Source organism: Micromonospora sp. NPDC048170, assembly GCF_040652795.1.
Classification (GTDB): domain Bacteria; phylum Actinomycetota; class Actinomycetes; order Mycobacteriales; family Micromonosporaceae; genus Micromonospora.
Genome location: NZ_JBEZMR010000036.1, coordinates 1 through 56,213, shown reverse-complemented (window position 1 = coordinate 56,213; position 56,213 = coordinate 1). Strand labels below are relative to the sequence as shown.

Annotated in this window: 46 protein-coding genes, 2 tRNA genes and 1 other RNA gene; 23 read left to right on the top strand and 26 right to left on the bottom strand. The window is 73.1% G+C overall.

Going from position 1 to position 56,213, the window contains the following annotated elements:
• The first annotated feature begins 197 nt into the window (after nucleotides 1-197).
• Nucleotides 198-977, top strand: a complete 780-nt coding sequence (locus tag AB0D32_RS29150) for a transposase family protein (RefSeq protein ID WP_357097082.1) — start codon at nucleotides 198-200, stop codon at nucleotides 975-977.
• Between the two features lie 49 nt (nucleotides 978-1,026).
• Here the strand turns inward: AB0D32_RS29150 and AB0D32_RS29145 are convergent, their stop codons facing one another.
• The gene (locus AB0D32_RS29145) at nucleotides 1,027-2,088 is read right to left on the bottom strand and encodes an aspartate-semialdehyde dehydrogenase (RefSeq protein ID WP_357097072.1); all 1,062 of its coding nucleotides are present in this window, start codon (nucleotides 2,086-2,088) and stop codon (nucleotides 1,027-1,029) included.
• Nucleotides 2,089-2,093: 5 nt separating this feature from the next.
• The gene (locus AB0D32_RS29140) at nucleotides 2,094-3,359 is read right to left on the bottom strand and encodes an aspartate kinase (RefSeq protein ID WP_357097070.1); all 1,266 of its coding nucleotides are present in this window, start codon (nucleotides 3,357-3,359) and stop codon (nucleotides 2,094-2,096) included.
• A gap of 224 nt (nucleotides 3,360-3,583) precedes the next feature.
• On the opposite strand from AB0D32_RS29140, the gene AB0D32_RS29135 reads away from it, so the two are divergent.
• The 3 genes from AB0D32_RS29135 to leuA all read left to right on the top strand — a co-directional run bounded on the left by AB0D32_RS29135 (nucleotide 3,584) and on the right by leuA (nucleotide 7,062).
• Nucleotides 3,584-4,435, top strand: coding sequence for a hypothetical protein (locus tag AB0D32_RS29135; protein ID WP_357097068.1), 852 nt, complete (start codon nucleotides 3,584-3,586; stop codon nucleotides 4,433-4,435).
• 85 nt (nucleotides 4,436-4,520) lie between these two features.
• Nucleotides 4,521-5,072 (top strand): nitroreductase family protein, encoded by a 552-nt coding sequence (locus tag AB0D32_RS29130; protein ID WP_357097065.1) that lies wholly within the window; start codon nucleotides 4,521-4,523, stop codon nucleotides 5,070-5,072.
• Between the two features lie 238 nt (nucleotides 5,073-5,310).
• Nucleotides 5,311-7,062: a 2-isopropylmalate synthase gene (gene leuA / locus AB0D32_RS29125; RefSeq protein WP_357097063.1), complete on the top strand. Its 1,752-nt coding sequence runs from the start codon at nucleotides 5,311-5,313 to the stop codon at nucleotides 7,060-7,062.
• Between the two features lie 52 nt (nucleotides 7,063-7,114).
• Here the strand turns inward: leuA and AB0D32_RS29120 are convergent, their stop codons facing one another.
• Entirely contained in the window at nucleotides 7,115-8,551 is a 1,437-nt protein-coding gene (locus tag AB0D32_RS29120; protein WP_357097061.1) for an MFS transporter, read from the bottom strand.
• A gap of 138 nt (nucleotides 8,552-8,689) precedes the next feature.
• Between AB0D32_RS29120 and AB0D32_RS29115 the strand changes: the two genes are divergently transcribed.
• Both AB0D32_RS29115 and AB0D32_RS29110 read left to right on the top strand, forming a co-directional pair.
• Nucleotides 8,690-9,322: an HNH endonuclease family protein gene (locus AB0D32_RS29115; protein WP_357097080.1), complete on the top strand. Its 633-nt coding sequence runs from the start codon at nucleotides 8,690-8,692 to the stop codon at nucleotides 9,320-9,322.
• Nucleotides 9,304-9,759, top strand: a complete 456-nt coding sequence (locus tag AB0D32_RS29110) for a hypothetical protein (protein WP_357097059.1) — start codon at nucleotides 9,304-9,306, stop codon at nucleotides 9,757-9,759. The genes AB0D32_RS29115 and AB0D32_RS29110 overlap by 19 nt, the downstream gene beginning before the upstream one ends.
• Nucleotides 9,760-9,867: 108 nt before the next feature.
• On the opposite strand, the gene AB0D32_RS29105 is transcribed toward AB0D32_RS29110, so the two are convergent.
• The 7 genes from AB0D32_RS29105 to AB0D32_RS29075 all read right to left on the bottom strand — a co-directional run bounded on the left by AB0D32_RS29105 (nucleotide 9,868) and on the right by AB0D32_RS29075 (nucleotide 17,175).
• Nucleotides 9,868-10,971, bottom strand: a complete 1,104-nt coding sequence (locus tag AB0D32_RS29105; protein WP_357097057.1) for an oligopeptide/dipeptide ABC transporter ATP-binding protein — start codon at nucleotides 10,969-10,971, stop codon at nucleotides 9,868-9,870.
• Nucleotides 10,968-12,110, bottom strand: a complete 1,143-nt coding sequence (locus AB0D32_RS29100) for an ABC transporter ATP-binding protein (protein ID WP_357097055.1) — start codon at nucleotides 12,108-12,110, stop codon at nucleotides 10,968-10,970. The genes AB0D32_RS29105 and AB0D32_RS29100 overlap by 4 nt, the downstream gene beginning before the upstream one ends.
• 124 nt (nucleotides 12,111-12,234) lie before the next feature.
• Nucleotides 12,235-13,203, bottom strand: coding sequence for an ABC transporter permease (locus AB0D32_RS29095; protein ID WP_357097053.1), 969 nt, complete (start codon nucleotides 13,201-13,203; stop codon nucleotides 12,235-12,237).
• A complete protein-coding gene (locus tag AB0D32_RS29090) occupies nucleotides 13,200-14,204 on the bottom strand; it encodes an ABC transporter permease (RefSeq protein WP_357097051.1) in 1,005 nt (334 codons plus the stop codon). Before AB0D32_RS29090 ends, AB0D32_RS29095 begins: the two co-directional genes overlap by 4 nt.
• Before the next feature lie 78 nt (nucleotides 14,205-14,282).
• Nucleotides 14,283-15,947, bottom strand: a complete 1,665-nt coding sequence (locus AB0D32_RS29085; protein ID WP_357097049.1) for an ABC transporter substrate-binding protein — start codon at nucleotides 15,945-15,947, stop codon at nucleotides 14,283-14,285.
• Nucleotides 15,948-16,265: 318 nt separating this feature from the next.
• Nucleotides 16,266-16,859 carry a recombination mediator RecR gene (gene recR, locus AB0D32_RS29080; protein WP_357097047.1) on the bottom strand — a complete coding sequence of 198 codons (594 nt, stop codon included), beginning with the start codon at nucleotides 16,857-16,859 and terminating at the stop codon, nucleotides 16,266-16,268.
• Between the two features lie 7 nt (nucleotides 16,860-16,866).
• Nucleotides 16,867-17,175: a YbaB/EbfC family nucleoid-associated protein gene (locus tag AB0D32_RS29075; protein ID WP_233600326.1), complete on the bottom strand. Its 309-nt coding sequence runs from the start codon at nucleotides 17,173-17,175 to the stop codon at nucleotides 16,867-16,869.
• A 159-nt stretch (nucleotides 17,176-17,334) separates the two neighbouring features.
• Here AB0D32_RS29075 and AB0D32_RS29070 point away from each other — a divergent pair, with 159 nt between their 5' ends.
• Nucleotides 17,335-18,408 (top strand): DUF2332 domain-containing protein, encoded by a 1,074-nt coding sequence (locus tag AB0D32_RS29070; RefSeq protein ID WP_357097045.1) that lies wholly within the window; start codon nucleotides 17,335-17,337, stop codon nucleotides 18,406-18,408.
• Between the two features lie 135 nt (nucleotides 18,409-18,543).
• Here AB0D32_RS29070 and AB0D32_RS29065 read toward each other — a convergent pair whose 3' ends face one another.
• Both AB0D32_RS29065 and ffs read right to left on the bottom strand, forming a co-directional pair.
• Nucleotides 18,544-21,138 carry a DNA polymerase III subunit gamma and tau gene (locus AB0D32_RS29065; RefSeq protein WP_357097043.1) on the bottom strand — a complete coding sequence of 865 codons (2,595 nt, stop codon included), beginning with the start codon at nucleotides 21,136-21,138 and terminating at the stop codon, nucleotides 18,544-18,546.
• Nucleotides 21,139-21,245: 107 nt separating this feature from the next.
• An RNA gene (gene ffs / locus AB0D32_RS29060) (signal recognition particle sRNA small type) lies at nucleotides 21,246-21,335 on the bottom strand.
• Between the two features lie 82 nt (nucleotides 21,336-21,417).
• On the opposite strand from ffs, the gene AB0D32_RS29055 reads away from it, so the two are divergent.
• The 5 genes from AB0D32_RS29055 (at nucleotide 21,418) to AB0D32_RS29035 (ending at nucleotide 24,733) form a co-directional block, all read left to right on the top strand.
• Nucleotides 21,418-21,502 (top strand) — tRNA-Ser (locus AB0D32_RS29055).
• 422 nt (nucleotides 21,503-21,924) lie between these two features.
• The gene (locus AB0D32_RS29050) at nucleotides 21,925-22,722 is read left to right on the top strand and encodes a sulfite exporter TauE/SafE family protein (protein WP_357097041.1); all 798 of its coding nucleotides are present in this window, start codon (nucleotides 21,925-21,927) and stop codon (nucleotides 22,720-22,722) included.
• Nucleotides 22,723-22,968: 246 nt separating this feature from the next.
• Nucleotides 22,969-23,583, top strand: a complete 615-nt coding sequence (locus tag AB0D32_RS29045; RefSeq protein WP_357097039.1) for a hypothetical protein — start codon at nucleotides 22,969-22,971, stop codon at nucleotides 23,581-23,583.
• Nucleotides 23,580-24,110, top strand: coding sequence for a hypothetical protein (locus AB0D32_RS29040; protein ID WP_357097037.1), 531 nt, complete (start codon nucleotides 23,580-23,582; stop codon nucleotides 24,108-24,110). Before AB0D32_RS29045 ends, AB0D32_RS29040 begins: the two co-directional genes overlap by 4 nt.
• A 71-nt stretch (nucleotides 24,111-24,181) precedes the next feature.
• Nucleotides 24,182-24,733, top strand: coding sequence for a DUF5872 domain-containing protein (locus tag AB0D32_RS29035; RefSeq protein ID WP_357097035.1), 552 nt, complete (start codon nucleotides 24,182-24,184; stop codon nucleotides 24,731-24,733).
• Nucleotides 24,734-24,830: 97 nt separating this feature from the next.
• On the opposite strand, the gene AB0D32_RS29030 is transcribed toward AB0D32_RS29035, so the two are convergent.
• Nucleotides 24,831-24,917, bottom strand: a tRNA-Ser gene (locus AB0D32_RS29030).
• Nucleotides 24,918-24,992: 75 nt separating this feature from the next.
• Between AB0D32_RS29030 and deoD the strand changes: the two genes are divergently transcribed.
• From deoD to AB0D32_RS29015, 3 genes are all read left to right on the top strand, one after another.
• A complete protein-coding gene (gene deoD, locus AB0D32_RS29025) occupies nucleotides 24,993-25,700 on the top strand; it encodes a purine-nucleoside phosphorylase (protein ID WP_357097033.1) in 708 nt (235 codons plus the stop codon).
• 120 nt (nucleotides 25,701-25,820) lie between these two features.
• Nucleotides 25,821-26,459, top strand: a complete 639-nt coding sequence (locus AB0D32_RS29020; protein WP_357097031.1) for a TetR/AcrR family transcriptional regulator — start codon at nucleotides 25,821-25,823, stop codon at nucleotides 26,457-26,459.
• Nucleotides 26,456-26,923 carry a thioesterase family protein gene (locus tag AB0D32_RS29015; protein ID WP_357097029.1) on the top strand — a complete coding sequence of 156 codons (468 nt, stop codon included), beginning with the start codon at nucleotides 26,456-26,458 and terminating at the stop codon, nucleotides 26,921-26,923. The genes AB0D32_RS29020 and AB0D32_RS29015 overlap by 4 nt, the downstream gene beginning before the upstream one ends.
• Before the next feature lie 77 nt (nucleotides 26,924-27,000).
• Here AB0D32_RS29015 and AB0D32_RS29010 read toward each other — a convergent pair whose 3' ends face one another.
• From AB0D32_RS29010 to AB0D32_RS28995, 4 genes are all read right to left on the bottom strand, one after another.
• On the bottom strand, nucleotides 27,001-27,453 hold the full coding sequence (locus AB0D32_RS29010; RefSeq protein ID WP_357097078.1) for a nucleoside deaminase: 453 nt from the start codon (nucleotides 27,451-27,453) through the stop codon (nucleotides 27,001-27,003).
• 184 nt (nucleotides 27,454-27,637) lie between these two features.
• A complete protein-coding gene (locus AB0D32_RS29005) occupies nucleotides 27,638-28,165 on the bottom strand; it encodes a tRNA adenosine deaminase-associated protein (RefSeq protein WP_357097027.1) in 528 nt (175 codons plus the stop codon).
• 122 nt (nucleotides 28,166-28,287) lie between these two features.
• The gene (locus AB0D32_RS29000) at nucleotides 28,288-28,491 is read right to left on the bottom strand and encodes a hypothetical protein (RefSeq protein WP_357097025.1); all 204 of its coding nucleotides are present in this window, start codon (nucleotides 28,489-28,491) and stop codon (nucleotides 28,288-28,290) included.
• 94 nt (nucleotides 28,492-28,585) lie between these two features.
• A complete protein-coding gene (locus AB0D32_RS28995; RefSeq protein ID WP_357097023.1) occupies nucleotides 28,586-28,978 on the bottom strand; it encodes a hypothetical protein in 393 nt (130 codons plus the stop codon).
• 61 nt (nucleotides 28,979-29,039) lie between these two features.
• Between AB0D32_RS28995 and AB0D32_RS28990 the strand changes: the two genes are divergently transcribed.
• The 3 genes from AB0D32_RS28990 to AB0D32_RS28980 all read left to right on the top strand — a co-directional run bounded on the left by AB0D32_RS28990 (nucleotide 29,040) and on the right by AB0D32_RS28980 (nucleotide 34,028).
• Complete coding sequence (locus AB0D32_RS28990; RefSeq protein WP_357097021.1) at nucleotides 29,040-29,804, top strand: peptidoglycan DD-metalloendopeptidase family protein; 765 nt, start codon at nucleotides 29,040-29,042, stop codon at nucleotides 29,802-29,804.
• Between the two features lie 172 nt (nucleotides 29,805-29,976).
• A complete protein-coding gene (locus tag AB0D32_RS28985; RefSeq protein ID WP_357097019.1) occupies nucleotides 29,977-32,886 on the top strand; it encodes a glycosyl hydrolase in 2,910 nt (969 codons plus the stop codon).
• A 65-nt stretch (nucleotides 32,887-32,951) separates the two neighbouring features.
• Nucleotides 32,952-34,028 (top strand): PHP domain-containing protein, encoded by a 1,077-nt coding sequence (locus AB0D32_RS28980; protein ID WP_357097017.1) that lies wholly within the window; start codon nucleotides 32,952-32,954, stop codon nucleotides 34,026-34,028.
• A 215-nt stretch (nucleotides 34,029-34,243) separates the two neighbouring features.
• Here AB0D32_RS28980 and AB0D32_RS28975 read toward each other — a convergent pair whose 3' ends face one another.
• Nucleotides 34,244-35,320: a DMT family transporter gene (locus AB0D32_RS28975; protein ID WP_357097014.1), complete on the bottom strand. Its 1,077-nt coding sequence runs from the start codon at nucleotides 35,318-35,320 to the stop codon at nucleotides 34,244-34,246.
• Nucleotides 35,321-35,460: 140 nt separating this feature from the next.
• Here AB0D32_RS28975 and AB0D32_RS28970 point away from each other — a divergent pair, with 140 nt between their 5' ends.
• Nucleotides 35,461-37,131 (top strand): DUF885 domain-containing protein, encoded by a 1,671-nt coding sequence (locus tag AB0D32_RS28970; protein WP_357097012.1) that lies wholly within the window; start codon nucleotides 35,461-35,463, stop codon nucleotides 37,129-37,131.
• A gap of 75 nt (nucleotides 37,132-37,206) precedes the next feature.
• Here AB0D32_RS28970 and AB0D32_RS28965 read toward each other — a convergent pair whose 3' ends face one another.
• The 4 genes from AB0D32_RS28965 to AB0D32_RS28950 all read right to left on the bottom strand — a co-directional run bounded on the left by AB0D32_RS28965 (nucleotide 37,207) and on the right by AB0D32_RS28950 (nucleotide 45,287).
• Complete coding sequence (locus tag AB0D32_RS28965; RefSeq protein WP_357097010.1) at nucleotides 37,207-38,283, bottom strand: DUF3068 domain-containing protein; 1,077 nt, start codon at nucleotides 38,281-38,283, stop codon at nucleotides 37,207-37,209.
• Nucleotides 38,284-38,350: 67 nt separating this feature from the next.
• Nucleotides 38,351-39,175 (bottom strand): class I SAM-dependent methyltransferase, encoded by an 825-nt coding sequence (locus tag AB0D32_RS28960; protein WP_357097008.1) that lies wholly within the window; start codon nucleotides 39,173-39,175, stop codon nucleotides 38,351-38,353.
• Complete coding sequence (locus AB0D32_RS28955; RefSeq protein WP_357097006.1) at nucleotides 39,175-43,623, bottom strand: alpha-(1->3)-arabinofuranosyltransferase family protein; 4,449 nt, start codon at nucleotides 43,621-43,623, stop codon at nucleotides 39,175-39,177. The genes AB0D32_RS28960 and AB0D32_RS28955 overlap by 1 nt, the downstream gene beginning before the upstream one ends.
• Nucleotides 43,620-45,287, bottom strand: coding sequence for a substrate-binding and VWA domain-containing protein (locus AB0D32_RS28950; RefSeq protein ID WP_357097004.1), 1,668 nt, complete (start codon nucleotides 45,285-45,287; stop codon nucleotides 43,620-43,622). The genes AB0D32_RS28955 and AB0D32_RS28950 overlap by 4 nt, the downstream gene beginning before the upstream one ends.
• Nucleotides 45,288-45,539: 252 nt before the next feature.
• Here AB0D32_RS28950 and AB0D32_RS28945 point away from each other — a divergent pair, with 252 nt between their 5' ends.
• The gene (locus AB0D32_RS28945; protein WP_357097076.1) at nucleotides 45,540-46,697 is read left to right on the top strand and encodes a glycosyltransferase family 4 protein; all 1,158 of its coding nucleotides are present in this window, start codon (nucleotides 45,540-45,542) and stop codon (nucleotides 46,695-46,697) included.
• A 52-nt stretch (nucleotides 46,698-46,749) separates the two neighbouring features.
• Here the strand turns inward: AB0D32_RS28945 and AB0D32_RS28940 are convergent, their stop codons facing one another.
• A complete protein-coding gene (locus AB0D32_RS28940; RefSeq protein ID WP_157747273.1) occupies nucleotides 46,750-46,914 on the bottom strand; it encodes a hypothetical protein in 165 nt (54 codons plus the stop codon).
• Nucleotides 46,911-48,629: a hypothetical protein gene (locus AB0D32_RS28935; protein WP_357097001.1), complete on the bottom strand. Its 1,719-nt coding sequence runs from the start codon at nucleotides 48,627-48,629 to the stop codon at nucleotides 46,911-46,913. Before AB0D32_RS28935 ends, AB0D32_RS28940 begins: the two co-directional genes overlap by 4 nt.
• 135 nt (nucleotides 48,630-48,764) lie before the next feature.
• Between AB0D32_RS28935 and AB0D32_RS28930 the strand changes: the two genes are divergently transcribed.
• Nucleotides 48,765-50,690 carry a hypothetical protein gene (locus AB0D32_RS28930; RefSeq protein ID WP_357096999.1) on the top strand — a complete coding sequence of 642 codons (1,926 nt, stop codon included), beginning with the start codon at nucleotides 48,765-48,767 and terminating at the stop codon, nucleotides 50,688-50,690.
• A 32-nt stretch (nucleotides 50,691-50,722) separates the two neighbouring features.
• The gene (locus AB0D32_RS28925) at nucleotides 50,723-51,976 is read left to right on the top strand and encodes a polysaccharide biosynthesis protein (protein ID WP_357097074.1); all 1,254 of its coding nucleotides are present in this window, start codon (nucleotides 50,723-50,725) and stop codon (nucleotides 51,974-51,976) included.
• A 190-nt stretch (nucleotides 51,977-52,166) separates the two neighbouring features.
• Here the strand turns inward: AB0D32_RS28925 and nudC are convergent, their stop codons facing one another.
• Nucleotides 52,167-53,087, bottom strand: a complete 921-nt coding sequence (gene nudC, locus AB0D32_RS28920; protein WP_357096997.1) for an NAD(+) diphosphatase — start codon at nucleotides 53,085-53,087, stop codon at nucleotides 52,167-52,169.
• 179 nt (nucleotides 53,088-53,266) lie between these two features.
• Between nudC and AB0D32_RS28915 the strand changes: the two genes are divergently transcribed.
• Nucleotides 53,267-55,081: a VanW family protein gene (locus AB0D32_RS28915; RefSeq protein WP_357096995.1), complete on the top strand. Its 1,815-nt coding sequence runs from the start codon at nucleotides 53,267-53,269 to the stop codon at nucleotides 55,079-55,081.
• A gap of 242 nt (nucleotides 55,082-55,323) precedes the next feature.
• Here the strand turns inward: AB0D32_RS28915 and AB0D32_RS28910 are convergent, their stop codons facing one another.
• Nucleotides 55,324-56,010: a hypothetical protein gene (locus tag AB0D32_RS28910; RefSeq protein ID WP_357096993.1), complete on the bottom strand. Its 687-nt coding sequence runs from the start codon at nucleotides 56,008-56,010 to the stop codon at nucleotides 55,324-55,326.
• Nucleotides 56,011-56,213: the final 203 nt, after the last annotated feature.

Below are 56,213 nucleotides of genomic sequence, written 5' to 3'. Positions count from 1 at the left end.
GCGCGGCGGGGCACGGCGTGGGCCGGGCCGCCGGGCCGGGCCGGGCGGGGCGGGGCGGGGCGGGGCGGGCCGGGCGGGCCGGGCGGGCCGGGCGGGGCGGGCCGGGCGGGGCGGGGCGGGTAATGAGGGGAGAGAGGGCAGGGAGGCTAAAGGACGTCTCGTAACTCGGTGGTCGGTCCATGGTGGATCATGTTGGGGTGCAGGTGATCTCGGCGGCTCGCCCGGAGTGGATCTTTCCGTTCACCGGGCTGCAACCCGCCCAGTTCCGCAGGCTGGTCCGGCTCGTCGCCGAGCGTGGCGGGGACGCGATCGCTGACGGCCGACCCGGCCGGCAGTGGTCCCTCGACCTCGCCGACCGGGTGTTGCTGGTGGCGGCGTACTGGCGCACGAACCTGACGATGCGGCAGATCGGCCCGCTGTTCGGGGTGTCGCACTCCGCCGCGCATCGGGTCATCGACACCGTCGGGCCTCTGCTCGCCCTGTCGCCGGGACGCCGGCGTCGGGTCGACCAGATCGCCATCGTCGACGGCACTCTGGTACCGACGCGGGATCACCGGCTGGCCGCCCCGAGCAAGAACTACCGCTACAGCACGAACCTGCAGGTCGCCATCGACGCCCACACCCGCCTCGTCGTCGCCCTCGGCGACCCGCAACCCGGCAACCGTAACGACACCATCGTCTACCGCACCAGCGGCATCGACCAGAAGCTGACCGGACGGCCCGTCATGGCCGACGGCGCCTACCGCGGCAACCCCAAGGTGATCATCCCGTACCGCAAACCCGCCGACGGCAGCGAACTACCCGACTGGAAGAAGGAGCTGAACAAGCAACACCGCACCGTCCGAGCCCAGGTCGAACACGCACTGGCCCGCATGAAGTGCTTCAAGATCCTGCGCGACTACCGACGCGCCGCCCACACATTGACCGACACCGCTTCCGGCATCGCCCACCTCCACAACATCATCCTCGCGGGGTGACACCAACACCGTTGCCGGGCAACGCCTTCACCGAGTTACGAGACGTCCTTTAGCGGGGGGTTTGTTCCTTGGCTATGAGTTCGGCTATCTGGGCCGTGTTGAGGGCGGCGCCCTTGCGGAGGTTGTCGCCGGTGACGAAGAAGTCCAGGGCGCGGGGGTCGTCGACGGCGCGGCGGATCCGGCCCACCCAGGAGGGGTCGGTGCCGACCGCGTCGATGGGCATCGGGAACTCGCCGGCGGCCGGGTCGTCGACCAGGATCACGCCGGGCGCGTTCCGCAGCACCTCGCGGGCGCCCTCGGCGTCCACCTCGGTGGCGAAGACCGCGTGCACCGCGACGGAGTGGCCGGTCACCACCGGCACCCGTACGCAGGTGGCGGAGACCTTCAGGTCGGGCAGCCCGAGGATCTTGCGCGATTCGTTGCGCAGCTTCATCTCCTCGGACGACCATCCCGCGTCGGCCAGGGCGCCGGCCCAGGGCACCACGTTGAGCGCCAGCGGGGCGGGGAAGGGGCCCACTTCGTCGCCGACAGCCTGGCGTACGTCGCCGGGGCGGGAGCCGAGCACCCGGTCCCCCGCGATCTTGGTGAGCTGGGCGTGCAGGGTGTCCACGCCGTCCTGGCCCGCGCCGGAGGCCGCCTGGTAGGAGGCGAGCACCAGTTCGCGCAGGCCGTACTCGCGGTGCAGCGGGGCGATCGCGATGATCATCGCCAGGGTGGTGCAGTTGGCGTTGGCGATGATCCCCTTCGGCCGGTTGCGTACCTGCTCGGGGTTGATCTCGGGCACCACCAGTGGGACGTCGTGGTCCATCCGGAAGGCGCCCGAGTTGTCCACGGCGACGGCCCCGCGGCCGACCGCGATCGGCGCCCACCGCGCGGAGACCTCGTCCGGGACGTCGAACATCGCCACGTCGACGCCGTCGAACGCCTCGGGGGTCAGCGCCTGGACGGTCAGTTCCTCACCCCGGCAGCGCAGTCGCCGCCCGACCGAGCGTTCGGAGGCGAGCAGCCGGATCTCGCCCCAGACGTTCTTCCGCCCGCTGAGCAGCTCGCACATCACCGTGCCGACGGCACCGGTCGCCCCGACCACGGCCAGGGTGGGCAGCGGCGACACGGTCGCTACCGCCCCGTCCCGCCGTACACGACGGCTTCGGTCTCGCCGCCGAGGTCGAAGGCCTCGTGGATGGCGCGTACGGCGGCGTCCAGGTCGGTGTCGCGGCAGACCACGGAGACCCGGATCTCCGAGGTGGAGATCATCTCGATGTTCACCCCGGCCGCGCCGAGGGCGGCGAAGAAGCCGGCGGCGACGCCGGGGTGCGAGCGCATGCCGGCCCCGATCAGCGAGACCTTGCCGACGTGGTCGTCGTAGAGGAGGCCCTTGAACTTGACCGACTCCTGGATCTTGCTGAGGGCGGTCATGGCCGTCGGGCCGTCGGCCTTGGGCAGCGTGAAGGAGATGTCCGTGCGGCCCGTGCCCTCGGTGGAGACGTTCTGCACGATCATGTCGAGGTTGATCTCGGCGCCGGCCACGGTGTCGAAGATCCGCGCGGCGGCGCCCGGCTCGTCGGGCACCCCCACAATCGTGATCTTGGCTTCGCTGCGGTCGTGGGCGACCCCGGTGATCAGTGCTTGCTCCACAGGAAGGTCCTCCATCGATCCGGTGACCATCGTGCCGGTGTTGGTCGAGTATGACGAACGGACGTGGATAGGCAAGCCCGCCCGGCGGGCGTACTCCACGCTGCGCAGGTGCAGGATCTTGGCGCCGCAGGCGGCCAGCTCCAGCATCTCCTCGTAGGTGATCCGGGTGATGTGCCGCGCGTTCGGGACGATCCGCGGGTCGGCGGTGAAGACCCCGTCGACGTCGGTGTAGATCTCGCAGACGTCCGCGTGCAGCGCGGCGGCGAGCGCCACGGCGGTGGTGTCGGAACCGCCCCGGCCCAGCGTCGTGACGTCCTTGGTGTCCTGCGAGACGCCCTGGAAGCCGGCGACGATGACCACCGCACCCTCGTCGAGCGCGCCCTTGAGCCGGCCCGGCGTGACGTCGATGATCCGCGCCCGGCCGTGCACCGACGTGGTGATCACGCCGGCCTGCGAACCGGTGAACGAGCGGGCCTCGTACCCCAGGTTGTGTATGGCCATGGCGAGCAGCGCCATGGAGATCCGCTCCCCGGCGGTGAGCAGCATGTCCAGCTCGCGGCCCGGCGGCAGCGGGCTGACCTGGTTGGCCAGGTCGAGCAGCTCGTCGGTCGAGTCTCCCATCGCGGAGACCACCACCACGACGTCGTCGCCGGCCTTACGGGCGGCCACGATGCGCTCGGCCACCCGCTTGATCCGCTCCGCGTTGGCGACGGAGGACCCGCCGTACTTCTGCACCACGAGTGCCACGACGGTGCGCTCCCTCCAGCGACGACCTTGAGCGTGCCGACGCCGCCGGATCGGGGCCGGCGGCGCGGGTCAGACGCACCCCAGGGTATCGGTCGGCCAACCCGGCCGGGCCGGGTGATCCCACGATCCGGCCCGCCCGCCCCGCTCGGGGTGGCGCACGACACGCCGGGACGCTGCGCGCGGCGGGGCCCCCGCGCGTCGTCTCCGGGCCGCAGAATGACCCCGTGTACGCCCATCCCCGCCCGGCCGGCCCCGCCGTGAAGCCCGCGCGCACGTCGGCGCGTCGCGTCGCCGGTTCGCTCACGTTCGCCCTGCCGGCGTTCCTCGTCCTGCCGGTGCTCCTGGTCGCCTGCGCCGCCGACCAGCCGGCCGCCCGGCCCACGCCCACGTCGACACCGGCACCGGCACCGGCGGGGTTGGATGCGGCGCGCGACGAACTGGCCGCGCTGGCAGCCGCCGCGCAGGACCGGCACCTGGTCGCCAGCTACACGCTGCGCGCCCCCGGGGCTCCGGACCGGACGATCCTGGTGACCAGCGCCAACGACGGCAGCTGGCGGGTCGACGTGCCGGGCGGTGGGCTCGGCGGGACGGCCGACGTCTCGTTCGCCGGCACCGCCGACGGGCTGTTCCAGTGCGCCCTGCCGACCGCCGCCCGGCCCGAGCCGGCGACCTGCGTACGCCTCGGCGACCCCGACGCGGCCGTGCCCCGCCGGCTCGACCCCCGGGTGCAGCACCCGTTCACCGACTGGTTGGACGTGCTGACCGACCGGCGGGCCCCGCTCGCCGTGTCGCCCGCCCAGCCACCCCCCGGCGCGTCCGGCGCCTGCTACTCGGTCGAGACCACCTCGGCGTCGATCAACGCGCCCCTGGACGTCGGGATCTACTGTTACGACCCCGACGGCACGCCCACGGCGGTGCGTACGGCGTTCGGCACGCTGGTCCTCGCCGGGGCGCCCGCGCCGGCCCCGGCCACCGTGCAGTTGGCCGGGCCGGTGGTCGACGCCGAGCCGCTCGGCACGGCGACGCCGGAGCCGACCGCGGAACCGACCGTGAGCCCGGGCACGGGAACGCCGTGACCGAGCGTGACGTTACGGGTGCCGTTCGCCACATTCGGACATCCCACCTTTAACCGTCGAATCGCCACTACGGGACACTTGCCGCATGGCCGACCTCACCCCGTTGCTCGCGTTCCGCTGGAGCCCTCGGTCCTTCGACCCGGTGGCGGAGTTGTCCCGACAGGACGCGTCCGCGCTGCTGGAGGCGGCCCGCTGGGCACCCTCGGCCGACAACGCCCAGCCGTGGCGGTTCGCGCTCGGGCACCGTGACGACGACACGTTCAAGCGGATCCTGGTCAACCTGCCGGAACACGACCAGCGGTGGGCGCAACGCGCCTCCGCCCTGCTGCTCTGCGCCCACCGGGCCGGGCCGGTCGGGCACGCGTACGACCTGGGTCAGGCGGTCGCCCACCTCACCGTGCAGGCCACGGCGCTCGGCCTGCACGTACGGCAACTGCGCGACCTCGACCACGCCGGCCTGGCCGCCGACCTCGACCTGCCGGTGGACGTACGGCCACACGTGGTGGCGGCCGTCGGGCAACTCGGCGACCCGCTCAGCCTCCCCGCCGACCTGCTCCGCTCGGAGACCGGCCTGCGCCACCGCCTTCCCCCGGCCGAGCTGCTGCTGACCAGCCAGGTTGCGAAATGCGTCTCATAGTCCGGACCGATCTTCCCGCACCCCGGCCCACCACGTAGGGTTACCTGGTCATGTGGCGGGCGTACCTCCTCCTTCGTCGCCGCGACGAGGCCTGAAGGCCGGCACCTCGTCGCGGAGTCGAACCGCGCCGTCCAGCACATCCGAAACTTCCCATCGGCAACCGCCCGGGCACCGTCGCCCGGCACCTGGCCGACACCTTCCGATTGCTGACGCCACATGTTCCAGGGAGCACTCCGTCATGGCTCAACCCGTCACCGACGCCGAGACCGATCCGATCGCCCGGCAGCGCCCCAGCCGGATGCCGTACCACCGCTACGAGCCGTACCAGCAGCAGTTCCGGATCGACCTGCCCGACCGCACCTGGCCGACCCGGCACGTCGAGGCCGCGCCGCGCTGGTGCGCGGTGGACCTGCGCGACGGCAACCAGGCGCTGATCGACCCGATGTCGCCGGACCGTAAGCGCCGGATGTTCCAGCTGCTGGTGCAGATGGGCTACAAGGAGATCGAGGTCGGCTTCCCCTCGGCCAGCCAGACGGACTACGACTTCGTACGGCAGCTCATCGAGCAGGACCTGATCCCCGAGGACGTCACGATCCAGGTGCTCACCCAGTGCCGGGAGCACCTGATCGACCGGACCTTCGAGTCGCTGCGCGGTGCGCGGCGGGCCATCGTGCACTTCTACAACTCGACCTCCACCCTCCAGCGGCGGGTGGTCTTCGGGCTGGACCGCGACGGCATCGCGGACATCGCCACCCAGGGCGCGCGGCTCTGCCGCAAGTACGCGGAGATCCACACCCCGGACACGGACATCCACTACGAGTACTCGCCCGAGTCCTACACGGGCACGGAGCTGGAGTACGCGCTGGAGGTCTGCGCCAAGGTCATCGAGGCGGTCGACCCGACCCCGGACCGCAAGCTGATCATCAACCTGCCGGCCACCGTCGAGATGGCCACGCCGAACGTCTACGCCGACTCGATCGAGTGGATGCACCGGCACCTGCCCCGGCGGGACAGCCTGGTGCTGAGCCTGCACCCGCACAACGACCGGGGCACCGGCGTCGCCGCCGCCGAGCTGGGCCTGCTGGCCGGCGCGGACCGGGTCGAGGGCTGCCTGTTCGGCAACGGCGAGCGCACCGGCAACGTGGACCTGGTGACGCTGGGGCTGAACCTCTTCTCCCAGGGCATCGACCCGATGATCGACTTCTCGAACATCGACGAGGTGCGGCGGGCCGTCGAGTACTGCAACCAGCTGCCGGTGCACGAGCGTCACCCGTACGCGGGCGACCTGGTCTACACCGCCTTCTCCGGCTCGCACCAGGACGCGATCAAGAAGGGCTTCGACGCGCTCGCCAAGGACGCGGCGGCGGCCGGGGTGCCGATCGACCAGCACACCTGGGCGGTGCCCTACCTGCCGATCGACCCCAAGGACCTGGGCCGCACCTACGAGGCGGTCATCCGGGTCAACTCGCAGTCCGGCAAGGGCGGCGTCGCGTACATCATGAAGAGCGAGCACCAGCTGGACCTGCCGCGCCGGCTCCAGATCGAGTTCTCCGGCGTGGTCCAGCAGGTGACCGACCACGACGGCGGCGAGGTCGACCCGGGCACGATGTGGGAGATCTTCGCCGGGCACTACCTGCTCGACCACCAGGCCGACCCGGCGCTCACCCTCGACGGGTACGCCATCGGCACCGCCGAGGGCAAGGTCGAGATCGAGGCCCGCGTCGGGCTCGGCGGGGAGGCCCGCTCGCTGACCGCGGTCGGCAACGGCCCCATCGACGCGTACGTCAACGCGCTCCAGTCGGTGGGCGTGGCGGTACGGGTGCTCGACTACCACGAGCACGCGCTCTCCTCGGGTGGGGACGCGCAGGCCGCCGCCTACGTGGAGTGCGAGGTCGACGGCCGTACGGTCTGGGGCGTCGGCACCGACGCCAACATCGTCACCGCCTCGATCAAGGCCGTGACGAGCGCCGTCAACCGCGCCCGCGCTTGACACAGCGTCAGGAAGGGCCCCTGTTGACGCATTGCATCGGAAGGGGCCCTTCCTAACGCTTCGGTGGGCGGTGGATGAGGAGTGCGGCCATCGCCGCCCCGGCCAGCATCAGGCCGGCGCACCAGAGCATCGCGCCCCGGTACGCGCCGGTCAGCTCCGCCGGCTGCGCGTAGCCGGAGCCGGAGAGCCCGACGAGCAGCGGGAGCGCCGCCACCGCCAGCAGGCCGCCCGCCCGCGACGCGGCGTTGTTGAAGCCGCTCGCCACTCCGGCGAACCGGTCGTCGACGGCGGCCAGCACGGACGCGGTCAGCGGCGCCACCACCAGCGTCAGCCCGATCCCGAAGAGCACCACCCCGGGCAGCACGTCCCGCCAGTACGACGCGTCGGGGCCGACGCCGCGCAGCAGCACCAGCCCGGCGGCGGCGACCACCGGCCCGACGGTCAGCGGCAGCCGCGGCCCGATCCGCGCCGACAGCGCGCCGGCCCGGGCCGAGCCGACCAGCAGCAACACCGTCATCGGCAGCAGCGCGACCCCGGTGAGCAGCGCGGACCAGCCGACCACGTTCTGCAGGTAGACGGCGAGGAAGAAGGTGAAACCGCCGAGCGCCGCGTAGACGAGCACGGTGAAGAGGTTCAGCACGGAGAAGAGCCGGCTGCCGAACAGGCCGGTGGGCAGCATCGCGGTGTCCCCGCGACGCCGCTCGACGAGCACGAAGGCGACCGCGCCGGCCGCGCCCGCCAGTACGGCGGCGAGCACCGGCACCGAGTCGAAGCCCCGGACGGGGGCGTCGATCAGCGCGTACGTGACGCCGGCCAGGGCGAGCGCGCCGAGCAGCGCGCCAGCCACGTCGAACCGGCGGCGGCGACGCCCCGGCCCCTCGGTGCGGGAGGCGGCCTCGTCCCGGCTCTCCGGCACCCAACGCAGCGCCGCCAGCACGACCAGCACAGCCAGCGGCAGGTTGAGGAAGAAGATCCACCGCCAGGAGAGCGCGTCGATCAGCCAGCCGCCGAGGAACGGGCCGAGGGCGGTGGAGACGCCGGACAGCCCCGACCACGCGCCGATGGCGCGGCCCCGGTCGTCCGGGTGAAAGCTGGACTGGAGCACCGACAGCGAACCCGGGGTGAGCAGCGCGCCCCCGGCGCCCTGGAGGAAGCGGGCCGCGACCAGCCACTCCGTGCCCTGGGCCAGGCCGCAGAGTAGCGACGCGACGGTGAACCAGACCACCCCGACCAGGAAGACCCGCCGCCGCCCGAAGCGGTCGCCGAGCGCGCCGCCGAGCAGGACGAACGCGGCGAGCATCAGCAGGTAGCCGTTGACCGTCCACTGGAGACCGGCGACGGTGGCGTCCAGATCCGCACCGAGGCGGGGCAGCGCCACGTTGACCACGGTGGTGTCGAGGAAGACCATGCCGGAGGCGAGGACGGCCGCGAGCAGGGTGCCCCGCCCGTGGGCGGTGCCCAGCCGGAGCGCGGGCGCGGTTTCGGTCATGGCGTCCAATCTGCCTCGCACGATATGAGAGACGCCACGAAACGCCGAAACCACGCCCGGGTACTGTGCGGGATCGCCGGGAGCCCGCAAGCTGGAGAGGTGTCGTCTGTGCGTACCAGATCAGGACCGCTTGCCGCGATGATGGCCGCGCTCGCCGCGGCGCTGACGCTCGGCGCGGCCGGTTGTGTCGCCGTCGACGAGCCGGACACCCCGCCGAGCAGCGGTGGCGGTGGCAGCGCCGCACAGAAGCTGGCCCAGCTCACCGTGGCCACCGCCGGGTCGATGAAGGGCTACAGCCGGGAGCACTTCCCGCACTGGCGGGACACCGGCAAGAACTGCGACGTACGCGACAGCGTGCTGAAACGCGACGGGAAGAACATCAAGCTCTCCGGCTGCAACGTGGTCGACGGCCGATGGGAGAGCGTGTACGACGGCCGGGCCCTCACCGACCCGTCCGACGTGGACATCGACCACATGGTGCCGCTGGCGAACGCGTGGCGCTCCGGCGCCGACGAGTGGGACGACGCGAAGCGCGGCGAGTTCGCCAACGACCTGGACCGGCCGCAGCTCATCGCGGTTTCCGCCTCCTCCAACCGGGCAAAGGGTGACCAGGACCCGTCCCAGTGGAAGCCGGCGAACCGGTCGTTCTGGTGCCAGTACGCCGACAACTGGGTGACGGTGAAGCACCACTGGCGGCTGACGGTGACCACTGCCGAGAAGGCCGCCCTGGCCGACATGCTGGAGGGCTGCACATGGGCGAGCAAGCCGTGACCGGGGCCGGGGCGAGCCCCGCCCCGGAGCAGACGCCGGACGCCACCGGGGAGGACGCGGCGGCGGCCACCGGCAGCGCGCAGGCCGGGCCGACCACGGCCGGCATGACGGCGGACGGCGCGGCCGGCACGTCCACCGGGGTGCCGGGGGCGGGCATGGCCGCCGACGCCGGGGGCACGTCGACCGCCGCACAGGAGCGTACGGCCGACATCGTGCCCGGCCCGGGCGGGGTGATGACCGACGAGGTCGGTGTGGTCACCGGAGAGCTGACCCTCCGTACCGGCTTCGCCGACGGCCAGGTGACGCTGGCGGTGCAGTACCGGGAAGCCGACGAGTGGTACACGGTCACCGGCGGCCGGGTCGCGCTGGCCGACGCGGCCGGGCTGGACGCGGTGCACGGCATCGCGGTCGCCCTGCTGCACCGCCCCGAGGGCTGACGACCCCACCGCCGGCGAAGGCTGACCGCCTTACCGGCCGCCCGGAGGGCTGGTCCTGCCGGCCGCCCGGACGCGGCCCCCGTCGAGGGGCCGCGTCCGCGACGCGGATCAGACGTACGATCCCGGCTCGCTGGGGGCGGAGACGGCGTGCGGCTCGTCGCCCTCGCCGAGCGGGCGGGTGAGCTGCACGCTCACCTTGTGCGGGCGCAGTTCCCCGCTGGCGATCCGCTCGGCGAAGTGGCAGGCGACCCGGCTGCCGCCGATCTCCCGCAGCGCGGGACGCTCGTCGGCGCAGCGGGTCGGCTGCGCCCACGGGCAGCGGGTGTGGAACCGGCAGCCCGACGGCGGGTTGGCCGGCGAGGGCAGGTCGCCGGCGAGCAGGATGCGCTCCCGGCGGTCCTCCACGTCCGGGTCCGGCACCGGCACCGCCGACATCAGCGCCCGGGTGTACGGGTGCAGCGGCTCGGTGTAGAGCTGGTCGCTCGGCGCCTCCTCGACCAGCGCGCCCAGGTACATCACGCCAACGGTGTCGGAGATGTGCCGCACCACCGCGAGGTCGTGCGCGATCACCAGGTAGGTCAGGCCGAGGGTGTCCTGGAGCTCGTCGAGCAGGTTCACCACCTGGGCCTGGATCGACACGTCGAGCGCGGAGACCGGCTCGTCGGCGACGATCAGGTCGGGCCCGAGCACCAGTGCCCGGGCGATCCCGATGCGCTGCCGCTGGCCGCCGGAGAACTCGTGCGGGTAGCGGGAGAGCGCCCAGCGGGGCAGGCCGACCTTGTCCAGGGTCTCGCCGATGATCCGCCGCCGCTCGTCCCGGTTGCCACCGATGCCGTGGGCCTGTAGCCCTTCGGTGAGGATCGACTCGACGTTCTGCCGGGGGTCCAGGCTCGACATCGGATCCTGGAAGATCATCTGCATCCGGCGGCGCATCGACCGCAGCTTGCCAGCCGGCAGCTTCGTCAACTCGACGCCGTCGAACCTGACCTCACCGCCGGTGGGCGGGGTGAGCTGGAGCAGCGCCCGGCCCAGCGTCGACTTCCCACAGCCGGACTCGCCGACCAGGCCGTACGTCTTTCCACGGGCGATGCTCAGGTCCACGCCGTCGACGGCCTTCACGTGGCCGACCGTCCGGTCGAGGATCACCCCCCGCCGGATCGGGAAGTGCACCTTCAGGTCGCGGACCTCTACGAGGATGTCGCTCTCGGTCACGGCTTCTCCTCCTCGCGCGGTGCGGGCACCGGGCCCGCGGTCGCCTCCGCCGCCGGAGCGTCCGCCGCCGCGTCGGTGCTGTCCGGAGTGGTGCTGTCCGGAGCGGTCGCAGCCGGGTCCTCCGCCGCCGGGGCGGTGGTGGTGGGCTGCGAAGGCACGGTGCCGGGCAACGGTGCCGGATTGACGCAACGGTAGCTGCGACCGTCGTGGGCGAGCACCAGCGCGGGCGGCTCCCCCACGCACTCGTCGACCCGCCGGGTGCAGCGCGGGGCGAAGGCGCAGCCGTCCGTCCAGGGCAGCAGGTCGCGGACCGAGCCGGGAATCGGGTTCAGCCGCTCGCCGCGCCCGGCGTCCAGGCGCGGCACCGAGCCGAGCAGCCCCACGGTGTACGGATGCCGGGGCTCGCGGAACAGCGGACGACGGCGGGCCGTCTCCACCACCCGGCCGCCGTAGAGCACGTTGATGGTGTCGCAGAGGCCGGCGACCACACCCAGGTCGTGCGTGATCATCACCAGGGCCGTGCCGGAGTCCCGGACCAGTTCCTTGAGCAGCTCCAGGATCTGCGCCTGGATGGTGACGTCCAACGCCGTCGTCGGCTCGTCGGCGATCAGCAGCCGGGGCTTGCAGGCCACCGCCATCGCGATCAGGGCGCGCTGCCGCATACCGCCGGAGAGCTGGTGCGGATACTCCTTCAGCCGCCGCTTCGGGTCGGGGATGCCGACCCGGTCGAGCAGCACCGCCGCCTCCTTCTCGGCCGCGTCGCCCTTCATCCCCCGGTGCCGGGTGAGCACCTCGGTGACCTGCAACCCGATCGGAATCACCGGGTTCAGGGAGGAGAGCGGATCCTGGAAGATCATCGCGACGTCCCGGCCACGGATGTCCCGCCGGGACCGGTCGTCGAGCTGGAGCAGGTCCGTACCGTCGAAGACCGCCTTGCCGCCGACCCGCAGGCCCGGCTGCTTCGGCAGCAGGCCCATGATCGCCAGCGAGGTGACGCTCTTGCCGCAGCCGGACTCACCGACCAGGCCGACGACCTCGCCCGCGTCCACGGAGAAGGAGACCCCGTCGACGGCGTGCACGGTGCGCTGACCGCGCCGGGCAAAGGTGACGGAAAGGTCGTCCACATCGAGCAGTGCCACTACTACCGGCCCTCCGTTCGCGACTGCGGGGCTCGCAAGCTCACTCCTCGCGCTTCACACACCCGCCCCTCCGTTCGCGACTGCGGGGCTCGCAAGCTCACTCCTCGCGCTTCACACATGGAACCTACTTCCGCAGCTTCGGGTCGAGTGCCTCGCGCATCGCCTCACCGAGCAGGGTGAAGCCGAGCGCGGTGATGATGATCGCGACCGCCGGGTAGATCGCCAGCCCTGGCCGGATACCGAGGTACTGCTGCGCGTCGGCGAGCATCACACCCCACTCCGGCACGGCCGTGTCGGGGTTGCCCAGGCCGAGGAAGGAGAGCGCGGCAGCCTCGATGATCGCGGTCGCCAGGGTCAGGGTGGCCTGCACGATCACCGGGGCGAGCGAGTTCGGCACCACGTGGGTGATCGCGATCTTGGACTTCTTGACGCCCAGCGAGGTGGCTGCCAGCACGTAGTCGCTGTTGGCCTGGGAGATCATCGAGCCCCGCAGCAGGCGGGCGAAGACCGGCACGGAGACCACGCCGACCGCGATCATCACGGTGGTCAGGCTCGCCCCGAGCAGGGCGGCGATGCTCACCGCCAGCAGCAGGCTGGGCAGCGCCAGCATCATGTCGATGATCCGCATGAGCACGGTGTCGACCGCCCGCCCCCACCGGCCGCCCAGGCCGGCGGCCGCGCCGGCGACGCCGCCGATCAGCGCGCCGACCGCCAGGCCGATCAGCGTGGAGAGCACACCGACCAGCAGGGTCTGCCGGGCGCCGACGATCATCCGGCTGAACACGTCGCGGCCCTGGTGGTCGAAGCCCAGCCAGTGATCGCCGGACGCGCCCGGGATGATTCCCTGGCCCGACTTGACCAGTCCCTCTCGGATGCCGATCGTGTCGGTCGGCCCGTACGGGACGAGGAACGGCCCGATCACCGCGACCAGGACGAAGAGCACCAGGATGACCGCGCCGATGATCGCCGCCGGGTTGCGCCGCAGCCGGCGGAACGCCTCCTTCCAGAGGCTGACGCCGCGCTCGTCCTCCCGGGCCGCCAGCTCGGAGAGCCGGTCGATCTTTTCCTTCTTCTTGCCGGTGATGATCGTCATCGGACCCTCACCCTCGGGTCGATCAGGCTGTAGGAGAGGTCGACCAGGAGGTTCACCAGCACGTACACCACCGCGATGATCAGGATGAAGCCCATCAGGACCGGGTAGTCCCGCTGGCCGATGGCGTCGTAGATGAACGCGCCGATGCCGCTGAAGGCGAAGACGGTCTCGGTCAGCACCGCACCGGAGAGCAGACCGCCGGTGAGCAGGCCGATCGAGGTGACCACCGGCAGCATCGCGTTGCGCAGGACGTGCCGGCGGCGAACCGTGCTCTCGGTGAGGCCCTTCGCCTCGGCGGTGCGGACGAAGTCCTCGTTGAGCACCTCGAGCACGCTGGCCCGGGTGATCCGGACGATGATCGCCAGGGGGATGCTGGCCAACGCGACGCCCGGCAGCACGAGGTGCCAGAGCGCGTCGGCGGCGGCGTCCCACTCCCGGGTCATCAACCCGTCGAGGACGAAGAAGTTGGTCACCCGGGTCGCGCCGAGCGTCGGATCCTGCCGGCCGCTGGAGGGGAACCAGCCGAGGTTCTCCGAGAAGACCGCCTTCAGCACGTACGCCAGGAAGAAGACGGGGATGCAGATACCGATCAGCGAACCGCCGACCGAGGCGTGGTCGAGCAGTTGGCCGCGACGGCGGGCGGCCAGGTAGCCGAGCGGGATGCCGATCCCGATCGCGATCGCCAGCGCCATGACGGTCAGCTCGACGGTGCCGGGGAAACGCTCCAGGAACTCGGTGGTGACCGCCCGCTTGGTGTTGGTCGACGTGCCCAGGTCCAGCTTGAGCAGCCGCCGTACGAACCGGCCGTACTGCACCAGGATCGGCTCGTCGAGGCCCATGTTGCGCCGGATCTGGGCGCGCATCTCGGGCGTCCCGCGCTCGCCGAGGATGGCGGTCTCGGGGCCGCCGGGCAGTCGGCGGAGCCAGATGAAGAGCAGAAGGGAGAGCCCGAACAGCGTCGGTATCAGCTGAAGCAGGCGTCTGACGATGAACCGGAACACGGTGGCCTCGAAAGGGGTGCGGAGGGTCGCGGGCGGACGCTGTCGAAACAGCGCCCGCCCGCGGGTCCTTGCGTCAGGTCAGGACTTGAACTCGGCGGTGGAGAACCGCTCGTCGGTGAGCGGGCTCGCCTTGACCCCGGTCACGTCCTTGCCGAACACGATCGCCGGCGGCGAGTGCGACACCGGGACACCGGGCAGGAAGTCCATGATGGCCTTGTTGAGGGCCTTGTACTTCTCGGTCCGGGCCGCCGCGTCGGCGGTGGTGTCGGCGTCCTGGAACTGGGCGAACAGAGCCGGGTTGTTGAAGCCCCACTCGTCCTTCTGCCGGTCGAAGAAGGTGCCGATGAAGTTGTAGGCGTCGCCGTAGTCACCGCTCCAGCCGAGGAAGTGCACGTCGTGCTTGTTGCCCGAGGTGGTGGCGTTCAGGTAGTCCGGGCTCCACTTGAGCGGGATGGCCTGGACGGTGATGCCGACCGCCTTGAGGTCCGCCGAAAGCAGCTCGAAGATGTCCTTCGGGTTCGGCATGTACGGCCGGGTGACCTCGGTCGGGTAGTGGAACCGCAGGGTCAGGTTCGACGCGCCGGCCTCGGCCAGCAGCGCCTTGGCCTTCGCCGGGTCGTAGTTGTACTTGGTGACGTCGCCGTTCCAGCCCTCGACGGTGTCCGGCATGAAGTTCTCGGCGACCTTGGCGCCCGGAGGCAGCTTCGAGTCGACCAGGGCCTGCCGGTTCAGCGCGTGCGCGATGGCCTGGCGGACCTTCAGGTCGGCGAGCTTCGGGTTCCCCTTCTGGTTGATGGCCAGGTAGAGGACGTTGAACGCCGGGCGGGTCAGGACGTTGAAGCCCTCACCCTTCAGCGGCTCGACGTCGGCCGGGCCGACCAGGTCGTACCCCTGGATGTCGCCGGAGCGCAGCGCCTGCTTGCGCGCGTTCTCGTCCGAGATGGTCTTGTAGATGAGGGTCTTCAGCTTGGCCTTGGTGCCGGCGTAGTCCTCGTTGCGCTCCATGGTGAGCGTCTTGTTGGCGACGTCCCAGGACTTGAACTTGAACGGGCCGGTGCCGGTGGGGTGCTCCATCGCGTAGGACGGGTACTTGATGTCCTCGGCGGTGCCGCCCACGTTGCTGGCGTCGTGCTTCTCCAGCGCGGTCGGGCTGTGCATGGAGAACGACGGCAGCATCAGCGCGGCCGGGATCTTGCTGGAGACCCGGGTGAAGCTCAGGTCGACGGTGCTGGCGTCCTTGGCGGTGCAGGACTTGAAGAGGCTCGGCGGCAGCTCCGCGCTCTCGTTCTTGGCGAAGCCGCCCATGACGTCCTGCCAGTACGCGGTCACGTCCGGGCTCTGCATGAGGCCCTTGGCGTTGTACCAGCGGTCGAAGTTCTTGCAGACCGCCTCGGCGTTGAAGTCGGTGCCGTCGTGGAACTTGACGCCGGTGCGGAGCTTGAAGGTCCACGTGGTGCCCGCGGCGTCCGGGGTCCAGGACTCGGCCAGGCCGGGGGTGACCTTGGTGCCGCCCTCCTCCGGACGGACCAGCGTCTCGAAGACCTGACGCGCCACACGCAGCGACTCACCGTCGCTGGCGAAGCTCGGGTCGAGCACCTTCGGGTCTCCGGCTACGCCGAAGACGAGGGTGTCCTTCTTGCTACCGCTGGAACTGTCGTCGCGGTCGCTCTCGGCGCAGCCTGCTACCGCGAGGGCCGCGACCGCGACGGCCGCGATGGCGACCTTCGGCCTGGTTGCACGCATGGTGCTTCACCTCGTCCTTAAGGGTACGGACATTCGTGGTGACAGGGGTCACCGATCGCCGTGACCTTAGCCCTCGTTCGGACCGGCGGGAAACCATCGAGGAACCGGTTGGTATCGGATCGTGTCTTAACCGATGCACCTCGCCGCGAAGGCCGTTCCGGACCGCCGCCAAAGGGGCAATATGCCCGAGCTGACCGATGCAAATTTGTTACATCGATCGTCGCCCGCATCATCCACATGTCAGAGACCACAGTGGACGTGCCGACGCCCGTACGACGATGGCCGGCGCCCGATTCCGGCGCCGGCCATCGCGAAGAATCAGACGGCGCGCCGGCCCTCGAAGGCTCGGCCGAGGGTGATCTCGTCGGCGTACTCCAGGTCTCCGCCGACCGGCAGGCCGCTCGCCAACCGGGTCACCGCGATACCCATCGGCTTGACCATCAACGCCAGGTACGTCGCGGTCGCCTCGCCCTCGGTGTTCGGATCCGTGGCCAGGATCAACTCCCGCACGGTGCCCGCGCTGAGCCGGGCCATCAGCTCCCGGATGCGCAGATTGTCCGGACCGATCCCCTCCAGCGGGTTGATCGCCCCGCCGAGTACGTGGTAGCGGCCCCGGAACTCACCTGTCCGCTCGATCGCCACCACGTCCTTCGGCTCCTCGACCACGCAGAGCACCTCGTCGGTGCGGCGCGGGTCGCGGCAGATCCGGCACTGCTCGGACTCGGCCACGTTGTGGCAACTGGTGCAGAACCGCACCAGCTCCTTGACCTTACGCAGCGCCCCGGCCAACCGGTTCACGTCGGCCGGATCCGCCGACAGGACGTGAAAGGCGATCCGCTGGGCGCTCTTCGGGCCCACGCCCGGCAGCCGACCCAGCTCGTCGATCAGGTCCTGGATGGCACCCTCGTACATCTGCCGCTCAGAACCCGGGCAGGCCGAGGCCGCCCATGCCGCCGGTGACCGGGCCCATCTTCTTCTCGGTCAACTCCCGCGCCGCCTCGGCGGCGTTGTGCATGGCCGCGACGACCAGATCCTCCAGGGTCTCCACGTCCTCCGGGTCGACCGCCTTCGGGTCGATCTTGATCGACTTCAGCTCGCCGGTGCCGGCGACGGTCGCGGTGACCAGGCCACCGCCGGCGGTGCCGGTCAGCTCCGCCTCAGCGAGCTCGGCCTGCGCCTTGGCGATCTGCTGCTGCATCTTCTGCGCCTGCTTCAGCATCTGCTGCATGTTCGGCTGTCCACCTGGGCGCACGGATGGCTCCTTCTCGCACTCGTCTGCTCGGCCGCCGCTCAGCCTATCCGCTGTGAGCAGCCTCGCCCCGCCCGGTGCTTCCCTCCTGCCGGGTCCGGGCGCACGATCACGGGACCGACCGGACGGAGGTGGCGGATGAGCCGGGAACAGGCCGCGGCGGCGGTGGAACGGCAGGCGCGGGCGTGCGCCGGGATGGACGCGGGCCTCTACGCCGACCTGCTGACGCGCGCCGCCGGGGACGTCCGGACCGGCGGCCCGTGCGCCACCGTCATCGTCGGGTACGAGGACGCCCCCGCCGACGACGTCGTGTCGCTGCGCCTGCTCGGCGGCGTGCACGCGCTGGTGCTCTCCGGCCGGGCCCCGGAGCTGGCCCGGTTCTATCCCAGCGCCGGCGGGGCGTACCGGCCGGTGGACGCTTCCGCCTGCTGGGCCGCGTTCCGGGCGGTCGTCGCGACCGAGTACGACACGCTGCGCGACTGGCTGCGCCGCCCGCCCCAGACCAACGAGGTCGGCCGGGCGAACCTGCTGCTGGCCGGGCTGCTCCACGCCGTCCACGAGGCGGGCGGGCTGCCGGTGCGCCTGGTCGAGCTGGGCGCGAGCGGTGGGCTGAACCTGCGCGCCGACCGGTTCCGCGTCGAGGCCGCCGACTTCGCCTGGGGCCCGGCCGACTCCCCGGTGCGGCTGCCCGACGCCTGGCGGGGCGGGGTGCCCGACTGGCTACGGGAGGCGGCCGGCGCGCACCCCGAGCTGACCGTCGTGGAACGGCTCGGCTGCGACCTCACCCCGCTCGACCCGGGCGACCCCGACGACGCGCTCGCGCTGCGGGCGTACGTCTGGCCGCAGCACACCGCCCGCGCGGCCCGGCTGGCCGGCGCGCTGGAACTGGCCCGGCGGCTGCCGGTACGGGTCGTCGCGGCGAGCGCGGCCGACTTCCTCGCCGGGATCACCCCGCGCGCCGGCACGCTGACCGTGGTGTGGCACTCGGTGATGCGGCAGTACGTGCCGGCCGACGAGTGGGCGCGGGTCACCGCCGAACTGGACCGGCTGGCTGTTGCCGGCAGCGCCGACGCGCCGATCGCCCACCTGTCCTTCGAGCCACACCCCTGGGAGGCCGGCAGCGACTTCCAGCTCCGCGCCCGGCTCGGCACCGGCCCGGAACGCCTACTGGCGGCGGCACACCCCCACGGCCTCCCGGCCTGGCCCGCCTGACCGACCGCCCTCCGCCCCCGTGCCGTGCGCGTCCATGCGTCGTCGCAGGAGATCTTGGTATCTCAGCGCCCCTGGAGGGGCCGTTCCGTACCATGATCTCCTCGCCGGGCGGCACGTCGGCGTCGGGGAGGAGGGCTACCGGGCGTCGACCTCGTCGATCTTCTCGGCGCCGAACGCCTCACGGAGCAGCCGTACCGCCTGCTCCTCGCTGGACTCGCGCGCGGTCCGTTCGTCGATGACCTCGTCCAGCGGCTCGTCGCCCGGGTCGAAGCCCTCGAAGTTCGGGGCCGCCGGCGCGGTGCCGCCGGGGCGTTCCGCGCCGCCGCGCAGCGGGCCGTCGAAGTCCGGGTCGTACGGCGGCTCGCCGGCCCAGTCGGTGTCGGCAGTCTTCCGGGCCGCCTGGCCGGTACGCGGACCGCGTCCCGCCGCAGCCGCCCGCGCCGCCGCGATCGCGCTGCTCACCGGGGGACCGCCGGGCGCGGCCTGCTGCGGAGCCACCGGCTTCGGAACGGCCGTCGGTACGGCTGCCGATGCGCTCTCCGTCGCCGCACCGGTCGTCGAGGTGGCCGCGGGCATGCCGCCAGGCCGAGCCGGTTCCGGCCAGTCGTCGGCGCCCCCGGCCGCACCACCAGGGCGGGCGGGCTCGGGCCAGTCCTCGGCCGCGTCGGCGGCGGGAGCACCGCCGGCCCCCGACGCACCAGCGCCGGAGGTGGGCCGGGTCACCTGACCCTGGCTGCCCGCTTCACCGCCCGCCCTCACGCCACCAGGCCCGCCGGCCGCACCACCAGGTCCATTCGTGCCGGCCGGGCCGCTCGGACCGCCTGGGCCACCGGGCATGCCGCCGCTCGCGCCGCCGGACGGGCCGGCACCACCTCGGTCCTGGTGGGCGGGGGCTGCCGACGGCGGGGACGCCGGGCGGGCCGGAGCGGCAGAACGCGACGAGCCACCGAGCGACGCGCCACCCCGCTCGCCAGCCACCTCGCAGCGGATCTGCCAGCGGCTGCCGAACTCCTCGTACAGCACCTCGGCCAGCACCGAAGTGTGGTTGCCCATCATCTGCGCGAGCACCGGCGACTTGACGGTCAGTATCAGCGTGTCGCCGTCCACGTCGCGGACCACCGCGTCGCGCATCAGCGCGGCAGCCGGTTTCTTGATCCGGTTGACCTTCGCGACGATGTCCGGCCAGACCCGGCGCACCGCGACGGCGTCCAGGGTGCCCGCCGGAGCCGCGCCGGGGCGGGGCGGGGCGGGCGTGGTCGGGTCGGGCATCACGGCCGAGGGCGGCACCGGACGGCGGGCAGGAGTATCGCCGGACGGGCCACCGGCGGACGGGCGCACCGGTTCTGCGGCACCCGGGGCTGCCTCCGTCGTCCGGGAACCGGTGGCGGCCAGAGCTGCGGCGCGGGCGGCCGCGGCACCAGACGGAGCGCCGGCAGCCGCCGGCGGGCCGGCGGGCCCCGGGTCGGGCGCGGCGACAGCCGCGGTCGTGACGGGGGTGGGGTCGGGGCGTACCGGAGGAGGCGAGGTGACCGGCGCGGGGCCGGCGGCGGCCGGCGGCGCGTCGGTGCCGGCGAGGGTGAGCCGACGCTCCATGCGTTCGAGGCGCTGGAGCAGGCCGCCCGTGGTGTCGTCGGCGCCGGGCAGCAGCATCCGGGCGCAGATCAGCTCCAGCAGCAGCCGGGGCGCGGTGGCGCCGCGCATCTCCACCAGGCCGTTGTGCACGATGTCGGCGCAGCGGGACAGCGTCGCCGGGCCGAGCCGCTGGGCCTGGGCGGCCATCCGCTCGATCTGGTCGGTCGGGCCGTCGATCAGGCCCTTGGCGGCGGCGTCCGGCACCTGCTGGAGCACGATCAGGTCGCGCAGCCGCTCCAACAGGTCGGAGGCGAACCGGCGCGCGTCGTGCCCGGCCTCGGCGACCCGGTCGACGGTGGCATACGCCGCCGCGCCGTCCCCGGCGGCCAGCGCGTCGCACATCTCGTCGATCAGGGCGGCGTCGGTCACGCCGAGCAGGGCGGCGGCCCGGGAGTAGGTGACCCCCTCCGGCCCCGCCCCGGCCATGAGCTGGTCGAGCACGGAGAGGCTGTCCCGGGCGCTGCCGCCGCCGGCGCGCACCACCAGCGGGAAGACCGCCGGCTCGACGGCGACGCCCTCGGCCGCGCAGAGCTGCTCCAGGTAGGGCCGGAGCACCTTCGGCGGGATCAGCCGGAACGGGTAGTGGTGGGTCCGCGACTTGATCGTGCCGAGGACCTTCTCCGGCTCGGTCGTCGCGAAGATGAACTTGACGTACTCCGGCGGCTCCTCGACCAGCTTGAGCAGGGCGTTGAAGCCGGCCGACGAGACCATGTGCGCCTCGTCGATCACGTAGATCTTGAAGCGGCTCTTGGCCGGCGCGAAGATCGCCTTCTCGCGCAGCTCGCGGGCGTCGTCGACGCCACCGTGGCTGGCCGCGTCGATCTCCATCACGTCGATCGAGCCGCCGTCGGTGGCAAGCTCGCGACAGGACTCGCACTGCCCGCACGGCTCCGGGGTGGGACCCTGCTCACAGTTGAGCGAGCGGGCCAGGATCCGGGCGCTGGAGGTCTTGCCGCAGCCGCGTGGGCCCGAGAAGAGATAGGCATGGTTGAGCCGCCCGCTGCGCAGCGCCTGCGACAACGGCTCGGTGACGTGCTCCTGCCCGATGACCTCGGCGAAGGTACGCGGCCGGTACTTGCGGTAGAGCGCCAGTGCCACTCGTCCCGCCTCCTCTCGACCGAGCCATTCTGCGCCGGTCAGACGCGGGTGACCACCCACCACCCCGTGGCCTGACCCGCGGTGACGTTACCGGGACCCGGAGACAAAAAGGCCTCCCGTGCACCCGGCAGAGCTCGCTTATCCTTGCTGCCTTCCGGCCCTGGGGAGGTTCACGAGATACCGCCGCACGGGAGGTACCGCCAACCCTACCCGACGCGGCGTCGATCTTCAGGGGGTGGTGGGGTGGCCCACCCGCCGCAGACCTGTATCCTCGTCTGCGGAGGATTCGCCTAGAGGCCTAGGGCGCACGCTTGGAAAGCGTGTTGGGTTAACACCCTCACGAGTTCGAATCTCGTATCCTCCGCTCGCTGAGCAGCACGAACGCGAGGGCCGACTCCACTTGGGGACGGCCCTCGCGCCGTTCTTTCGATCATCTTGGAACCGCCCCGCCGGCACTGCTTTCGCGGAGGCATCCTCGTCCGAGGGCCGCCGGTTACGCGGCGGTCGAAATGGCGCTGTACTGCGCCGCCGCCCTGATGACCAGTCGCAGGGGCAGCGACGTCGAGGACGGATAGGCAGCTCGTTGCCGAGCCCGATGATCCGGCATGCAGGTAGACGTATCTCTGGCCGCAGCTGGATCGGGCGCGTGGACGCGGCGTGATCCCTGCCGCACGTCGGTCAACCGGCAGGGACCGCGCCATACGCTGACAGCCGCATCCGACAGCGAGACAACCGGGCGGCGGCGACCTGCGGGCGACGACCGGCCCGGGGAGAGCGCAGACGCAAGTGAACGTAACGCTGAATGCCGTCGAGGGGCTGGCCGTGCTGGCCGCCGGGGTCGCGGCGGGAGCCATCAACGCGGTGGTGGGTTCGGGCACGCTGGTGACCTTCCCGGTTCTGCTCTCCCTCGGCTTCCCGCCGGTGGTGGCGAACGTGTCCAACACCGTCGGGCTGGTGCCGGGAGCGTTTTCCGCGGCGTACGCCTATCGGAGGGAACTGGCCGGGCATGGCGGCCTGCTGGTGCGGCTGGGCATCGCCGCCGTGCTCGGCGGGGTCACCGGCGGCGTACTGCTGCTGCTTCTGCCCCCTGGCGCGTTCCGGGCCATCGTGCCGGCGCTGATCATTCTCGCGCTGGTGCTCGTGGTGTTGCAGCCGCGACTGGCGCGGTCGTTGGCCCACCGGCGGCCGGTGCCGGACGGCGGACCCGCACCGTCCGGCGGCGGGGTGGTCCGGCGCGTCGGGCCGCTGCTGCTGCTCGGCGTGTTCGGCACCGGGGTGTACGGCGGCTATTTCGGCGCCGCCCAGGGAGTGTTGCTGCTGGGGCTGCTCGGGGTGCTGCTCTCCACCGACCTGCGCTGGGTCAACGGGGTGAAGAACCTCCTCGCCGGCCTGGTGAACGGGGTGGCGGCGGTCCTGTTCGTCGCGGTGGGGACGGTGGCGTGGCAGCCGGCGCTGCTGATCGCGGCGGGTTCCGTGGTGGGCGGTCTGATCGGCGGCCGGTGGGGACGCCGGCTGCCCCCGGTGGTCCTGCGCGCCACGATCGTGGTCGTCGGGCTTGCCGCCCTGGTCAACCTGCTGCTCTGAGCGCTGCGGCCGGCTCGGACAGGGCCAGCCGCGCGCACGGACCGAAGCGTGCCCCGCGAAGCGCGATCTTGCAGTTTGCGCCCGAACAAAAGGCGCATAGCACCCGGAAACGGGGCCGAAAGTGCAAGATCGCGGGGCGGAATCGACGGAGGAGTGCGGGTACGGTCTCGGGGAACGGGGCCGGGGAGCACGAAGTCGCGTCGTACACATGTTCTATCCACAGGGTGTGGATAGCGGGGGGCTTGGATGGGTTACCAGCTCAGCGCGGTCGTCGCGGACGCCGAACTGCTCCGCGAGCAGACCGCCGACCTCGACCACGCGGTTCTCGGCGAGTTGCGTCAGGACTTCGGGCTGCTGCCGGTCACCCCGCAACTGGTCGAGGAACTGACCGGCACGCCGCCCGACTTCTCGGGGGCGGAACGGTCGCCGGACGAGCCGTTCCACCTGGTGCTCTCGGCGGCCCTCGCCGAGGTTCTCGCGCGCTGGTCGCGGTCGGGTCCGGTGGCGTACCTGGAGGCGGAGTTCGCCGGCGGGGCCGGCTACCAGTCGGCGCTGGTGTGGCTCGGCGGCGGGGTGAACTGGGGGCCGGGGTTCGACCGCCTCTTCGACGGGCCGCGCGCCCAGTGGCCGCTCAACGCGGCGCTCACCCGGCTCGGGGCGGAGCCCGGCGCATGGATCGACCCGTTCGCCGAATTGGGCCTGCACGTCGAGCGGAGCACCGCTGGTTGGCTGGCGCACGGGCGCCGGCGACTGAGCGCCGACTACTGGGACGAGTTGGCCGAGGAGTGGGAGAGCCGGCAATCTGCGGGCGGGCAGCAACCTGAACGCCCCAGTTCCGTTGGGGACTGGGGGATTCCATGAAATTGCGACAATTTACTTTTATATCGATGCTGCTGACGGCTGCCTGGGTCTCGGGCAGCGGCGTACAACCGTCGCCGTCCGAACTGGACGACCGGCCCGTCGGGGTCGTCCAGGTGGTCGACCTCAACGGCCTGAGCGACATAGAGTTCGGCGACACCGAGGACGAGCTGACCCGGCGGGGCATCCTGCGCTCCGACGTCGACGCCTGCGGCCCGTCGCTCGCCGGACACGACACGACCAGCCCGATCTTCGTCGACGACCGGCTGGTGCTGCTCTGGCTCGGCGAGGCGACGCGCACCCCGCAGGGCATCACCGCCGGCATGCCGGTCGAGGAGGTACGCGCCCGCTACCCGTCCGCCCGGAAACTGGACGCTCCACAGGGGACGTACCGGCTCGACGGGCTGCTCGCCCGGCGGGGCGACCGGGCATACCTCTTCCTGCACGACGGGCGGGCGGTGAAGAAGATCATCGCCGGGTACGCCGACTGGGCCCAGCGCCTCTTCCACGAGGGCCACAGCCCCTGCTGAGGCTTGCCTCCTGGGTCGCGCCGGGCTGGCGCCGGAAGCATGAGGCCCCCGGGGTCGGGTAACCGCCGGGCATGGCGCGGTACACGAAACCCGAACTCAGGGAGCAGGTCAAGGAAGAGATCAAGGCCTCCGACAGGGGCGGCCGGCCGGGGCAGTGGTCGGCGCGCAAGTCGCAGCTGCTCACCAAGGAGTACCAGAAGCGCGGCGGCGGCTACGTGGGCCCGAAGGACGAGCGGCAGAAGTCGTTGCAGCGCTGGGGCGGCGAGCACTGGCAGACCAGGGAGGGCGACACCCGGGCGCGGCACGGCGACGAGACGAGCCGCTACCTGCCCGAGCAGGCCTGGGCGCAGCTCTCTCCCGAGCAACGGCGCGCGACCGACGCCAAGAAGCAGAAGGAGTCGAAGTCCGGCAGGCAGTACGTCGCCAACACCGGGCCGGCCAGCCGCGCGCGCCGCAACGCCACGTCTGCCGAGCGGCTGGCGGAGTTGCCGGTCGCCGAGGCGGCCAAGCTCGCCCGCGACCTCGACAAGGGCCAGCTCAAGACGGCACTGCGCCGCGAACGCGACGGCAAGGCCCGCAAGACGCTCATCCGGCGGCTGGAGTCGGAACTCGACCGGCGCTGACCGACGTCCGAACTCCCGCGCCATGCCCGCGGCCTGCCAGAAGCGGAACGCCCGGTCGATCCTCGCGGATCGACCGGGCGTTTCTGCACTTCACGAGCGGTGGCGGAGGGATTTGAACCCTCGGAGGGCGTAAACCCTCACACGCTTTCGAGGCGTGCTCCTTAGGCCGCTCGGACACGCCACCGCCGAGAAGGGTACATGACCCCGGGTTGGGACGCCGAACCGGTATCGCCGGGGTCGGCCTGGCAGGATCCTTGCCATGAGTACGCACATCGGCGCGAAGCCGGGCGAGATCGCCGAGCGGGTCCTGATGCCGGGCGACCCGCTGCGGGCCAAGTGGATCGCGGAGACCTACCTCGAGGGTGCTCGGTGCTACACGACGGTCCGGGGCATGCTGGGCTTCACCGGCCGCTGGAACGGCGTCGAGGTCTCCGTCCAGGGCTCCGGAATGGGCATGCCCTCCGCCTCCATCTACGTCCACGAGCTGGTCAACGAGTACGGCGTGAAGAGCCTGATCCGGGTCGGCTCCTGCGGGGCCCTGTCCGAGGATCTCCAACTGCGTGACGTGATCGCCGCGATCGGCTCGTCCACCGACTCGAACATGAACCGGATGCGCTTCGACGGGCTGATCGACTACGCCCCGGTGGCCGACTTCGGGCTGCTGCGTACGTCGGTGGAGGTGGCCGAGCGGCGCGGCATCACGATGCGGGTCGGGCCGATCCTGGCGGCGGACGCCTTCTACACGGACCGGCCGGACCTCTACGACACCCTCGCCGACTACGGCGTGCTGGCGGTGGAGATGGAGTCGGCGGCGCTCTACACGATCGCCGCCCGGTTCAAGGCCCGCGCCCTGACCGTGCTGACCGTCAGCGACCACATCAAGACCGGCGAGAAGACCACCTCCGAGGAGCGTGAGCAGACCTTCAGCCAGATGGTCGAGATCGCCCTGGACACGATCATCGCCTGACCTCCGTCGTCTCCGGTGCCGCCCGTCATCCCTGGATGGCGGGCGGCGCCGCGTTTCCGGTGACCGTCGTCACTCCAAAAAACAATACGACCGGTCGTGCTTTTTGATTAGCCTCTCCCCATGACAGTCGACGGACGCGTCGCGCGGGGCGACCGAACCCGCACCGCCGCGCTGGACGCCGCCGTGGTCCTCGCCACCGAGGTCGGCCTGCACGGCCTCTCCCTCGCCCAGCTCGCCGACGCGCTCGGGGTCAGCAAGTCCGGCCTCTTCGCGCACTGGGGGTCCAAGGAGGCGCTCCAACTCGCCACGGTCGACCGGGCCGTGGAGCAGCAGCAGGAACGGATCATCCGACCCGCCCTGCGCGCCCCCCGGGGCGTACGGCGGCTCTGGGCGCTGCACCAGGCCCGGATCGACTTCTTCGCTGCCCGGGTGCTCCCCGGCGGCTGTTTCTTCGCCAGCGCCGACTTCGAGTACAACGCGCGCCCCGGTCCCATCCGGGACCGGCTCGCCGAGGCGTTCGGCCGCTGGACGGCGTTCCTCGAAGACCTCGTCCGGGAGGCGGTCGCCGCCGGCGAACTTCCCGCCGACGTGGACGTCGCGCAGCTGGCGTACGAGATCGACGCGCTCGGGATCACCGCCGCCATGCGTTCCCGGCTGCTGGACCCCGACACCGCCTACCGGCACGCCCGCCAGGGCCTGCTGAACCGCCTACGGGCACTGTGCCCCGATCCGACCCTGCTACCGGAAGGCATCTCATGAGCCACGCCATCGTCGACCAGCCCGCCGTCGAGTTCGGCCACGTCGCGCACGTCGGGGTGCACTTCGACGACCTCGACGCGTTCGGCCTCCTGCACAACGCCCGGTACGCGGTGCTGCTCGAACGAGCCCTGACCGGATACTGGGCCGAGCACGGCGTCTCCTTCCAGGGCGCGCGGCACAGCGCACCGGACGTGTTCCACGCCGTACGCGAGTTCACCATCGCCTACAAGGCCCCGGTCACCGGCACCGGGCCCGTGGCGGTGCACTTCTGGCTCGACCACTTCGGCACCAGCAGCGGCCGGTACGCCTACCGGTTCCACTCCCTGGACGGCGGCACCGTGCACGCGGAGGGCCAGCGGTCTATCGTCCGGCTCGACCCGGCGACCCTGCGCCCCGCCCCGTGGACCGACGCCGCCCGCGCGGTGGCGGCGACCCTGCTCCGGCCCGCCCCGGCCAGCGCCTGACCGCCGGACACCCGACTCGCCCGCCGTGTAAGGAAGGGGCCCTTCCTATACCGCAGGCGTTGACAAGGTGCCCTGCCTTACACGCGGAAGAAGGCGCGTAGCAGGGCGGCGCTCTCCGGCTCCAGGACGCCGCCGTAGACCTCCGGGCGGTGGTTGAGCCGACGGTCGCGCAGCACGTCCCACAGCGAGCCGGCCGCCCCCGTCTTGGGCTCCCAGGCGCCGAAGACCACGGTGGACACGCGGGCCAGCACCAGTGCTCCCGCGCACATCGTGCAGGGTTCCAGGGTGACGACCAGCGTGCAGCCGTCGAGCCGCCAGCGGCCCAGCCGTCCGGCGGCCCGGCGTAACGCCAGCACCTCGGCGTGCGCGGTCGGGTCGCCGGTCAGCTCCCGCTCGTTGCGCCCGATCGCCACCTCGGCGCCGTCCGGCCCGTAGAGCACGGCGCCGACCGGGACGTCGTCGGAGGGGTCTGGGCCCGTGCCGCCGGGGCTGTCCGGGCCGGTGACGGCGACCTCCAGGGCCCGGCGCATCCACAGCTCGTGCCGCTGCCGCCGGCCGGCCCCGTCCGGGTCGGCCAACCCCTCGTGGGCGCCGGGACCGACCCGGCCGGCCGCGCCCGGGGTCGGCTGCCCGGGGCGTACGGTGCCGAGGGCCGGATCGGTGGCGTCAGCCGGCTCGACGCCGCCCGCCCCCGCCCGGCCCGGCCCGGACGGCTCAGACCTCACGCAGCTCCTCGACCTCGTCGGCACAGCCGAGCACCTGGCACACCTCGGTGGTGACGTCGGCCGGCATCATGCCCTCCCGCGCGCTGAGGTTGAGCAGCTTCTGCGCGGAGATGCCCAGGTCGGCCAGGAGGTCGGCCTCGCCGACCGGGTCGGCCTCCGGGTCGACGGCGGGCTGCTCCGTCTCCTCGTCGCCGCGGCCGGACGGGCGCGGCTCCTCGGTGTCGTCCAGCCCGGTCACCGAGGTCTTCAGGTCGCCGACCAGCAGTGCGCCCAGCCGGGACTCCTCCGCGTAGGCCGAGTCGGAGCCGAAGACCCGCAGGTCCTCCCCCTCGTCCAGGCGCATGATCACCAGGTACGCGTCGTCCGCCTCGACGAAGAGCAGCGACAGGTCGGCGTCCTGGTCGACGTCGCGCAGCCGGTCGGCGACGTCCTCGATGTCGGTGACGCCCCGCAGGTTCACCTCGGCGGCCGTCCAACCGCTTTCGTCACGCACGGCGGCCGCAGCGAAGTACGACACGGTTCCCCCAAAAAAGCCTCGGCAGGCCGACCCGTTACGCGTGCACGTTAGCCGGTCAGGTCGGCAGGCGACCGGTCAACGCCCCGAAGGGCCGGTCAATCCTGGGGAAAGTCTGCCGGTGTTCAGCCGGCGACCCGGCGGCGGGTGGCGATCAGCTCCCGCAGCCGCTCGCTGCGCACCCGTTGCGGCCGTTCGCGCTGGCGTACCGCCCGGGCGCCCGCCAACTCGGCGATGAGCTGCTGGCGACGGCGGCTGCGCTCGGGGTCGAGCCGCGGAGTGGTCCAGGCCATACCGCCGAGGGTGCCGAGTTCGGGCGGCCACGTCAAGACGGGATTCGCTGCGCAGCCGGCCCGCGACGCAGCGCAGCCGCGAACCCGCCGTAACGGGCCGGGCCGGAGCAGGATCCCGGCCGGCCGGCGTTCACCAGAGTGGCCAGTCCCCGATCGACGCCCAGCGCACCGCCACGATGGCGGCGGCGATGCTCCACCCGCCGGCGGTGACGATCGCGATCCCGGTGGCCGCCCCCCGGTCGCCGGAGCGGACCAGCAGCAGCGCGGCCAGCCAGGCCAGCCCGCCGGCCAGCAGCGTCCACCAGGCGTACCCGGACACGCTGCGGCCGAGCAGGCCGAACAGGACCAGCCAGGCGGTCGCCACGACGGCGCCGACCGCGACGCCCACGCCGGTGACCGGGTGCGGTTCGCGGTAGGTGGGCCGCGACGGCGGCCCGGACGGAAAGAGCCCCGAAGGGGCATGTGGCGCCGGCCGGAACCCGGCCTCCGGGTCGGGCGGGAAGGCGTACCGTCCGGTCGTCACCGACCCCTCCCCTCTGCCGTGGAACCTCGTCCCACCGTACCGACTCTGCCAGGATGACCGGATGCCCTCGCCGACGATCGGACGCCGCGCGCGTCCGGCGTACCCGGTCCTGCTGTTGCTCGTGCCGGTGCTGGCCGCCGGTTGCGCGACGACCCGGCCCGGGACGACGCCCGGCGACCCGCGCCCGAGCGTGCCGGCGACAGCCGGGCAGCCGGCGTCACCGGCCGCCACCCCGACCGGCGTTCCGCCCTCGACCGGCGCCGCCGCCCCGACCGGCCCGTCGACGGCGCCGACCCGCGCCGGGCTACCGCACGTCTTCCCGGTACGCGCGGCGAACGTCGACTACCACCCGACCCACTCGGCCTACCCGGGGACGGACATCTTCGCCGACTGCGGCGAGCCTGTCGTGGCGGTGACCGACGGGGTCGTGCTGGAGGTCAGCCGGGTCGACCGGTTCGACAAGCGCGGGCCGCGGGGGCCGCACAACGGAGGGCTGTCGGTGTCGCTGCTCGGCGATGACGGGGTGCGCTACTACGGCTCGCACCTGCGCCGGATCGCCGACGGCGTCGACGCCGGGGTGCGGGTACGCGGCGGTCAGCAGCTCGGCGAGGTGGGCCGGACCGGAAACGCCAACAACGTCTGCCACCTGCACTTCGGCATCTCCCCGCCGTGCACCGGCCAAGACGGCTGGTGGATCCGGCGGGGCGCGGTCTGGCCGGCGCCGTACCTGAACTCGTGGCGGCGCAAGGGCAACAAGGAACCGGCCGCCGAGGTGGCCGCCTGGCACCGCCGGCACGGCTGCCCGAAGGCGCCGACGACCGGCTGACGACCCGCTCCCGTTTGTCGTCATCAGCGGTTCATCGCGCGGAAACATTGACGGAGGTCTCGGCGCTGGGCTAGCGTCCCGCTGCAAGAGAGCGCTCTCTGAGGCAACTTTCCGCACAATTCGCCCGCAGACCGCGCCCGTCCCCGACCGGCGCTCCCCGACCGGAGGCACTGTGACACCTCCTGCGACACGCCGCACCTGGGCCGTGGCGGCCACCTCCGCCCTGGCCCTCGCCCTCGGCGGCCTCGCCGTCGTCACCACCACCCCCGCACGGGCCGCCACCGTCGGCGCCGGCAGCTACACCACCGACCGCGTGGGCCCCCTGCCCACCGGCTGCGGAGACATGACCACCAACCCCCGGCAGTTCGCCACCGCCGAAGCGCCCGCCGGGCCGATCCCCACCAACGACTGGTGGACGTCGCTGCTGTGGAAACGGACCAACTGCTCCTACAGCGAGCCGCTGCACGCGCACCCGGTCTCCTACCAGCCGTCCGGCGACGGCCTCGGCCTCTCGGCCACCTCCACCCCCACCGTCAGCGGCACCCCGACCGGCGTCGGCGAGTACAAGTACACGTACTCCGAGGACATCCGGGTCGGCGTCGCCGCGCTCGGCGCCCCGGTCGTCAAGGTCGACGGCTGGACCGACTGGACGGTCACCCCGTACTGGAGCGACGGCGCCCGGACCATGCGCGCCACCATCGGCCACGGCCTGCCGTTCGCGTACTTCCGGACCAGCGGCGGCGACGCCCTGATCAACGCCACCGGCGGCAGCGCCACGATCTGGTCGAACAGCGGCGCCACCATCGGCTTCACCGTCCGGGGGCACGACTACGTCGCGTACGCGCCCACCGGCGCCACCTGGTCCGTCAACGGTGGACGGATCACCTCCAACCTGGCCGGCAGGGGCTACTTCTCGGTCGCCCTGCTGCCCAGCACGCCGGGCACCGACGCCACGTCCCGCGCCGAACTGGCCACCACCTACGGCCGGTACGCCCACGCCCACGTCACCGGCACCCGCGTCTCGTACGCGTACGACCAGGCGACCAGCACCGTCACCACCACGTACGCCGTCACCACGACGGCCCGGGAGGGCACCGCGAACCAGACGGTAGTCAGCCTCTACCCGCACCAGTGGCGCTCGCTGACCGGCTCCACCCCGCTCACGCTCACCTACCCGTCGGCGCGCGGCCGGATGAAGGTGCTCGCCGGCGTCAACCAGTTCCGCACCTCGATGAAGTTCCACGGGGTGCTGCCGGAGGTTCCCGCCGTGGCGACCGGCACCGGGGCGGACCTGACCACGCTGCGCAACCACCTCGCGGCGGTCAGGGGCAACCCGATGGACCAGCGCGGCGGCGACACCTACTGGACGGGCAAGGGCCTCGGCCGGGCCGCCCGGATCGCCGAGATAGCCGACCAGGTGGGCGACGCCGAGACGCGTACCGCCGCGCTGAACGCCATCCGGAGCACGCTGACCGACTGGCTCACCGCCACACCAGGGGAGACCGGGAGGCTCTTCCACTACGACCGCAACTGGGGCACCCTGATCGGCTACCCGGCCTCCTACGGCTCCGACCAGGAACTCAACGACCACCACTTCCACTACGGCTACTACATCGCCGCCGCCGCGACCCTGGCGAAGTTCGACCCCACCTGGGCCCGGCAGGACCAGTACGGCGGCATGATCGACCTGCTGATCCGGGACGCGAACAACTACGACCGCGCGGACAACCGCTTCCCGTACCTGCGCGACTTCGACATCTACGCCGGGCACGACTGGGCCGCCGGGCACGGCTCGTTCAACGCCGGCAACAACCAGGAGTCCTCGTCCGAGGGGATGAACTTCGCCAACGCCCTCATCCAGTGGGGGCAGGCCACCGGCAACACCGCCGTACGCGACGCCGGCATCTTCATCCACACGACGCAGGCGGCGGCGATCCACGAGTACTGGTTCGACGTGACGAACGAGAACTACCCGTCGGCGTTCGGGCACTCCACGGTCGGCATGGTCTGGGGCGACGGCGGCGCGTACGCCACCTGGTTCAGCGCCGAGCCGGAGATGATCCAGGGCATCAACATGCTCCCGGTGACCGGCGGGCACCTCTACCTCGGCCACCACCCGGCGTCCAACCGGGCGAACTACCAGGAGCTGGTACGCAACAACGGCGGGGAACCGACGGTGTGGCAGGACATCCACTGGCAGTTCCTGGCGCTCGGGGACCCGGACGCGGCGCTGGCGAAGCTCCGCGCGAATCCCGGGTACACCCCGGAGGAGGGCGAGAGCCGGGCACACACCTTCCACTGGATCCGCAACCTCGCCGCGCTCGGCCTGGTGCACACCGGGATCACGGCCAACCATCCGCTCGCGGCGGTGTTCCAGCGCAACGGTGCCCGCACCTACGTGGCGAGCAACATCACCGCCGCGCCACTGGCCGTCACCTTCTCCGACGGCACCCGGCTCGACGTGCCCGCCGGGAAGACGGCGACCAGCGGGGCGTACGCCTGGAGCGGCGGCACCGCGACGGGCGGGGTCACCGGCACGCCGCCACCCACGACGACCCCGCCGACCACCACCCCGCCGACGGCTCCGCCACCCACCACGCCACCGCCCTCGGCGGATCTACCGACCCGGTACCTGCTGCCGGGTGGTGGGCTGGGCGCGGCCGGCGGCCCGTCGACCACCACGGTGGCCGGCGCGGGCGGCGTGAACCGCGACGGCACGCCGACCAACCCGCAGGTGTTCACCGCGACGGGCCTGGACCTGACGTACGCCGGTGGGCAGACCGCGTTCGACCTGTTCCTCGACGCCGGCAACGCGGTCGGCAACGGGGTGCAGGTGCGAATCTCCTACGACCTGACCGGCAACGGCGGCTGGGATCGGGTGGAGACGTACCGCTACTTCGCCACCGACCCGGTCCCCGGGTACGAGCGCTACACCCAGCAGAGCGGCCTGCACTCCGCCACCGGCGCCCTCGGCAACCTGTCGAACGGCACGGTGCGGGTGGAGGTCTGGTCGGCGATCGGGACCAACCCGACCACCCTCGGCATCGGCGACAGGTCGCTGGTGAAGCTGCCCCACTCCTGATCCTGTCGGCCTCCGCGCCGTCCGTCGTCTGACGACCGGCGGCGCGGAGGCGTATTTTCCATGGCATGAGCGCCCGGGACCCCATCGCCGACCTGCGCCGGATCGCCTTCCTCCTGGAACGGGCGAACGAGGCGACCTACCGGGTCCGGGCGTTCCGGTCGGCGGCCACGGCCCTGGCCGCGCTGCCGGCGGGGGAGCTGGCCGAGCGGGCCCGCACCGGCAAGCTCACCGAGTTGCCCGGGGTCGGCGACGTCACCGCCCGCTGCGTGGCCGAGTCGCTCGCCGGCGAGGAGCCGGTCTACCTGCGCCGACTGCTCGCCACCGAGGGCACCGACCTGGACGCGGCGGCCACCGCGTTGCGTACCGCGCTGCGCGGCGACTGCCACACCCACTCCGACTGGTCCGACGGCGGCTCGCCCATCGAGGAGATGGCCCTCGCGGCGGTCGAACTGGGCCACGAGTACGTGGTGCTGACCGACCACTCGCCCCGGCTGAAGGTGGCCCGGGGTCTGACCGCCGACCGGCTGCGCCAGCAGCTCGACCACGTGGCGAAGGTCAACGAGGCGCTGCCGGAGGGCTTCCGGATCCTCACCGGCATCGAGGTGGACATCCTCGCCGACGGATCGCTCGACCAGGACGAGGAGCTGCTGGCCCGCCTCGACGTGGTGGTCGGCTCGGTGCACAGCGGCCTGAACGACGAGCGGGCGAAGATGACCCGGCGGATGCTGACCGCGATCGCCAACCCGCACCTGGACATCCTCGGCCACTGCACGGGGCGGATGGTGTCGTCCCGGCCCGCCGGGGTGAAGGGGCCGGGCGACCGGGCGCACCGGCCGCGTACCCGGGCGGAGAGCGAGTTCGACGCGGACGCTGTCTTCGCCGCGTGCGCCGAGCGGGGGGTGGCCGTCGAGATCAACTCGCGGCCGGAGCGGCAGGACCCGCCGAAGCGGCTGATCCGCCGGGCACTGGAGGCGGGCTGCCACTTCGCCGTCAACACCGACGCGCACGCCCCCGGTCAGCTCGACTGGCAGCGGTTCGGCTGCGAGCGCGCTGCCCTGTGCGGGGTGCCCGCCGACCGGGTGGTCAACACCTGGGACGCCGACCGGCTGGTCGACTGGGCCCGCGGGCACGCCGCCCGCTGAAGTCCTGACGGCCCGACCGGGTGGGCCGGGCCTCGCCATCAGCCCGCCAGCGTGGGCCGTGGGCCGTGGGCCGTGAGCCCTGGGCCCTGGGCCGAGCCCTGGGCCGTGAGCCCCGGGCCGTGGGGTGCTGGCACCACGGCCGCTGTCGAGCTGCCCCGTTCATGAGACCGCGTCGCACGGACGCCAATGGTCGCCGTGGCGACGGCCGGGATCGCTCAGCAGCGGGCAGCCGGCGCGCGCGGCACGGCGACACCGACGGCCGTGGACGGCTCGGTGATGCCGGCGGCCGTGGACGGCTCGGTGATGCCGGCGGCCGCGGACGGCACGGCGGCACCGACGGCCGTGGAGGGCTCGGTGATGCCGGCTGGCGCCGGCCGGCGGCGGCCCACCAGGCCCTGCGAGACGGCGACGCCGAGCAGCACGATCAGCGCCCCCACCGGCTGGTGCCAGGTGAGCCGCTCGTCGAGGGCCAGGGCACCGATCAGCACCGCGAACACCGGGATCAGGTAGGTCACCGTGGAGGCGGTGCTCGCCCCGGCGATCCGGATGTTGCGCAGGTTGATGACGAAGGCGAGGCCGGTGCCGAGGGCGCCGAGCGCGAGCACGCTGGCGAGCACCTCGACCGAGAGGCCGGTCGGTGCCGGCGGCGCCCCGGCCACCAGCGGCGCGACAATCGCGAGCTGGGCCGTCGCGATCAGCAGCTGCGCCGCCGAGAGCGAGAGCCCCGAGTGTGCGCTGCCCGCGACGAACTTCTTCTGGTACGGGATGGACACGCCGTAGCAGGCCGCCGCGCCCAGGCACATGAGCTGCCCGGTGAAGTGCGCCCCGCCCACTCCCTGCCAGACCCCGAGCACCACCAGCACGCCGGTGAAGCCCAGCGCCATCCCGGCCGCCCGCCGTACGGTCAACCGCTCGGTGCGGAACACCAGCACCGCCAGCGGCAGCACGATGAGCGGGGTGGTGGCGTTCCAGATGCCCGCGAGCATCGACTCGACGCGCTGCTCGCCGTAGCCGAAGAGGGTGAACGGCACGGCGACGCCGAACGTGGCGACCACGGTCAGGTGCGCCCAGACCCGGGGCTCGGTGGGCAGCCGGTCGCGGAGCACGGCCAGCACCAGCAGCAGGGTCACCGTGCCGGCGGCGACCCGGTAGAGGGTGAGGTGCAGCGGATGCAGCTCCCCGATGCCGATCTTGATGAACAGGAAGCTGGAGCCCCAGATCGCGGCCAACGCCAGGAACCCGGGCAGCCAACTCCGCAGTGCCGCCCGGTCAGGGGTGAGTTCCGCTGTCACTCCTGACACTCTGCCGCAGCCGTACGACGAAGTCCCGCGACTTTCGGACGTGGTGTCGACCGCCACAGCAACCGGCCGGCACGGGGGGCCACCAGTGACACGGTCGACGGCTGGAGTGTGCGGTCACGTAGGGTCGCAGCGTGGGACGAATCGATGACCTCGCGAACCGGTACGTGGCCGAGTGGGCGCCGCTGAGCCCGATCGGCGCCACCTACGTCGGCATCGCCGGCTACGACGACCAACTCGACGACCTGTCGCCCGACGGGTACGCGGCCCGGGCGGAGGTGACCCGGCGGACGCTGACCGACCTGGACGTGACCGAGCCGGAGTCCGAGGCGGAGCGGACCGCCAAGGAGGCCATGCAGGAGCGGCTCGGCCTCGACCTCGCCCGCTACGACGCCGGCGAGACGAGCAGCGAGATCAACGTGATCGCCAGCGGCCTGCACGACGTCCGCATGGCCTTCGACCTGATGGCGACCGACAGCGACGACGCCAAGGCCAACATCGCCGCCCGGCTCAACCGCTTCGCGGGCACACTGGAGGGCTACAAGACGACGCTGCGAGAAGCGGCCGCCGCCGGCCACGTCAGCGCCCGCGTGCAACTGGTCGAGGTCGCCAAGCAGTGCGACATCTGGGTCGACCCGGACGGCGACAACTTCTTCCACGGGCTGGCCGAGCGGCTGGGCGCCGACGGCACCCTCGGCGCCGAGCTGCGGCGGGGCGCGGCGGCGGCGACCGCGGCGACGGCCGAGTTCGGCCAGTTCCTCCGCACCGAGCTGGCCCCGCTCGGCCGGGAGAAGCAGGCCGCGGGTCGCGAGCGCTACGAGCTGGCCTCGCAGTACTTCCTCGGCGCCAGGGTCGACCTCGACGAGACGTACGCCTGGGGCTTCGAGGAGCTGGCCCGGCTGGAGGCCGAGATGCGGTCGGTGGCCGGCCGGATCGTCGGCCCCGGCGCGACCGTCGACGAGGCGGTCGCGGCGCTGGACGCCGACCCGGCCCGGACCATCCAGGGCAAGGAGGCGTTCCGGGACTGGATGCAGACGCTCGCCGACAAGGCGATCAGCGACCTGCACGGCACCCACTTCGACATCCCCGAGCAGGTACGCCGGATCGAGTGCTGCCTCGCCCCGACCAGCGACGGCGCGATCTACTACACCGGCCCGAGTGAGGACTTCTCCCGGCCCGGGCGGATGTGGTGGGCGGTGCCGCAGGGCATCACCGACTTCTCCACCTGGCGCGAGGTGACCACCGTCTTCCACGAGGGCGTGCCGGGCCACCACCTCCAGGTCGCCCAGACCGCCGTCCGGGCCGAGCTGCTCAACCGCTGGCAGCGGCTGCTCTGCTGGGTCTCCGGGCACGGCGAGGGCTGGGCGCTCTACTCGGAGCGGCTGATGGACGAGCTGGGCTACCTGGAGGACCCGGGCGACAAGCTCGGCATGCTGGACGGTCAGGCGTTCCGGGCCGCCCGGGTGATCGTCGACATCGGCATGCACCTGGAGCTGGAGATCCCGAAGGACAACCCGTTCGGCTTCCACCCCGGCGAGCGCTGGACGCCGGAGCTGGGCTGGGAGTTCATGCGGGCGCACTGCCGGGTGCCGGACGAGAACCTGCGCTTCGAGCTGAACCGCTACCTCGGCTGGCCGGGGCAGGCCCCCTCCTACAAGGTGGGCGAGCGGATCTGGCTCCAGGCCCGCGACGAGGCGAAGGCCCGCAAGGGCGCCGACTTCGACCTCAAGGAGTTCCACCGCCAGGCGCTCGACCTCGGCTCGCTGGGGCTCGACCCGCTGCGCAAGGCGCTCGCCCGCCTCTGAGGCTGGCCGGCACGGAGACGGTGAAGGGGTGGACCGGCTGCGGTCCACCCCTTCGCCGTACCACTCAACGCACGGTCAGCGCTGCTCCACCTCGCCCGGCGCCGGGCGCTGCCCCGGCACCGCCCGATCGTCCCCGCGGTGGGCGACGGTCGGCTGCTCGGCGGTCGCGTCGGCCCGGTGCCGCGGCTCCGCGGCCACCTGGGCCGCGCCCCGGCGGGCCACCAGCAGACCGGCCGCCGCCAGCACCAGGCCCAGCAGCACGAGGCCGATCGGCGCGTACACGCCCAGGAGGGTGAGCCCCTGCCGGCTGTCGTTCGCCCGCTTCACCGAGGCGGCGACGGTCTCCTCGGTGTACGAGAAGTCGGCGTCCAGCAGCGTGGCCGGCGCGCCGATGTCCGGCACCAGGGTCTTGCGCTGCACCTCGCGCACGTTGAGGAACGAGCCGGTCACCGGGTCGATCCAGACGGTCCGGGTGTTGCTGTAGACGACCTTGCCGGTGGTCGCACCCGGGGCCAGCGCGCCGAGCAGCAGCTTGACCCGGTCCTCCGCCAGGTTCAGCTGCTCGTCGGTGATCACCTGCTCGTAGCGGTAGGACTCGATGCCCTTGATGTCCTCGGTGCCCTTGAACTCCGCCGGCCGGACGTCCCGCAGGTCACGGTCGAAGATCTGGTGGGTCTTCTTCTCCGCGCCGAACGGGAACTTGTACATCTGGCCGGAGAACTGCACCTTCTCCCGCGTACCGGTGTCGTCGAGGTACTGGTCGTTCCAGTTGAGCGCGGAACCGGCGACCCGGTCGAGCGCCAGCGCCGCACCGTACGCGCTGACCAACTCCTTGGAGTCCGTCCGCTCCACGGTCTGCCCGACCTGCCAGACGACGGCCTTGCCGTCGAGGTCACCGGAGAGCTTGCCGGTCGTCTTCGCGTCGGGCGAGACGCGGACCGTGGACCTCAGGTCGGCGCGGTTGATCGCGATGCTGCCGTTGGTGATCTGGAGGAAGGTCGCACCCTTCGCCTCGGCGACCGAAGTCGACGCTTCCAGATCGTAGGGCAGCTTGGCCATCGCCGGCTTGACCACGAACACAAGCCCGGCGGCAAGCGCCAGGAGCAGTACGCCGCTGCCGAACAGCACGGCACCTATGGCGCGGTGCTTCATGTTTCCTCCCCGGAGGAGCTAATTTTCGCCGCTGTCGATGAGAGATGGCCGCGAGGTTACTACCTGGTCACATAGCAACGCGACCCCCGGTCAGCTCTGTTTTTCCCGCCGCGCCGCCCGGTTCCGCACCGGCCCGACGCAGAACGAGCAGAAAGTTCCACGCCACGACCTCCCGAACGCCGGGAAGTCGGATCACCCACCGGGCCCACCACGGGTGGTATCGCGGCAGGGCATCCAGCAGCTCGACCTCGGCATTGCCCCGGGCCCAGCGCAACGTCTGGGCGATCGAGGTCGGGAAGAGCGTCTCCCGGAACCGGTTCTTCGGGGGCCGGCCGTTGCGACGCTGGTAGCGCCGCCTGGCCCGGTCACCGCCGAGGTAGTGCCACGGTGCGGTCTCGTGCCCACCCCACGGCGACAGCCACGGGGTGAACGACACGAAGAGCACCCCGCCCGGCCGGGTAACCCGGACCATCTCGTCGAGCATCCGGGTCGGCTCCGAGACGTGCTCCAGCACGTTGGACGAGAACGTCACGTCCACGCCGCCGGAGCGGACCGGCAGGGCGGTGCCGCTGCCCCGCAGCATCCCGGCGACCGAGTCACCGGCCGCCGAGAAGTCGCCCACGTCGGGGTCGAGCCCGACGTAGTGGGCCCCGGCGGCGCGGAAGGCCGCCGCGAAGTAGCCGGGACCGCCGCCGACGTCGAGCACCGTACGTCCGGCGAGCGGGACGTAGCCGGACACCTGGCGTACGGAGTCGTCGGCGAGCAGCCCGTAGAAGCGGTCCGGGTCGGTCTGCTCGACCAGGAAGGCCCGGAACAGGGCCACCGACCGGCCCAGCGTGGCGAACCGGCGACGGCCTGCCCGCCCGCCGGCCCCGTCGTGTGCTGCGCTCATCACGCCACCGTCCCGTCCTCGTACCGATCCGTGGCTGCGGCCGGCTGCCCGGCCCGTGTGCCCGGCGTCACATCATCCGCGTCCGCCTCGCCCGTCCGCGCGCGGGGCACCACCGGATACGCCGCCGGCACGCCGGCCGGGGCACCGGGCTCCGTGGCCGGCGGGTCGGCCGGGGCACCGGGCTCCGTGGCCGGCGGGTCGGCCGGGGCACCGAGCCCCGTGGCCGGCGGGTCGGGGGCGGCGGCGTCGGACCCGCTGGGCGGCGACGCGACGGGCTCCGGCGGGACGCCGGGGACGGGCAGCACCGCGGCGACCACCGCCCCGACGGCGACGAGCATCGCGCCCTGCACCCACGAGCCGTAGGCCCATTCCTGGCCGTGGCCCTGCAACCGCCCGGTCACCGCCGTCACCGTGGCGACGGTCAGCGCGCCGAACACCACCACCGGTAGCGCCCGGCGGGCGAGCTGCCGCAGCAGCATCGCGGCCAGCACGATGGCCACCGGCAGCACGCCGCCCAGCGCGGCGAGCAGCACCACCAGCGGGACGCCGGCGACCCAGGCGGGCCCCTCGGCCGGAATCACCCCGGGCGGCGCCGGTACGGACGCGGTGGCCACCCGTCGCCGCACCGGCAGGACCGCCAGCAGCAGCACCCCGAGCGCGGTGACCGCCCCGGCCGCCAGCCCGCCCCGGTACGTCCGGTCCGGCGCGAACGACAGGCGGACCTCCCCGTCCCCACCGGCCGGCAGCACCCACGCCTGCTGCCAGCCGTCGACCCGGGTGGCGGTCAGCGGCCGACCGTCCACAGTCGCCGTCCAGCCGGCGTTCGCGTTCTCCGGCACCACCAGCAACGCCGCGCCGCCGGCGGCGACCCGTACCCGCCGGTCCGTCGGATTCCAGTCGAGCACGGTCACCTCGCGGTGCCGGGGGGCGGCGAGCGCCGCCTCCGGACGCAGTACGGCGTCCTGCACGACGAAGCCCGCCGACGGCGAGGTCGCCAGGCGGTGCCCGCCGGCCGGCAGGTCCACCACCGCGCCGGTGGCGCCGCAGACGGTGACCGGCAGCGGCCGGCCGTCCAGCACGTCGGTGAGGGTGCCGGCGACGGACGTGTCGTAGCGGAACCCGTCCAGCTCGACAGCAGGCCCCGAGCCGCACCTCTCGGCGACGCGCGTGGTGCCGGAGATCGGGCGGCGCAGGTCCTCCAGCCCGGGGATCTGCACCTCGGCGATGCCCGGGGTCGCCGTCCAGCCGTTGCCCCGCCGGTCGGCCACCCGGGCGGCGGACTCCCGCACCACGATCTCGATCCGGTCCGTCCGCACCGCAGGGAAACGGACCACGCCGTCCGCGCCGACCGGCAGCACCCGGCTCGCGCCTGGGGTGCGCACCTCGACCGACTCCGGCAGCGAGCCGACCGGCAGCTCCGCGGGACGCAGCCGCAGTTCGGCGATCCGGCGCGGCTCCGACCAGCTCAGCCGCAGGGTGGGCCGCAGGTCGCCGGTGTCGGCCAGCCAGGCCGTCCCCGGGTCGCCGTCGACCGCCGCGTACGCGGCCACGGCCGGATCACCGGCCAGGTAGGACGAGGCGTCGGCTCGGACCGGTGCCCCGGACAGCGTCCACTGCCCGCCGGGCCGGGGCACGGCGTTGAGGGCCAGCCGGAACGTGCCCGGGTTGGCGCTCTGGAACAGCCGGTCCACCCCGAGCGGCTCCTCCCCGACCCGCGCCAGGAACCGGTCACACCGGATCACCGTCCCGGCGGGCCGCAGGCCGGAACCGGTGGACGGCACGGCGTCCGCCCCGGAGTCGGCGGCGACGGTCGGGAAACAGGCGGGCCGGTCGGCCGGTCCCCGGCTGAACGACCAGGCGACCGGGCCGACGAAGCCGGCCGGCGTGTCGGCGGGGGTACGCAGCGCCCGCCGCGGGGTGGTGCCGGGGATGGTCAGCTCGCGGATCCCGACGCCGCCGTCGACGCGCCCCTCGGCCACCGCCAGCACGGTGACCCGCACCCGGCTGGTGGAGCCCGGAAGCGTGTAGTACCCGTGCGCGCCCAGCGTGCGGGCGACCTCGTGGTCCACCGAGCCCCGGTCCGTGGTGAGCCGGAACCGGGTCACCGGCCACCCCACCCCGAGGTCGTCGACGAAGGCGAGCGTGACGCGGGCGACCTCGCGGGGGGTGTCCAGGTCCACCTCGAGCCACTGGCCGACCGGCCCGGCCAACGGCGCGGAACGCCAGGCGGTGCGGTCGTCGCCGTCGACCGCCGCGAAGGGCAGGTACGACGGGTCGGCCGGGGACAGGTTGTCCACGAAGCTGACGGCGGTGGAGGCGGTCACCTCGCGTACGCCCTGGTAGGCGGCGACCGTCTGGTGCCGGTCGCCGGCAAACGGCAGCAGGTCCAGGGCGACGCGACCCTGCCGGCCCGCCTCGTCCGCGGTCAACGTCTGGCTGAGGTTGTCCCGGACCCGGCCGATGTCGCGCTCCCGGCGGCGCAACCCGTCGGTCACGATCCACGACTCGTCGGCGCCGTCGCGCAAGCCGGCCCGGTCGCCGGCCAGCACCACCGGCCGGTCCCGCTCCACCAGCCCCTGCTCCAGCAGCGGCAGGAGCGACTCCGGTCCACCGCTGACCGTCGGCACGTCGGCGGCGAGCACCGCCGAGGCGGCCGGCACCGGGCGCTGCACCTCGTACACCTCGACGGCCGGCAGCGGGCCGGCGGCCTCGTCGACCGGGCTGCCCGGCGTACGGCCGAAGGTGCTGGTGCTGCCGAAGGTCGCCACCCGCGCGATGCCCGGCGACCCGGCGAGCGCCCGGCGCAGCACCGCCACCGGCGGCGCGTCCACCTGCGTGCGGTCGATGTCGTTGCGCAGCAGCAGGTGCCGGAATCCGGACCGGGCCAGGAAGTCGGCCAGGCCGGCCGAACCCCGGCCGCGGGACAGGACGGACTCGACGGTGTCCATCATCCGGGTGTTGCCGGCCGAGCCGAGCGGGATCTGGTGGCGCACCGCCCAGGGCGCCCCGGCCAGGGCCTGGAGCGGCTCGTCGACGGACCGCCCCCACTCGTACTGGCCAAAGCTGGAGCCCGGCACCATCAGGGTGCGGGCCAACGCGTCCCGCTCGGCCAGCCACGTCGCCGCCGCCCGCCAGTGCGGCGGCAGGTCCGACCAGCCCGGCCCGGGCCGCAACTGGCCCAGCCAGGCCGGCGCGGCGGCCCCCAGCACCAGCAGCAGCACCGGTACGAACATCAGCGGACGCAACCGCAGGCCGGGGCGGCGGCGGGCGGCGGCCCGGTGCAGCCGGGTGACCCACGCGTCGACGCCGTGCGCGAAGCCGAGCATCAGCGGCAGCCGCAGCACCGGGTCCAGCTTGTGCACGTTGCGGAACGGCGCCAGCGGGCCGTCCAGCAGGTCCCGCACCTGCGCGGAGAGCGGGCTGTCCAGGCTGCCGACGTAGCCGATGGTGAGCAGCGTCAGCCCGGTGAGGAAGCCCAGCACCAGGAAGCGTCGCTCGGGCAGCAGGTTGCCGGCCAGCCCGGCCAGGCCGACCAGCGCCACCACCGCGGTGAGCGTCATCAGCACCGGGTTGTCGATCAGCAGCCAGCCGGCCGGCCACCACGGGTCGCCCTGCACGATGTACGCGACCCACTGGTTGGTGCCGCGGACCGCCTGGAAGAGCGAGGCCACCGCCGTCGTGGTGGTGGACGACTCGATGTAGTCGAGGAACGGCAGGCTGTACTCGCCGAGCAGCAGCAGCGGCACGATCCACCAGAGGCAGACCCCGACGACGCAGAGGCACCACCAGCCCACCAGCCGCAGGTGCTCGCGGTCCCACCGGCGGGTGAGCAGCCAGACGCCGGGCAGCAGCAGGGCGAGCAGCACCACCGCCGCGTTGATCCCGCCCATGCAGAGCACGGCCAGCGCGGAGAGCGCGGCAGCCTTTCGTGGGGAGCCGATCCGGCGCACCAGGACCAGCGGCAGCAGCACCCACGGCAGCAGCGCAGCGGAGAGCGTCTCGGAGGAGAGTGCGCCGACCTCGGTGAGGATCCGGGGGGCCAGCGCGTAGCCGAGCGCCGCCGCGTACCGGGTCGGCTCGGTGCCGACGCCCAGCGCCCGGGCCACCCGCAGCAGGCCGTAGAACGCGACGGCGAGCAGCAGCGCGGTCCACGCCCGCTGGGTGATCCACGGCGGTACGCCCAGCAGCTGCCCCCCGGCGAAGAACGGCCCCATCGGGAACAGGTAGCCGTACGCCTGGTTCTGCAACTCCCCCGAGGTGGCCTCCGGGTTCCACAGGTGCAGCGCGCGGGCCATGAAGTGCAGCGGGTTCGCGGCGAGGTCGAGCTTGGTGTCGAAGGTGACCTGACCGGGGCGCTGGACGAAGGCGACCACGGTGAGCAGCAGCAGCGACAGTGCCGTGCCCGGCGCCTCGCGGACCGACCGGGCGACCCGGCGCACCAGGGTCACCGCCGGCACTCCGGGGGCAGGCAGCTCAGGTCGGCGAGCGCGGAGAAGAAGATCTGCCGGATGCCGCTGGGCTGCTCGGTGCGGAACACCTGCCCGCCGGTGACCTCGGCGATCGCCTCCAGCTCGTCCGGGTCGACGTCCCTGCCCAGCCCGATGAAGACGATCGGCAGCGGCCGGCGCGGGTCCTGGAGCGCTGTCAGCTCGGCCAGCAGCTTGGACCGGCCGATGCTCGCCTCGTCCTCGTCGCGCCCGTCGGTCATGATCAGCACCAGGTTGATCCGCCCGGGCGTCCAGTTCCGCCGGGCGTCCCGGTACGCGGCCAGCGTCGTGTCGTACAGGCCGGTGCCGCCACGGGGCTTCACCCGGACGGCGGCCAGCCGTTCGGCCAGCCGCTCCCGCTGCGACCCACCCAGCGGGCCGACGGGGAGGATCTCCCGGTGGTCCCGGTCGCCGTCGACCTTCGTGGCGAACACCCACACCCCGAGTTCGCTGTTGTCGAGCAGCAGGCCGGAACCTTCCTGGGCCGCCTTGAGCGTGGCACTGAGCCGGGTCTCGGCCGAGCCGGGCACCTGGGCCGACATCGAGCCGGAGATGTCCAGCACGGTGAGGATGCGGGCGCTGCGCTGCACGCCGCTCCAGCCGGTCAGCGCCTCGGTGACGGTCTCCTCGGCGGGCAGCGGCGCCGGTTCGCGTACCTCCGGCGACAGCCGGCCGTCGCGGGGCACCGCCGGCGGGAATCCGGCCGCGGTCCGGAAGCCGTGCCCGCTCAGCGCGTCACGGGCCTCGACGGTGAGCAGGTTGGTGAGGAAGCCGGCGGCGGCGTCCCGGACCGGGCCGCGGGCGGCGGGCAGCACCACGTACGGCAGGTCCAACGCGGGGACCGCCACCTCCGGGTACGCGGCGACCAGCTTGTCGCCGCCGGCCAGCGCGTTGTGCCCGAGCACGGCCTGCTCGCCGGTCGCCACGGCGTCGGCCTTGCCCGGCAGGCCCGGCCCGGCCGGCAGCGTCCCGCCGTCGAGGGGGCTGAACGTCCGGTTGGCGAGCCGGCGCAGCACCGCCGCGACAGACCCGGCGGGGTCCCGTTCCCCGGCAGCCAGCGCGCGTACCCCGAGCACCGCCCCGACGCCGGCCGGGTCGGCGGCCGGGTCGGGCAGCCCCACCTCGACGGCGTGGGCCTTCGGGCCGATCAGGGACCGCCAGGTCAGCGGCTTCGCCGGCCAGCCGAGCCGGCGTGCCACCGGTTCGGTCACCGCGAGCACCACCGGGGTGCTCGCCACGGACGTGCCCTGGGCCGGCACCTCGAACGCGCCGGCGGCGCGGGCCCGGCGCAGCCAGAACGTGGACTCCGGCACCCAGGCGTCGGCGACGTCCACGCCCCTGGCGACCTCCGCGGCGACGGCGGCGGACTCCTTGGCCTCGACCTGGATCGAGACGCAGGGCTGGGTGCCGACGCTGGCCCGGACGATCCGGTCCAGGGCCGGCGCGACCACCGGGGCGGCGGCCACCCGCAGTCGGACCCGGTCCAGGCACTCCGGGACGCCACGGTCCGACCGGACGTACGCCACCGTGGCCCAGCCGGCCAGCAGCAGCGCGAGCGCCGCGCTGAGCAGCACCACCGGCGACCGCCGGAAGAGGCGCCGCACTGCGGAACCGTCGCGCAGCACGCCCGGTCACCTCCTCGTCGTCGCCGGAATCAGGGGGCCGCCCGGCCGCAGGTCGAGCCGCCTGGCGGCGAGTGACGCCGGCCACCGTACGCGGTCGCGCTGCACACCCTGCCAAGGTTTTCCGCCGCCGGCAAACCCCCTGCCGACCAGCCGTCGCCCGACCGTCGCCACCGGGGCGGCCCATTGCGAATGTGACCCACGTCGCCCTAGGGTGGCGCGATCGTGCTCAACTTACTCGTCGGTAGGAGCAGCGTGAAGAACTCCGGCACTTCCTCGCGCCACGTCCTGTTCCTCAACTGGCGCGACACGACCAACCCGGAGGGCGGCGGCTCCGAGGTCTACATCGAGCGCATCGCCGCCGAACTCGTCGCCGCCGGCCACCGGGTCACCCTGCTCTGCGCCGCGCACGCCAACGGCGGCCCCGCCGGGACCACGCCCGAGGGCGTACGCGTGCTGCGGCGCGGCTCCCGGATGACGGTCTACGCCCGGGCGGCGCTGACGTGCCTCGCCGGACGGATCGGATTCGGACCGCTGAGCCGGCGCGGGCCGGGCCGGCCGGACGTGGTCGTCGACGTCTGCAACGGGGTGCCGTTCTTCGCCCCGCTCTACGCCGGCCGGCCGGTGCTCGCCCTGGTGCACCACGTGCACCGGGAGCAGTGGCCGGTGGTGTTCGGCCCGCGGATGGCCCGACTGGGCTGGTGGATCGAGTCGTGGCTGGCGGTCCGGCTCTACCGCCGCTGCCGCTACGTGACGGTGTCCGAGGCGAGCCGGGCGGAGCTGGCCACCCTCGGGGTGGACGCGGACCGGATCGACGTGGTGCCCAACGGGACGTCCCCGGTGACCGGCCCGCCGCTGCCGCGCACGCCGCACCCGTCGCTGCTGGTGCTCGGCCGGCTGGTGCCGCACAAGCGGGTGGAGATCGCCCTGCGCACCGTGGCCGCGCTGGTCGCCGAGCTGCCCGACCTGGAGTTGGTGGTGGCCGGCCAGGGCTGGTGGGAGCAGCCGCTGCGGGAGCTGTCGGAATCTCTCGGCATCGCCGCTCATGTCCGGTTCACCGGTTTCATCAGCGAGGAGGAGAAGCACGCGGCGCTCTCCTCGGCGTGGATCGCGCTCACCCCCTCGCTCAAGGAGGGCTGGGGGCTGACCATCGTGGAGGCCGCCGCCCGGAGCACCCCGACCGTCGCCTTCCGCTACGCGGGCGGCGTCGCCGAGGCGATGGTCGACACCGAGACCGGACTGCTCGTCGACGACGAGGAGGAATTCACCGCCGTCGTCCGCGAACTGCTGGCCGACGACGTACGACGCAAGGCGATGGGCGAGGCAGCACTGGTCCACGCGTCCCGCTTCACCTGGGCGGCGACCGGGTCACGCTTCGCCCGCCTGGTGACGCGGGTGGCCGCCGGCAGGTGACCCGGGAACGACGAAGGGCACCCGCCGCGGCGGGTGCCCTTCGTCGTGTGGTTCAGCGCGTGCCGTACAGCGGAGCCTCGGTCCCCTGCTCACTCACCTTGGTGTTGGCGGCCTCCTTGGCGGACGGGCTGAGCGCATTCGCCAGTCCGACGCTCCCGAGCAGGCCGAGCACGACCCCGAGTACCCCGACGGCGACGAACGCGGGCAGGTTCCTCATCCACCTTCTCCTTCCGCGGGACTCGCGTGCCGGGACGCTACCACGCGGTAGCCTCCCCGCGCAGTGGCCGAAAGAACGATCATCATCACCACCGTTGCGGCCAGCAGGTGGGCGAACCCCACCGGTCCGGGCCGGACCGGCGCGGGCGGCGGCGACCAGTGCGGGTTCTCGTAGAGAGCCAGGTCCGCTCCGGAGTGGACGGCCCGCAGCCCGGCCAGGGCCGCCGGGGCCGGGGCCGGGCCGGCCGCCCGCTGCACCAGCACCCACCGCGCGCCCGTGGTCGCCAGGGGCGCACCGGCGGCGAGCGCCTCCCGCACCCGCGCGGCGCGCGCGTCCTCGCCGACCACGGCCAGCCCACCCACCCGCAGCGTGTCGTCGATCAGCACCGGCACGGCGAGGTACCGCGGCGCCGGATCGATCACCACCTGGCCGTGGTTCCAGGGGAAGCTCTGGTACTCCTGGAACGGCAGCGAGATCACCTCGCCGGGCCGCTCGGCGGTCAGCCGGGCCACGGTCGCCCAGTCCGCCGGCCACTGCACCGGCCGGAGCCGACCGGCGCCGCCGAAGGCCAGGTCGGGCATGAGCGCCACCGGCAGCAGCGCCGCCCCGACCAGCGCCGCACCGGCGGTCGTCGCGTCGAAGCGGGCCGCCAGCCGTTCCGCGAGCCGCTCCGCGCCGAGCGCACCGGCCACCGCCAGCGCCAACGCGTACGGCACCAGCAACTTCTGGCCGTCCCGGACCAGGCCGGCGCCGGGCACGGTGGCGACCAGCCAGCCGAGCAGGTCCGCACCGCCGGGCAACACCCCGAGCGCCGCCGCCAGCCACGAACCGGCGGCGAGCAGGCCGAAGCGGCCGGCGACCGAGGGGGGCCAGCGCCGGCGCAGCAGCGGGAGTCCGTACCCGGCCACGGCCAGCAGCAGCGCGGTGGCCAGCGGCACCAGCACCACCGCCCGGGACGCGGGGGTGGTCTGCCCGTTCCAGATGCCGCCGGTGCCCGCCAGCGCCGCCAGCGGGCCGGCCCAGTTCTCCGCGCGCGCGGCGAACGCCGCCACCCCGACCGGATCGGACCGGCCGGCACCGCCGCTGACGAGGCCGGCCACCAGCCACGGCGCGTTGAGCAGCACCGTCAGCCCCACGCCCAGCGACGTCGCGCGGGCAGCCGCCGGATAGCGCCCGGGCAGCAGCACCACGACCGCGACCAGGGCGAGCACCCCACCGGTCGGCGTGATCGCCGACGCCGCCGCCGCGAGCAGCAGCCGGGGAAGCCCACCCCGCCGGCCCGCTCGCACGTCGAGCGCCGCCCGCACCAGCCAGGGCAGCGCGGCGTACGCGACCAGCAGCCCCCACTGCCCGACGAGCAGCCGCTCGGCGAGGTACGGCGTCCAGGCGTACCCGACGGCGGCCACCACCCGGACCGCGACCCGGTCGGTCGGCACGAGCCGGGCGGCGCCCAGCGCGGCCAGGTACAGGATCGCGACCAGCACCAGCCGTTGCAGCAGCCAGCCGGGCACCACCTGACTGGCCAGCGCGACCACCGCGTCCTGCGGGACGGCCCGGGGCAGCGCCGAGGCCGGGGCGATCGCCTCCCAGCTCAGCGTCTGCCGGGGCACGAAGACCATGTCGTAGCGGAGCACGTACCCGGGCAGGGCCAGCGGGGCGAGCACCACCGCCGTCACGGCGGCGGCCACGCCGTGCGGCACCAGCCGTTCGCGCATCCCTCGACCTCACCACTGCCCGGGCGCGACGACCGCCACGCTGGTGGCGGCCACTGTACGCGGGCCCCGCGCCGCCCCCGAACCATCCGTTGACCTGATGGGGCCACCGGTCGGCGGTGTGGCAGTCTTCCCGCCATGGCATCGACAGACCGGGTGGACGTAACGCGTGCCGGCACCGGCGGAGCCGGCGGAACTGTGCGCGCCGATCCGACCCGGTCCGTCGCCATCGCCTTGATCGTGATCAGTGTGCTGTGGCGTGCGCAGATCGCCTCGCGCGGCTACCTGGGTGCCGACGACTACGTGCTGATCACGCAGTCGACCGAGTCCGCCCTCACACCAGGCTTCCTGCTCACCCTGTACAACAACCACTTCATGCCGGGTGGTCGGCTCCTGACCTGGCTGGTCACCGATGCCTTCGGGCTCACCTACTGGCCGTACGTGCTGCTGATGGCCGTCGGCCAGGCCGTCCTCGGGGTGGCCTTCTACCGGCTGCTGCGCACGTTGCTGCGACCGAGCCGCCTGATGCTCGTTCCGCTGGGGATGTTCCTGTTCAGCCCGCTCACCCTGGAGGCGACCTCCTGGTGGGCGGTCGGCGCGAACATGCTGCCCATGCAGCTCGCCATGGTGCTCGCTCTCGGCGCCCAGCTCAAGTACGTCCGCACCGGCCGGAAGCGGCACCTGGCGTCGCTGGCGCTGTCCGTCCTGCTCGGCCTGCTCTTCTTCGAGAAGACCCTGCTGGTCGTACCGCTGGTCTTCCTGTTCACCGTCTGCTTCTTCACCGACGGCGGGCCGGTACGCGCGGTGCTGACCGCGTTGCGCCGGTGGTGGCCCTCCTGGCTGACGCTGACCGCGTTGGTCGGCGCCTTCGCCTCGGTGTACCTCGTCCGCTCCGAGTCTTCCCTGCGCCGCCCGGAGTCGCCGGGAGAGCTCCTGTCGTTCCTCACCGATCTGTTCGGCTCGACCCTCCTGCCGGGACTGCTGGGCGGCCCCTGGGGCTGGCTGGGCGCGGGGGACGGCGCCCCGGTCGTCGCGCCGCCCGAGTTGGGACGATGGATCGCCTGGACGGTGTTCGCCGCACTGGTCGTGCTGACCATCCGGCGGGACCGCACGGCCGGCCGGGCCTGGGTGCTGCTGGGGTGCTACCTGATCCTCGTCGCCGCGCTGCTCGGCGCCACCCGCCTCGGCTCGGTCTTCAGCGCCATCGCCGGCGGCGTGCCCCGGTACGTCAGCGACGTCGTGGTGGTCGCCGCGATCTGCGTGGGCGTCGCCCTGGTGGGAATCGCCCGGCCGTCGGCAGCCGGCGACGCGCCCGCCGACGTCGACCACACCGAGGCGCCGACCGACCCCGAACCGGAGCACCGTCCGGCTCCCTCCCGTCCGGACCTGCTGGGCCCGGTGCCCGAGAGGTATCGGGAGGTGGTGACCTCCGGCCTCCTCCTGCTCCTGGTGGTTGCCATGTTCGGGACGGTGTGGACCACCTCCCGGTACAGCGACGAGTGGGCGCTCAAGTACGGCCGCTCCTATCTCGACACCGCCCGTATCGAGCTGGCCAGCGCCCCGCCCGGCACGGTCTTCTTCGACACCCCGGTCCCGGACGGGGTGGTGCCGAATCTCTCCTGGCCGTACAACCTCCAGTCGCGGTTCTTCGCCGCCGCCGGTGCCCGACCGGAGTTCGTGCACGAGACGGAGAACGCGTCCGTGCTGGACGGCCTGGGGCGGATCCAGGTGGCGACCATCCAGGGCAGCAGCATCAGGCCCGGCCCGCAGGAGGGCTGTGGCTACCTGGTCGCCGCAGGCCAGACCGTACGGATGCCGCTGGACACACCCCGGGACGACTGGTTCTGGATCGTGCGCGTCGGTTATCTCAGCTCCGCCGACGGGACCGCCGTGCTGCGGCTCGGCCAGGGCAGCCACACCTTCCCCGTCAAGAAGGGGCTGAACCAGCGGTTCTTCGAGATCAGCGGCGGCGGTGACGCGGTGGAGCTGACCGTGACCGGCACGGACATGACGCTCTGCACGAACGAGATCTCGATCGGCAACCCGACCCCGAAGCCCGAGTGACCGCCGAGGAGCCCCGGACGGCCGCGCAGCCGGTGCCGTCCGGCGGCGCGGGGGCGGGTCGGGGCAGCGGAGCCGTCCGGCTCGGCGCGGCGGGCGCCGCCGTCACCGTCGCCACCATGCTGACCAACGCGCTGGCCTACCTGGTCCCGGTCCTCGGGGCCCGCCGGCTGGCCCCCGCCGAACTGGGCGCGCTGGCCACGGTGCTCGCCCTCGCCGCGATCGCGGCGGTGCCCGGCTTCGGCCTCCAGATCGCGGTGGCCGCACACCGCGCCCGGTGGGGCACCGGCGGCAGCGCCCGCCTCGCGCTGCGCACCGCCGCGCTCACCGCCGGGGTGACGGCGCTGGCCGCCCCGGTGCTCAGCGCGGCGCTCCGGCTCCCGATCGCCCTGACCCTGCTGCTCGCGGCGACCACCTTCGCCACCGTGCTGGCCGGCCGGTCCCTCGGCGAACTCCAGGGCGACCAGCGCTTCCTGCGCCTCGCCACCGCGATGACCCTGCTCGCCGCCGGGCGCTACGGCGGGCTCGTCCTCGGGCTCGCCCTCGGCCGGGGGCCGGTCGCCTGCCTGTTGCTCGCCACGCTCACCGGGCTGGCGGTCCTGCCCCTGCTGGCCCGCCTCGCCCGTCCGGCCCGGCCCGCCGCGCCGGCCCCACCGCCCACCGGCACCCCGGCCGCCGCGGGGGAGCGCCGGCTGACCGCCCGGCACGTCATGACGGCGTGCGGCGCGTCGCTGGCGATGCTCACCATCTCGTACGCCGACCTGATCCTCGCCCGGCAACTGCTCCCCGGCGACGCTTCCGGCGGGTACGCGGTCGGGTCGGTGCTCACCAAGGGCGCGCTCTGGGCGCCTCAGGTGATCACCGTGCTGGTGCTGCCCCGGCTCGCCCGGGGCGACCGGCGGGCCCGGGTCGCCGCGCTGGCCCTGATCCTGGCCTGCGGCACGGTCCTCGTCGGTGCCTCCGCGCTCGCCGGCGAGCTGGCGTTCCGCCTCGCCGGTGGCGCGGGCTACCTGCACCTGGCCGGCGCGGCACCCCTCTTCGCCGCCGTCGGCGCCCTCTACGCGGTGGTGTTCATGCTGGTCAACGACCGCGTGGCGACGGGGGCCCGGTGGCCGGCCGCGCCGCTCTGGGTCTCCACCGCCGGCCTCGCCGGGGCCGCCCTGCTGGTCGCGCCGCGCACGGTCGAGGGCGTCCTCGTCTGCGCGCTGGCCACTGCCACCCTGACGGCCACGGCCATGACCTGGCTGACCTTCCGCCCCCGTCCCCCGCGTCTACCCCAGCGCCCGTAGGCCCGTCGCCGGGCACCCCCTGAACGGGCCGTCGATCTTGCACTATGCGCCCTCAAGATGCCCCGAAAGTCCGGAACATCGGGGCCGCAAGTGCAAGATCGCCGCGGCGGAGGGGGCGAGCGCGTCCCGCGGGCAGCGGGGTGGGGTGGGGGGTGGGGGGTGGGGGGTGGGGGCAGCGTTTGGGCGGCGGTCAGGGGCCGGCGGTGAGCCAGGAGTGGAGCAGGTGGTGGTCGATCGAGTCGACGCGGCCCAGCGGGCGGCCGGTGGCCGCTCGCTCGCGCAGTTCGTCCCGGGTGAACCAGCGCGCCTCCAGCAGTTCCTCGCCGTCCACCCGCACCTGCTCGGACGCGGCGGTGGCCCGGAAGCCGACCATCAGGCCGGCCGGGAACGGCCACGCCTGCGACCCCACGTACGTCAGGTCGGTGAGCGTCACCCCGGCCTCCTCGGCCATCTCCCGCCGGACGGCGTCCTCCAGGCTCTCGCCCACCTCGACGAAGCCGGCGAGCGTCGAGTACGCCCCCTCGGGCGCGCCCGCGTGCCGGGCCAGCAGGCAGCGGTCCGGGGCTCCGGGCGCCTCGATCAGCACGATGACCGCCGGTTCGATCCGGGGGAAGAGGAGCCGGCCGCAGTCCGCCCGCGCGCACGACCGGACGTGCCCGCCGCTCCGGGCGACGGTCGCCGCCCCGCACGTGCCGCAGAAGCGCTGCTGCCGGTGCCAGTGCAGCAGCCCCCGGGCGTACGCCTGGACGGCCGCCCCGGCCGCGTCGAGCCGCCCGACCAGCGCCCGCACGTCCAGGGCGGCGCCCGCCTCCGCCACCTCGACGGCGGCGGCCTCGGGCAGCCCGGAAAGGTCCACGGCGAAGACGGCCGAGCCCCCGTCCATGCCCAGGAAGACGGTCTCGTCGGCGACGGCGAGCGCCTTGGCCGCCGGGTCTCCACTCAGCCGTACCGGCACGTCCCCGGCGACCAGGCAGCGGTCCCGCCAGAGCGGCAGCAGGGTGCTCTCCGGGTCCGTCAGCAGCGCGGCGATCCGTTCCGGGTCGGCACGCAGGCCTCCCGCCCGGTCCAGCCAACCGCCCCCGTACGCCAGGACCGCCTCGTCCGCTCGCATGCCCATACCGTGCCATGCCCGCCGTCCCCGTCTGCGAGGGGCCGGGCCCCGCGACACGCCGGGCGACACGCGGTAACACGACGGGTGGGGCGTAGGCTGCCGCCCCGGCGGAGCGCCAGTTACCGTAGGTGTCTTCCGGGCGGAGGCGTGCTCCCCCCGTTGTGGTATGTCCGATCGAGGTGACCGTGACGCTGTACGGCGAGAAGACTCCACCCGCCGACGAACGGCCCACTGTGCAGGTCACAGCAGTGACCTGGCCCGGTGACGAGCCGGAGCCGGCCGCGCCGGCGGGCGGGCCGGGCCGGCCACGGTCCCGTCGGGTCCGCCTGCTGCTGGCCGCCGGGGTCGCCACGGCGGTGTTGGCCTCCGTGGCGGGGGCGGGCGCCTATGCGTACGCCGGTGACGTGCCGAGAGGCACGACGGTGCTCGGCGCGGAGCTCGGCGGCCGGAGCCGCACGGACGCCGCCCGGGAGCTGCGGGCGGAGCTCGAACGCCGCGCCGCCGCCCTCACCGCCCCGCTGTCGGTACGCGTCGGCGAGCAGACCGCCACGATCGATCCGGCCGCCGTCGGCCTGACGGTCGACGTCGACGCCACCGTGGCGGCGGCGGCCGAGGCCGAGGCGCACGCGGTCGACCGGCTCGTCGGGTCCCGGGCGGTGCAGCCGGTGGTGACCGTGGACGCGGCCCGGCTCGACGCCGCCCTCGAGAAGGTCGTCGGCGACCAGGGCCGGAAGATGACCATGCCGGCGATCACCTGGAAGGGCACCACGCCGAAGGCGGTGCACCCGAAGCCGAGCCTCGCGCTGGATCCGGAACGCTCCGCGCAGGTGGTGCGGGAGGGCTGGCTCAGCGGCCAGCCGGTGACCGTACCGCTGGTCGAGACGCATCCGGTGACCACCGCCGAGGAGGTGGACCGGCTGGTCGCCGAGCTGGCGAAGCCGGCCGTCGCCGCGCCGGTCACGCTGACCACCGACAAGGGTTCGGTGCGGATCCCGCCGCAGGCGATCGCGCGGAGCCTCCGGTTCACCGCCGACAAGGCCGGCAAGCTGGCCCCGCAGGTCGACGTGAAGCGGCTGCGGGCAGCGCTCGGCGACGACCTGGCCAAGGTCGAGGTGCCGCCCAAGGACGCCCAGATGTCCATCTCCGGCGGCAAGCCGCAGGTCGTCGCCGGCAAGGCCGGCCAGCAGCTCGACAGCGCGGCCCTCGGCCGCGACCTGCTGGCCGTCCTGCCGAAGACCGACGACCGGAAGGTCACCGGCGAGCTGAAGGCGGCGGAGCCGGAGCTGACCGAGGAGAAGCTGGCCGGGCTCGGCATCAAGGAGCGGGTCTCCACCTTCACCACGCGGTTCACCGGCGGGCTCTCCTCGGCCCGCAGCCAGAACATCGTCACCATCGCGAAGGACGTCGACGGCACGCTGGTGCTGCCCGGCGAGACGTTCTCGCTCAACGGCCACACCGGCGAGCGCGGCTACGCGCAGGGCTACCGGGACGCGCCGGTCATCCTCGACGGCAAGCTGGTCCCGGGGGTGGGCGGCGGCACCTCGCAGTTCACCACCACGCTGTTCAACGCGACGTACTACGCCGGGTTGGAGGACGTCGAGCACAAGCCGCACTCGTACTGGTTCAGCCGGTACCCGGCGGTCATCGAGTCGACCATCTTCTGGCCGGACCTGGACTTCAAGTTCCGCAACAACACCGAGCACGGCGTCCTGATCGACACCTCCTACACGTCGAGTTCGGTCACCGTGTCGATCTGGAGCACCAAGATCTGGGACAGCGTGAAGACCGAGTACAGCCCACGCCGCAACATCACCCAGCCGAAGACGGTCTACCTGAAGCCCGGCCCGACCTGCATTCCCGCAGGCGGCAGCCAGGGGTTCACCCAGGACGCCTTCCGGGTCATCAAGAAGGACGGCAAGGTCGTGAAGCGGGAGAAGTTCACCTGGCGCTACTCCGCGGAGCCGCGCTTCATCTGTGGCCCGGAGCCGTCCTGACCGCCGCCTGAGTTCCGCGTGAGCAAGCCCCGCCGGCCCGGTCGCCGGCGGGGCTTCCTCCTGTCGTACGCGCACCACACCCGACCGTCGACGCGGCGCCCGCCCCCGCCTCGCGGCCTCCGGCGGGGCCCGCTCCACGCCTACTTCACGGGTCGCCGCCGCGGGCCTACCTCACCGTGTCGGCGGACCCACTTCCCTGTGTCGGTGGGCCCACTCACCGGCCTCAGTGCGGTGGGCCCACTTCACCGGTGCCGGAGCCACAGGTTGGGCTCGGTGTAGGTGCCCTGGTCGAGGTCGCGGTCGATGCGCAACAGGGCGAGACCGTCAGGAATGACGTAGTCGCCGCTGTCGGGGAAGACCATGCCGGTCCACTCCTGCCACTCGGCGACGGTGCCGGTCATCGTCTGCGACCGGGGTGCCGTGCCGATCATTCGGGCGCCAAGCCGCCAGTGCGTACGCACCCAGGGGTCGAGCGGTGCGCCGTCCTCGCGGGTCCAGGTGGCGAACCGTTCGATCGGGGTCAGTGGGTAGCGGGCCTTGAGTGTGGGTCGTACGGGGGCGATGACGCGTGACCAACCGCGCTGGTCGGCCAGCGATCCCAGGGCCGTCAGCAGGGCACCGGCCAGGCCCTGGCCGCGTCGGTCCGGGCGGACCTGGGCGGCCATCACCACCAGGGTGTCGGGGTTGTCGTGGTGGTCGTGGCCGGCGAGCGCGTGACGCAGGGAGTCGGTGTAGCCCTCGGGCAGCTGCGCCGGGTCGCCGTCCCAGCGGATCGGCACGCCCCATCCGGCGGCGACGAGTTGGTCGTCGCCGTCGAGCAGCACCAGCTCCAGGTCGGCGAACAGCTCCCGCACCCGGCCGAGGTGACGATCGGCCTGCCGGTCGGCGGTGATGAAGGCTGGCCACCCGTCGGCGAACAACCGCTCCATCTGGTCTTCGGGCCGGGGTCGAGCCCGCAGAGGCTCCGCAACGGTCTGTATGGTCGCTCTCCCAACGGTGGCCGCCGGAAAGCAGTTCAGGGCCACCCCGAAGGGTGACCCTGAACTGGAAGATTGTCCGGCGGTGTCCTACTCTCCCACACCCTCCCGAGTGCAGTACCATCGGCGCTGGAGGGCTTAGCTTCCGGGTTCGG

What these genes read in the sequence shown, in the direction of transcription:
- AB0D32_RS28990 (WP_357097021.1), top strand. Translation starts at nt 29,040, where the DNA reads ATGCCCTCGCCGACGATCGGACGCCGCGCGCGTCCGGCGTACCCGGTC.
- AB0D32_RS28935 (WP_357097001.1), bottom strand. Translation starts at nt 48,629, where the DNA reads ATGCGCGAACGGCTGGTGCCGCACGGCGTGGCCGCCGCCGTGACGGCG.
- AB0D32_RS28940 (WP_157747273.1), bottom strand. Translation starts at nt 46,914, where the DNA reads ATGAGGAACCTGCCCGCGTTCGTCGCCGTCGGGGTACTCGGGGTCGTG.
- AB0D32_RS28960 (WP_357097008.1), bottom strand. Translation starts at nt 39,175, where the DNA reads ATGAGCGCAGCACACGACGGGGCCGGCGGGCGGGCAGGCCGTCGCCGG.
- AB0D32_RS29035 (WP_357097035.1), top strand. Translation starts at nt 24,182, where the DNA reads ATGGCGCGGTACACGAAACCCGAACTCAGGGAGCAGGTCAAGGAAGAG.
- AB0D32_RS29085 (WP_357097049.1), bottom strand. Translation starts at nt 15,947, where the DNA reads ATGCGTGCAACCAGGCCGAAGGTCGCCATCGCGGCCGTCGCGGTCGCG.
- AB0D32_RS29020 (WP_357097031.1), top strand. Translation starts at nt 25,821, where the DNA reads ATGACAGTCGACGGACGCGTCGCGCGGGGCGACCGAACCCGCACCGCC.
- AB0D32_RS29120 (WP_357097061.1), bottom strand. Translation starts at nt 8,551, where the DNA reads ATGACCGAAACCGCGCCCGCGCTCCGGCTGGGCACCGCCCACGGGCGG.
- recR (WP_357097047.1), bottom strand. Translation starts at nt 16,859, where the DNA reads ATGTACGAGGGTGCCATCCAGGACCTGATCGACGAGCTGGGTCGGCTG.
- AB0D32_RS29010 (WP_357097078.1), bottom strand. Translation starts at nt 27,453, where the DNA reads ATGCGCCGGGCCCTGGAGGTCGCCGTCACCGGCCCGGACAGCCCCGGC.
- AB0D32_RS29130 (WP_357097065.1), top strand. Translation starts at nt 4,521, where the DNA reads ATGGCCGACCTCACCCCGTTGCTCGCGTTCCGCTGGAGCCCTCGGTCC.
- AB0D32_RS29015 (WP_357097029.1), top strand. Translation starts at nt 26,456, where the DNA reads ATGAGCCACGCCATCGTCGACCAGCCCGCCGTCGAGTTCGGCCACGTC.
- AB0D32_RS29095 (WP_357097053.1), bottom strand. Translation starts at nt 13,203, where the DNA reads ATGACGATCATCACCGGCAAGAAGAAGGAAAAGATCGACCGGCTCTCC.
- AB0D32_RS29110 (WP_357097059.1), top strand. Translation starts at nt 9,304, where the DNA reads ATGGGCGAGCAAGCCGTGACCGGGGCCGGGGCGAGCCCCGCCCCGGAG.
- AB0D32_RS29075 (WP_233600326.1), bottom strand. Translation starts at nt 17,175, where the DNA reads ATGCAGCAGATGCTGAAGCAGGCGCAGAAGATGCAGCAGCAGATCGCC.
- leuA (WP_357097063.1), top strand. Translation starts at nt 5,311, where the DNA reads ATGGCTCAACCCGTCACCGACGCCGAGACCGATCCGATCGCCCGGCAG.
- AB0D32_RS28910 (WP_357096993.1), bottom strand. Translation starts at nt 56,010, where the DNA reads ATGGAGCGGTTGTTCGCCGACGGGTGGCCAGCCTTCATCACCGCCGAC.
- AB0D32_RS28965 (WP_357097010.1), bottom strand. Translation starts at nt 38,283, where the DNA reads ATGAAGCACCGCGCCATAGGTGCCGTGCTGTTCGGCAGCGGCGTACTG.
- AB0D32_RS29045 (WP_357097039.1), top strand. Translation starts at nt 22,969, where the DNA reads ATGGGTTACCAGCTCAGCGCGGTCGTCGCGGACGCCGAACTGCTCCGC.
- AB0D32_RS29070 (WP_357097045.1), top strand. Translation starts at nt 17,335, where the DNA reads ATGAGCCGGGAACAGGCCGCGGCGGCGGTGGAACGGCAGGCGCGGGCG.
- AB0D32_RS28980 (WP_357097017.1), top strand. Translation starts at nt 32,952, where the DNA reads ATGAGCGCCCGGGACCCCATCGCCGACCTGCGCCGGATCGCCTTCCTC.
- deoD (WP_357097033.1), top strand. Translation starts at nt 24,993, where the DNA reads ATGAGTACGCACATCGGCGCGAAGCCGGGCGAGATCGCCGAGCGGGTC.
- AB0D32_RS29040 (WP_357097037.1), top strand. Translation starts at nt 23,580, where the DNA reads ATGAAATTGCGACAATTTACTTTTATATCGATGCTGCTGACGGCTGCC.
- nudC (WP_357096997.1), bottom strand. Translation starts at nt 53,087, where the DNA reads ATGCGAGCGGACGAGGCGGTCCTGGCGTACGGGGGCGGTTGGCTGGAC.
- AB0D32_RS28930 (WP_357096999.1), top strand. Translation starts at nt 48,765, where the DNA reads ATGGCATCGACAGACCGGGTGGACGTAACGCGTGCCGGCACCGGCGGA.
- AB0D32_RS29115 (WP_357097080.1), top strand. Translation starts at nt 8,690, where the DNA reads ATGATGGCCGCGCTCGCCGCGGCGCTGACGCTCGGCGCGGCCGGTTGT.